This is a genomic window from Marinoscillum sp. 108 (assembly GCF_902506655.1).
Lineage (GTDB): Bacteria > Bacteroidota > Bacteroidia > Cytophagales > Cyclobacteriaceae > Marinoscillum > Marinoscillum luteum.
This window is the reverse complement of the sequence record NZ_LR734808.1, coordinates 288358-346028: the sequence shown is the minus strand read 5'-3', so window position 1 is coordinate 346028 and position 57671 is coordinate 288358. Positions and strand designations below refer to the sequence as shown.

Here is a 57671-nt window from a genome sequence, read left to right as displayed (position 1 = left end):
GCCCGCCTCAAGGGGGAAGATCCTCTTCTGGCTGATTCGTACCTGAATCTGGGACTGATTTACCTCGAAGATGACTTCCTCCAAGCCGTCATCAATTTTAATAATGCCCTGAAAATCTATCAGGCAGCATACGGAAAAAATCATCCCAGCGTAGCCCTTTGTTACGGGAACCTGGCCTTTGCCAACAGTGCCCAAAACAATTTCGGGGAGGCCCTCACCTACCTGGACCTTACCATGAATATCTGGGACAGTCATTACTCCGGCGACCACCCCAACAAGGCCTTTACATTGTCCAACAGGGGTCGCATATTGGAGGCCCAGGGTGATTATCATAAAGCACTACTGACTCAGCAGGAAGCACTGCAGCAGTACATTCGCCTCTATGGCGACAAGCATCCTGAGGTGGCCAACACCTTCTACCTGATTGGTTCTGTCCAGCTCAAACAAGAAAATTACAAAGAAGCGGTAGAGAGCTTTCAGAAATCCATCTATGCCAACCTGCAAAACCAGGAGTACACTTCCCTGTATGATTTGCCGGAGCTGCAGGACTACTTCAATGCCGACATACTTCTCTCATCCCTGCAGTACAAAGCACAGGCCCTGGAAGCTCTTCATTTCGGAAAAACACTCAAACCTTCGGATATCAAAAGCGCCCTGAGCACCTACCTGAAATGCGATGACCTGATCAGCCAGATCAGGCAAAAGCGACTCACCGAAGGGGATAAGATCAGGATAGGGAGCATTGCGGCAGATGTGTATGATGACGGCATCCGGACGGCCCTGTATTTGAGTGATAAGACCTTTCAGAAAAAGTACTTTCGGGAGATCGCCTTTACCTTTTGTGAGCGCAGCAAATCCGCTGTGCTGCTGGAAGCGATCAATGAAACCAAAGCCAAAGCATTTGCCGGGATTCCCAACCACCTCCTTGCGCTGGAAGACAGCCTGAAAACAGAAATCAGCCTGCTGGAACAGCTTCTGGCTAACACGATGGATGAGTCCAGACTGGGCTCCCTGCAAAATGCACTCTTCGAAACCCGGCAATCCTACCGCACATTCATCACCAGCCTGGAGAAGGAATACCCCAACTACTTCAACCTGAAATACCGACAGGCGGATATCTCTGTCGCGGCACTTCAGGAAAAACTGACACCTACAGCGGGGGTGTTATCCTACTTCATTGGTGAGGAATCCATTTTTATCTTCCTCATTTCCAAAAAAGACTTTGAAGTATTCAGCCTGCCGAAAGCAGACAACCTGGTGCAACTAACCAAAGGGCTTCGTAATGCTATCAAATACCACATTCCATCCACTTTCCAGTCTTCAAGTGTCAGTCTGTTCAAGCAGCTCATTCCTGATCTGCCAGATGGCCTTCAAAGCCTTACCATCATACCTGATGGGCTACTGGGCACCATTCCATTTGAGTCTCTCCTGAGCGAGTCAAAGGATGGAGGAAACAATACCTACCTGCTGGAAAAATATGCCATATCCTATGACTATGCTGCCTCTCTCCTTCTGGAAAAACTGGACGCACCAGCGGGAACTGCCAGGGGAATTCTGCTGACCGCTCCGGTTTCATTTGAGCAAAATGAACTCACCATGGCCAGCTTGCCAGGGTCCGAACAGGAAGTAAAGGAGATCAGGTACTTGTTTCTCTCCGAGGCGGACGTCCCCGAAATTCTGCTAAATGAGGAAGCTTCGGAAGCCATGCTCAAATCTTCAAAACTGTCAGGATACAAGTATCTGCATTTTGCCACGCATGGCATTGTGAACGAATCCAAGCCGGCGCTTTCAAGAATCTTTCTCTCCCCCACGGAAAATGAAGATGGCAGCCTGTACTCTGGTGAGATCTATGGACTGAACATCGGCGCAGATCTGGTGACCCTCTCGGCCTGTGAGACAGGCCTTGGCAAAGTGGAAAAAGGCGAGGGAATCATCGGACTCAGTCGTTCACTCATGTATGCCGGAGCCAAAAACCTCATCGTTTCGCTGTGGCAGGTTTCGGATGCCTCTACCGCACAGCTTATGATAGAGTTTTACAAACAGCACCTCAATCATTCTGGCAATATGATTTTTGCAGATGACCTGCGAAAAGCCAAACTCAGCCTGCTCAAGTCTGCAAGCTATAGCGATCCCTACTATTGGGCTCCCTTCATTTTGATAGGGCTGTAAAGCCAAAGGTGCTTTAAAAAGCAAAACCAGGCTCTCAAAAATTCCTAATGAGAGAACTTTCCTTCTCCTTCACCCCTTTCCAGAGAACTGAAAGCGGGATTTTATTACCTTTGCGCCTCTATGAAGCGAGTAGCCTTTTATACACTGGGATGTAAGCTGAATTTTTCCGAGACCTCCACCATTTCCCGAATGTTTGAGGACCGGGGATTCAAGAAAGTGGATTTCACAGACCAACCGGATATTTTCATCATCAACACCTGCTCGGTGACAGAGAATGCCGACAAAAAGTGTAAGAAGATCGTCAAGGAGGCTAAGAAAATCTCTCCAAAAAGCTTTGTGACCATCATCGGGTGCTACGCACAGCTGAAACCTAAAGAGATCAGTGAGATCAAAGGTGTGGATGCCGTACTGGGGGCTGCCGAGAAATTCAGGCTATTTGAATACCTCGACGAATTCATTGCGACCAATGAGCCCCAAGTATACGCCTCCGAAATACAGGAAGCGAAGCGATACAATGCCTCCTACTCCTACGGAGACCGCACGCGTACCTTTCTCAAAGTACAGGATGGCTGCAACTATGGGTGTGCATTCTGTACCATCCCACTGGCCCGGGGCAAAAGCAGAAGTGCCAGCATCGCGGAGATCGTGGAGCAGGCCAAAGAAATCGCCGCCTCAGAAGTGAAAGAAGTAGTGCTCACGGGTGTGAATATTGGTGACTTTGGCATTCAGGATGGCAAGCGCAAGGAAAAATTTATTGACCTGATCAAGGCATTGGACGAAGTGGAAGGGATAGAGCGATTCAGAATCTCCTCCATAGAGCCTAACCTGCTTTCCACAGAGGTGATCACCTTTGTGAGCCAGTCCAAAAGGTTTGTGCCTCACTTCCATGTGCCCTTGCAATCTGGCAGTGATAAGATACTCCAAAGAATGAACCGGCGCTACCTGAGCGACCTTTACAAAGAGCGGGTGCACACCATCAAGTCGCTGATGCCACACTGCGGGATCGGTGTGGATGTGATCACCGGATTTCCGGGCGAAACAGAGGAAGACTTTCTGGAAACCTATCAGTTTCTAAACGAACTGGATGTATCCTACCTCCATGTGTTTACCTACTCTGAACGTGCCAATACTCAGGCCCTGGAGATGGACGGAGTGGTCTCGCTAAAGGATCGGCAGAAAAGATCTAAAATGCTTAGAGCGCTTTCGGAGAAAAAGAAAAGATACTTCTACGAACAGCACGTCGATCAGATGCAGACGGTCCTCTTTGAGGATGATGTGGAAGATGGACATATGCATGGGTTTACCGAAAACTACATCCGCATCAAGGCTAAATATGATCCGGTACTCATCAATGAAATGAAGGTGGTAAAGATGGCCCGGGTAGATGCCAGCGGCCTGATGGAAGTAGAAGAAGTGGAAGAAATCCTCGCTCATTAATTATGAAAATCATCTGCATCGGTCGCAACTATGCCGACCACATCACCGAACTGGGCAACGAAAGACCCGAGACACCGGTCATCTTCATGAAGCCGGACACGGCCATTCTTAGAAACAATGACGCTTTCTACTACCCGGATTTCTCCAAAGACATTCACTATGAGTGTGAACTTCTGATCCGGATCAACAAAGAAGGCAAATCCGTAGAACCCCGGTTTGCGCACAAATACTATGATCAGATCGGCCTGGGCATAGACTTTACCGCCCGGGACCTACAGGCAAAAGCCAAGGAAAAGGGACTGCCCTGGGAAATGGCCAAAGGATTCAATGGATCAGCACCTACGTCGCCATTTATTTCAAAAGAAGGCTTCGACCTCACCAACACCCAATTTCAGCTGGAGCTCAACGGCCAGGTGGTGCAGGATGCCAACACCTCACTGATGCTCTGGCCAGTGGATGAGCTCATAGCCTATGTCTCCAAATATTTTACCCTGAAAAAAGGTGATATTCTCTTCACCGGAACCCCAAAAGGCGTGGGCCCTGTGAAGATCGGTGATCGGCTGGTAGGCAAGCTTGCCGGCAGGCAGATGTTCGATTTTGAGGTGAGGTAGGTTGCCTTTCAGTTGTTTCTAAAAATATTTATTCATAGCTTAAAACAGTTAACGCTAAAACTAACTGTCTTACTATGAAAAATTCACTCACCTACCTTACCCTATTTGTAATTGCCCTGGCTTATGCCTGCAATGGGCCAAAGTCTGCCACAGAGGAAGCATTGCCTCCTTATATCAATGTGAGCTACACCGTCCCCAAAGACCTGTCATCCGATGCCTCTCCAGAGCTTTTGGCGAAGTTTGCCTGGGAAGAACTTATTGCGCTCAACTGGAAATCATCTTACGACCTTTCACAGAAGCGTGGCAAACCGGACACCACCTGGAACTTTAGCCAATCTGGTGCTTATCCCGACCTACTCGTCTGGGAAACCTATGCGCACCGCTCTGAACTCCGTCCGTACTATGGCCAAATTCAGCCCTTTGACAATCCGCCACACTACAGCTTTGGCAATCAGCCCGCCCCCATTCCAGGCACCAATGCCCGCTTTGACCTATTCAATAACCTTGATGAATCTAACGAGATTGGTTCGTGCAATCTGTATGCCTACGACACAAGCCAAATGGTGCTCTATCAGGCGAAGGTCAACCGCTATGAGTATGACTACATCCAGCAATACTACGGTGACAGTGCATCTCTCGCCCAGGCGGCCGCCCGTACCCAGAACAACATCAACACTCTGAGTGCCTACTGTCCCGAATGTCCTACCAACTGCGACAGCCCTCAGGAGGCTGGAGTAATCTGTCTTCCCTGTGGTGGTGCCGAAAATGAAGGCAGCATAGAGGTGAAAACTGCCTGGCGCATGCTTACTGACCAGGATGACCATTCCCGGTTTTACAAAGACTCGGTGATCTACTATGAAAAAGGAAATGATGGAGAAATCTACTATAAAAACGGTGTTTTTGGTCTGATAGGGATACACATCATTCACAAAACCGAAAACTATCCCACCTTTATTTTCGCCTCGTGGGAGCAAGTGGATGTCACGGAGGCCAAAATGGAATTCATTTTACTGAACGGAAATGCCCAACCCACAGGTACACCTCAAACCGTCAAAAGGCTACATGGGGTTCCTCCGGTAATCGACACGGTGAATAACAATGTGCATGCATTGCTGAAGAAGATCAACATGGAAAGTATCTGGCAATACTACCGACTCATAGGCGTACAGTCCCGCCCTGTCAACTCCATAGAAGAAGACCCGAATTACTACATGGCGAACTTCGTGATCGAGTCAGACTCCACGCTGGCTAATTTCCATGGAAGCTCCATTGGCAAACCGTTTGACGGTGGGAATAACACCCTGTATAATAAAACCTTCTATAATATGGGCGGGTGTATGGGCTGCCATGGAGCCACTCAGCTGAAAGGTACAGACTTTAGCTTCTTACTTGACTTTGCGGGTAAGCCGGTAAAGGATCCGGATGTCATCGATTTGATCCCCACAGAACCAAGTCCAAAAGTCAAAGCCTATATTCTGGGTATTCAATAAAATCACCTAAACAAGATAAGGTTTGGAAGCATGGAGCTTCCAAACCTTATCATTTTATTGGGGTCTGATGGCGACAGACCATAAAAAATCCACCTTAGTCATCCCCGCAAATACACTGTCCCCTATGCTAATAAATCCATCGGGTTGATAGGCAGGCGTATTGAAGTTTCCGGGAGCCCGGGCCGCCAGCCGATGACAGGTCATACAATTACTATTAACACCTGTCCATGGGATACTATCCAATACGCCATTTTTAGTCTTTATGGGAACAGTACCGAAAAGATTAGTTTCCAGATAAGGATTAAAAGACACAAACGGTTCACCTGCTGCACTTCCTGCAGGGGTCACCATGAAGTAGGCCGTTCGCATATTATAGTGATCCCAGGGGGCCGATATAGAAGTCGGCCTGTCTGCTCCAAAGAAGGGATGATCGTTATAAGGTGACCACCAGAAGGTCTGCCATGTCCAGTTATTAATCTCCTTGGAAGTGACATGCATTGCCATCAGCAAAGCATAGTTTCCCACCTTCACATTTTGATAGATGCTGGTGGAATCCGTCATATTTCCCTCCCCCACATCATCACCCGAAGTGGCCGCAAAGTCACTAAATTCCTTCACATCCTCCTCCGTCAGTTCAATGGCATAAAAATCCTCCAAACCAACCACCTGCAGCCACCTTAGAGGTTCGTTATTTACCGACATCAGGGCCGAATCTCCCGGTTTCAATACACCAGTAGGATCCACGATCACTCCCTGCCTCCAGGTATGAGGTTCAGGGTTTTTCAGGTCTGTAGTGGTTTTTGGGGAAATGCCGTTCCAAAATGGAATGACCGTGGGGCCCGAACCATCTATGAACTGAAAAACCGGCTTGAGCACTATGGCCCGCTCATCAATAGAATCCGGAGTAGTTTGAATCTGACGAAGCGCAATCGGCGTTCCTGCCTGATCAAATGCTCCATTGATCGAATCAAGAACCTCTGTCCGATTCAAACCAGACGAAACGATAAAATCAGCCACACTTTTAGTATAGCGATTGAAAGAGGTAATTTGCTCGGGCAAATCCTGCGGGATAGCTCCCCCAGTTATATTTTCAAAATGATGAAACTGTCTGGGTGATTGGAAATCTCTCACGATGTTACGGGTTTTTATCCCCTTCTTCCCAGCCAGCTCAAACACTTCATAACCAGAATACCAGGTCTCCCAAACCGGCAACCCTTCCGGCCCTGGAGAGGTTATGGATCCCCACACGTCCCAGGCATGCGCCCGAATATTGGGTAAGTCCACTTCATCAATCATTTTTTGAATCTGATCTTTAGTAGCAGGATACGATCCAAAGTTGGGAGGATCTGTGTAGAGTTTATCTGTTATAAAGACGGCTTCCATACCCCGCCCCACCGATGAGGTGCAGGAGGTGTGAACAAAAGCTAAAATTACAATGCCGGTAAGCAAAGCAATGAAGGCGGTGCGTAAATTTTCCATTAGCGTAGATTTGTTGTTGATCCGTTAAGTTACATTTTATATTTACAAAAAAGAAACCATATCCTCTGAGCAATTAATTGCCAAAAACACGCAACATTTCACAGAATTCATCAGTTTTGTGATAGATTAAAAAAGAACATTTCAACGGCGCTATTTAGATGAGGTTTGGACTTCCTGTTTTATTCATTTTCTTAAGTTTTCACGCATTCACCCAACCCTTCACCTCAGACAATTATTACCTCTTCCCCATCAATCCCGGTCAGCAAAATTTCCTGGCCGGAACTATGGGCGAGCTCCGCTCCAGTCACTTCCACGCGGGGTTAGACATCAAAACGGGTGGTCAGTCCGGCCTGCCAGTGCATGCTACTGCAGATGGATACATCAGTCGGGTAAGGGTGAACACAGGGGGCTACGGCTACTGCCTGTATATGACCCATCCCAACGGAACCACGTCGGTCTACGCCCACCTCAGTAAGTTTGAAGGACGCATAGCCAGGTACCTGCTGGACGAGCAATACAAAGCAGAAAGCTTTGAGGTTCAGCTGTTTCCAGACAAAAATCAGTTTGTGTTTAAGCGCGGTGAGATCATTGCCTACTCAGGAAATACCGGCTCCTCCAGTGGGCCGCATTTGCATTTCGAAATCCGGGATGCCAACCAACGAATACTGGATCCTTTAAAATTCAACTTCGCTGAGATCAAGGACAACATCACACCTCAGATGAAAAACATAGCCTTCGTGACCCTGGATGGTGCGGCGAGAGTGAACGAAACCTTTGGCAGGTTCGAATTTGATGCCATCAAGACCCATGACGTCTACCATACCCGGGTACCTATCAGTCTGAAAGGCAAAATAGGCATTGAAATATATGCCTACGACCTGTTGAACGGGGTGTATAACCGCAACGGAATTCCAGAAACCACACTGGTCATCAACGGAGATACAGTCTTTAGTCAGTCCAAATCGAGTCTTTCCTTTGGCAAGCAGAGAAACATTCTGGTACATATGGATTATGAAGCCTACAGAAATGGCGGCAAAAAGTACAACAAGCTCTTTGTGGAAGATGGTAACACCAATGACTTTTACAATGTCTCTTCTCAGGGGTTCAATTTCTCAGACTCTACGCACCTGATTCAGATCTATATGAAGGATAGCTATGGGAATATCTCCACTTTCGAGACGGAGGTCAATAACCGAAAGGTGGTCAATCTCCCGGACCCATACATCAACGAGTTTGAGATCTATCGTGATCACCTTCACTTCAAAAACGTTCATCAGGGGACTCCTGGAAAAATCTCTCTCTTTTTTGGCAATACCCGTAGACCTCTGGAACCCTACCGTACCGACAGAAGGGCCGCCTACTACCTGTGGAACCTACACGATGGCCTGCCTGATTCCATTGATTATGCTGGTAAAATCCTGAATACAGGCATTTATGCTGAAATTCCCTCTGGTTCTGAAATCAGTTTTTTCAACCATCACTCCGATCTGTTTTTCAAACAATACTCCCTCTTCGATACCCTCTATCTAAGGTTCGAAAAGGATTATGACGTACAGCTTGGACTGGAGCTATTCCGGTTTCCACACAATGACACCCCACTGCGGTCCACGGTCAATATCCGATTGAAACCAGAATATAGTTATCCTGAAAATACGGCTCGCGTCTACGCCGTTTATGGGAGTAATCTGAGTTATCAGGGAGGCACCTGGGAAGACGGCAATATCTCCTTTGACACCCGCGATCTGGTCACTTTCACCATTGCTGAAGACACCATACCGCCAGTCATCACGCCACGCATCATCAACTCCAGTGAGCTTTACTTCAAAATCAATGATGAACGCTCCGGCATCAAAAGCTTCAGAGCTACTCTGAACGGCTCCTTTCTCCTGATGAATTATGAATCTAAAAAAGACCTGATCTGGGCGGTGAGAAAAGATGAAAACATCCCGCTCAAAGGAGAGTTTATACTGGAAGTGGAAGACAACACTGGAAACAAACAAATTTACCAACGAAACCTCTAAGAAAATGAAACTACAAGCCGGCGATCAAGCTCCCGATTTTACCAGCATCGATCAGGATGGTAACCCAATCAGCCTCTCCGACTTTAAGGGTAAGAAAATTGTGCTCTACTTCTACCCCAAAGACAACACCCCGGGATGCACAGCAGAATCCTGCAACCTCCGCGACAATTACGCCAACTTGCAAAAGCAGGGTTATGTGGTACTCGGAGTAAGTGGCGATAGTGCCAAATCGCATAAGAAATTCATTGAAAAATTTGACCTTCCTTTTCCCCTCATTGCAGATGAAGACAAGTCTGTACATGAAGCCTATGGCACCTGGGGAGAAAAACAGATGTATGGCAGGACGTATATGGGCACACTCCGCACCACGTTTGTCATTGATGAAAAAGGTATGATAGAAGAAGTGATCGCAAAGGTGAAAACCAAAGATCATACCGCGCAGATCCTGAAGTAAATTTGATATCCCGGGTCGCTGGTGGACAAACTCTTGCCAGAAGCAGGGGAAGTTTAAATCCGTTTATTCTAAATTGTTGCAATTATTTTGACGCAACACATAAGGTAAACGGATAGTGCCTCTGTTTTCTGTAAGTACCAGCCAACCTATGCCACGAATACTTTTATCAGGCTTACTTCTCTTCTCACTGGGACTGCATGCGCAGAAAATTGCAGATTTCAGGTTTTCTTATGATCCTGTGGGGCAATCCCTCCCTACCCTTATCCATCAGGCCGAGAGCAACTTTCCCGTCACGGTCTTTTACAAAAAAGCCTGGATTGATAGCATTCGGGCGGTCTCAGTGCCAGATAATAAATTTCTCAGTATTCTGCAGGCCAGCCTGAGCAACTCGGGATTTCGTATCACGATCAAAGATGACTATTACCTATTCATCTATCCCGATGATGAGCTGATCACGGGTCTTGGCATCAATCCCTTTGAAGAAGCTCAGGTAAAGGAAACCTGGGTGGAAATCGGTGACCAGGCAAAAATGCAACCCGGAGTGCCCACAAAGCTCACTGGCTATGTGAGTGATGCGACGGGAGAAGTGATCCCGGGGGTGACCATCAGTGTGGACGATGGCAGCAGCGGTACCATTTCCAGCCCTTTGGGCTACTATCAACTGGAGCTGCTCCCCGGAAACCATGCCATCACCTACAATTACCTGGGTTTTGAGTCTGAACAGAAGAAAATCAAGCTCTACAGTCAGGGGACACTCAATATAAACCTGTATGAAGAAACCTCGGTACTGGAGGAGATTACCGTAGAGGAAGGCGGAGCCAGAGACAGGCTCACCAACACCAGCCTGGGAAAAAGTGACCTCAGTATCTATGCCATTAACAAAATGCCCGCTTTCATGGGAGAATCTGATGTGATCAAAAGCATCACCATCCTGCCCGGTGTGAGTGTGACGGGCGAAAGTAGTAGCTACATCAGTGTCCGTGGTGGCAACTACGACCAAAACCTCATTCTGATGAATGACATCCCCATTTACAACCCCTCACACCTTTTGGGTTTTTTCTCTGTGTTCAATCCTGACATGGTGAGCAAAGTATCCCTCTACAAGGGCAGCGTGCCCGCGCGCTATGAGAGTCGTGCGTCCTCAGTATTGGATGTGAAGCTCTCACCCCGGGCGTCCAGCCCGTTTATGGCTTATGGAGGCATCGGCATTCTTACCAGCTCACTTGGCGCAAAAGGTAAAGTACTGGACGACAAACTCACCTACACGGTAGGCTCCCGAGCCACCTATTCTGATTGGGTATTGAATGCCGTACCGGATAAGGATGCCAAAACCAGTGCGGCAAATTTTTGGGATTTCAACAGTGTGATCGAATATCAGGTCAATTCAAAAAACTCAGTAAAAGGCACCTTCTACAAAGCCAAAGACAGTTTTCAGTTTAGTGAAGACACCACCTATAGTTATGACCAGGTGGGATTTAGTCTGGCCTGGAACCATCTTTTCTCCAATGATCTGCTGTACAACCTCACGGTAAGCCACAGTGATTACCAGTATGAAACCGAAGGGGACGCACAGAATTATCAGTTTTTACTGAAAAATGGGATCCAACAATCGGGAATCCAGAACAACCTTACCTTTTCGAGAGGAATGCACGCACTGGAGGCCGGTGTACACCTCAACAGGTTCATCACCAGCCCAGGCTCCATGGAGCCGAATAGTCAGAACTCACTGGTGGTACCTACCACACTAAGTGAAGAACATGCCGTCACGGTGTCCGGGTACCTGGAAGATGAAGTGAAGCTGACCGAAAGCCTTCGGGCACGAGTCGGCCTGCGATATACCAACTACCAACTGCTGGGCCCACTGACGACCTACACCTATGCTCCGGATAGTCCCAGAAATGAAACCACCACCACCGGCGAAATCTCCTATGATCAAAATGAAAAAATAGCCAACTACCACGGAATGGAGCCGCGTGCTAGCATCAGTTATCTCTTCCCCTGGGCCACTTTGAAGCTTGGGTACAACAGACTTTACCAGTTTCAGCACCTCATCTCCAACTCCATCTCTATAACGCCTCTGGATCAGTGGAAACTGAGCGACCAGTTTATCAAGCCGGTCATTTCAGATCAGCTAGCCCTTGGAGTATTCAGAAATTTTCAGGAAAACACTCTCGAAGCTTCTGTGGAAGGCTATGTGAAACACTATCAAAACCTGATAGAGTATAAAAACGGTGCTAACATCGTGCTTAATGAATCCCTGGAACAAGTCCTCATCAGTGGCGAAGGAAAGGCCTGGGGACTTGAGTTTTTGCTGGCCAAAAACAAAGGAAGAACCCAGGGCTGGTTTTCCTATGCCTACTCACGCACGTTCATCAGAACACAATCCCCACATGTAGAAGAGCGCATCAACGATGGGGCCTGGTATCCCTATTATTCCGACAGACCGCACAATATCTCATTGTCTTTGGATCACAAAATCACCAACAGATGGTCTATGGGCGTCAACTTCAAATATGCATCCGGAAGACCAGTGAGTGCCCCGGCAGCCAGATTTGTGGTGGATAATGTGACCGTGGCTTATTTTAATGAACGAAACGGAGAACGCATCCCTGACTACCACAGGGCGGATATTTCACTCACCCACGAAAACAAAGTGAAGAAGAACCAGCAATTTCGAAGTAAATGGGTGATTTCGGTCTATAATCTATATGCCCGTAAAAACGCTTATTCCATCTTTTTCAAGAATAGTCCCGGTGCTCCAGCCCAACCATATAAATTGACTATTGCGGGCGGGATGATCCCTTCGCTTACTTACAAGTTTGAGTTCAATTAAGCCTTCAAACACCCCCTATTGTTCAATTTTTAACAGTTAATGGTCTGACTGATAGTTGATTTTTTTCTGGTTTTCAACAGATGAAAACCATACTTTTAACACGCCACTAACCTTTCCAACATGAAGACCGCTACCCTTCGGGTGTTTATCACAAACACCCTGATCTTACTATGTTTTACCCTCTATGCCCAATCTCCTGGCAACGTATCCTCCAACCTCAAACTCTGGTTAAAAGCCGACGCTGGTGTGACTGGTACTAGTCCAGTTACAGCTTGGGGTGATCAGAGTTCCAGCTCGCTTGATGCGACAGCTTCGGGTAGTCCGGCATTGGTTACTGATGGTTTAAATTTCAATCCAACAATTGCTTTTGATGGCAGTGCGGATAAATTTATAACAGCCTCAACTTCATTATTTAGTTCTGGTAGTTCTCCTGCATCGTTTTTTATCGTCTTCGATACAGATAATGGTTCTAGCCAAAGATTTTTAGTCAACCAGAGATACAATAATAATTGCAACACAAACATTCAACTCGGCTATACAGCTGGAGGTTCTTCCAGGAATTATGGTCTTCATATAGGATGTGGACATGCAAGTGGAGCTCCAACAGGTACCATTCAAGATAATACTTTTTATCTGATGTCGACACTCCTGTTGAGTTCTGGAAATGCCCCGACCAATATCAATATATTTCAAAATGGGGCGAGCCTTACTGTGTCCAATAATTCCAATGGCTTTACGGATGCCGGATCGTACGACACGCAATCTGTCCCTATAGATATTGGAGTTAGAAACGACGCTTTTGGAGGATCAAGTTTTGATGGTTATCACGATGGAGACATTGCTGAAATTATTGTGTACACCAGTACACCGACAGCTACAGAAAGACAACAAATAGAATCCTATCTGGCCATCAAATATGGCCTCACGCTGGATCAAACCTCCCCCACCAATTATCTCGCCTCAGACGGAGGTACCATCTGGGATGGAACCGCTAACGCGGCCTACAACACAGATCTGGCAGGTATTGGAAGAGATGACAACTCCGCGTTGGATCAGCCAAAATCAAAAAGCGTCAACTCAAATGCGATTTTAACGATAGCCAATGGGGGTATATATTCCCCTTCTACTTTGGGCACCGATGACAGCTGGCTGGTGTGGGGGTCCGACAATGGAAGCCTTACCTTCTCAGAAACTGTGGACAACGTGACCTCCGGCACCTCCTCCAGAATGGCGAGAGTTTGGAGGGTACAGGAAACTGGTACTGTGGGTGAAGTAGAAGTTGCTTTTCCGGTGGCTCACGCATCTGGCACCATCTCTATGCTCATTCATCCTTCAGACCCTGCCTTTCCAAATGACGCCAATCGGGACATCTTTGAAATGGAAAATGACGGGACTTACTATCGCGTCACAGTTGACCTGAGTAGCGGGGATTATTTCTCTTTTGCGGAAGGTTCCGTGGACACCAGCCCTGCGGTGTTGATCAATGAGATAGTGGCAACTCCCCGACAGGACTGGAGCGTGGGGAGTTTTTATAACCCCACTCCGGGCGGCGCCAATGGTTCAGACGATGAGTGGATAGAGCTTTACATTGCAGAGGATGGATTGGACCTCACCGGCTGGACCATTGAGTTTGATGATGGAGTGGAGGTCATCGGTGACCTCACTTCAAGCGGAGCATTTACCATTTCCAATTACCTATCACTACAGGGTGGATCCTTCAAAAACACCAAAAACGGGGATTTTCTGATCCTTGGTAATCCCATCGGATCAGAGCTCATCAATGCCACAGGAACCTCCCGTTTTTACCTGAGAGATGCCAGCGGCAAAATCATCGATCAGGTGACCACCTCGACGACCGAAGGCACCTTTTTCAATGCCAACTCCACAGGTACAACTGACGAATCCATTTCAAGAATTCCTAACGGAGGAGACACAAATATTGACCAGGATGACTTTTCGAAAACCAGGGCTACACTGGGCACGACCAACTCTCCGTCGGGAATGGTCAAAATCAATGAAGTAGCAACTGACCCACAGCAGGACTGGAGTTCCATAGGGTTTAATGGTACTGCTCCCGGAGGAACGGGTGCGGATAATGACGAATACATTGAGTTGTACATCGCTTCGGCCGGACTTAACCTCACCCGATGGACGCTCGAAATGAAAGATGGAAGTGACGTCTCAGGAACTCTCTCTACTACCGGAGATGGGGTCTTCGCAACGGTCAATTATATCACTGCGGGATCCGGCTCCTTCATTGATACGGAGGTGGGTGATTACCTGATCCTGGGCAACCCCATCGGCGCTATGAACAATGATGTACTGATAATCCTAAAAGATGCCACCGGTACCGCTGTGGACAGCGTGCAACTGGGAGGAGCTACCGGAGAAGCGCCTACTGGCAACGCAGTATCCGTAAACGATGAAGCCGTATCCAGATATGCCAATGCCGTTGATACGGGCGATGATGATCTGGATTTCGTACGTACCATAGCCTCTCCAGGCAGCACCAACTCCCCTACTGGTACGGTATTGATCAATGAAATTGTCACGGACCCCCAGCAGGATTGGAGTACCAACGGGTTTGACGGCACCATAGCAGGTGGCCTGGTTTCCGACGTGGATCAATGGATAGAATTATACATCGGAACAACCGGAATCAACCTCACCGGGTGGACCATAGAACTTACGGACGGCACAGACGTAATCGGAGATCTCACCTCGTCAGGTGCCTTTGATGTCTCCAATTACATTTCCAATTCAGTTGGGAGCAGCTTTCTCAATACTGCCGAAGGTGATTATTTGATCCTGGGGAATGTGGACGGAACGGGAGCCACCAATGATGACATTCTCATCACACTCAAAGACGCTGCTGGTAACATAGTGGATCAGGTAGAACTGGGAGATGATGCCGCGGGTGACGGCACAGGAGACGGTGCGCCTGATGGTTCGTCAGTTGGCGGATATGCTACAGACCTTTCTAATGAATCCATCTCCCGCCTACCAAACGGGACAGATACCGGAAACGATGTTGCTGATTTTCAGGCCATTTCAGCCACACTCGGACGAGCTAACTCTACGTCGCCCATCCCGGTCATTGGCAACGGACTATTATTTGACGGGATTGAGGACTACGTGCTGATAGCCAATGATGCTGATTTAGACTTTAATCAGAGTGGATTTACTGTTGAGTTTTGGGGATTTATTACAAATACCAGTGCTTTCCCACTGGCCAAAGGGACGGGTGGTACTGGTAATGAATACTTCTTTGAAGTGGACGCCACCGGAAAAATACGATTTGGGGTAACCCGGGACAACGACACCCAATACACCTCCGGGTGGTCTACCACGGACATCAGAAATGAGTGGTATCATATTGTTGGGATTTTTAATGGAGGCTCGATCGATCTGCACATCAATGGGGTTATGGAAAACTCCACCAGCTGGGCAGGAAGTATGAAAACCGGACAAGGCGACTTCTTTATTGGAAAGCAGGCCACTGGTGATTTTGTGGCCGGAAAAATTGATGAGGTCAGAATCTGGAATGATGTAAGGGCTCAATCAGAGCTCTGTCAAAACATGAATAAAACCATCAATGGCAATGAAACCAACCTGGTTGCTTATTACAGATTTGATCAAGGTAGCGGACTTACCCTCCCTGACATTACTGTCAATAACAACGATGGTACTTTAAATAATATGACCAGCGCTGATTGGGTAGTGGCAGAATGGAATGCATTTTCGGATATGGGACTCATCCTTGATGGCGGGGGTTCCGATATATCTCCTGGTACATCCGCCAATCTTACCATCACCGATGTTGATTTCTTGCAAAACTTTAATGACTACCTCATTTTTGGCCATGAAAACAGTGACTTCAGTGAAGTCACCAGTGACCTTCCCTCTGGCACATTAGTGTCAGCACGATATGATCGAAACTGGCACATAGCAAAAAGTGATGTGGTAGGCACCGCAGGTGGAGATGTAACCCTCTCGTTTGATTTGGGAGCTACACCTAATTCAGACTACACTTATTACCTTTTGGAGCGTGCAGGCACTTCAGGAGATTTTTCAATAGTTCCTGTAGACGGCACCAATCCAAGTGGCACGAGTATCGTGTTTACCATCAACGCCTCACAAATAAACGATGACTCCTATTACACCATTGGAAGGTCAGATACTGGCGTAGGAAATGCACTGGATTTTGATGGAGTGGATGACCATGTCGTCACTCCGATAACTCGCGAAAGCCTCAGTAATTATACCACAGAAGCATGGTTTAGATTTGATGGAACCATTACTGACGGCTATACGCCAATTTTTGCAAGTGTAGGTACTAATTTTTTCCTCGGCAAGAATACAGGCAATAGTGATATTGGGATAGAGGATGGAGGTTTTGTAGGCAATGTGGCTGTTGGCACCAGTGCATGGGATGGACAATGGCATCATATTGCCATGACAAGTTCTTCAGGAACAAACCAAATTTATCTGGACGGAGTGCCAGTAGGCTCTGCATCATCGTTTACAGGTGGTTCAGGTGCAGTATGGATTGGAAGAGAGCCTGAAGGTGGTGGATATTTCTTTAATGGTTTAATTGATGAGGTCAAAATCTGGTCTGACGTAAGAACTCAAACAGAAATTGTTTCCAATATGTTCTCAAACATAGCTGGCGATGACGCAAACCTAATCGCCTACTACAGAATGAACGATGGCATCGGGGATGGCAATGCAAGCTTGCCAGATCTTAGCGGAAACGGAAACAGTGGTACATTGACCAATTTCGATAACCTCAATGCCGTTACAGCGTCTTCCAACTACCTCACATCGACCAGAACAACATTCGAGAACGCATCATTGATTGTCAATGGCGGTGCACTTACCGCCTCATCAGACGAGTTGACTTTGACCAGCACACAAACCGCAGGAGATTTCCTACAAGACGCTGGGGATCAGATCATTTGGGGAAATGATAACGGCAATTTTTCAGAAGTAGCCACAGATCTCCCCTCTGGAACCCTGCTCTCCAATAGAATAGACAAGACCTGGTATTTAGATAAAAATGATGCCGTAGGTACCGCCAATGGAAACCTCACTTTTTCATTTGACTTAGGCGCAGCGCCTGATTCTGATTATACTTATCACCTACTTACGCGAGCTGGGACATCAGGAGACTTCTCCATCGTAGAGATCATTGGTTCAGTACCCAACGCCAACAGCATCGAATTCACCGTGGATGGAGCTCAGGTAGTTGATGGAAATTATTTCACATTAGGACGTTCCGATTCTGGAGCAGGGAATGCTTTGGATTTTGATGGAACTGATGATTACGTGGATCTTGATAATTTGGGGTTAACATCCGGAACCATTGAAATGTGGATTTATGCCAATGATGTAATTGACAATAGAAGAATCTACAGTCAACTAACTGGAGCGACTAGTCAGGCGGGATCAATCGGTATTGATCCAAACAATACTGACGATTTCGGAATTTTTACTTGGACAGGAGCGGCCTGGCTGGAGTTAGTTGACGTTGGATCTGACTGGTCAGGAGCATGGCATCATTTTGCAGTAGTGTATTCTGGTGGAGTAGCAACTGCCTATTGGGATGGCGTTCCGCAATTGACCCAAACTACAAATTTGGACTTTAGTGGTGTGAGTATGGGTGTTGGCGCACAATATACTGGTGGAAATGGAACTACGTTCAATGGGAAAATCGATGAATTAAGGATTTGGGATGATGCTCGCTCACAGTCAGAAATTCAACAAAACATGTACCGCGCCTTGGATGTGGCGAATGAATCAAACCTTGTCGCTTACTACAAATTCGATCAGGGTATTGCTGACGGTACCAATACAGGAGTAGATCTCCTGACAGATCACAGTGGAAATGACAACTCCGGGGACCTTACCAACTTCGCCCTATCCTCTACTGCCTCCAACTGGGTAGGATCAACAGCAACAGTTGTGGACGCTGCTTCGGCTCCAGCACTGGTAGGTCCGGGCAATGCTTTGGATTTTGATGGAACGGATGACTATGTAATGGTCTCGTCGCCATATACAGGGTTTACTAACGCTCTATCCGTAGAGTTTTGGGTAAACGCCACTGCAATGCCCCCTGGTTCTATATTGGGTCAAAGCACTTCCGACGTAAATGCCGCAGCAACCAATGTTTTCTTAATTGGAAATGATGGATCAGGAGGAGACATCACCTTTTATGTGGCGGATGGGTCAGGGTTTCCGGGGGTTGTAACCACCACTACGAATTTTCTGGGTACCGGCTGGCATCATGTAGCCTGTGTAAGTGATGGTGCAGCCACCAAAATCTATGTTGATGGTATTCTTGAAGGAACTGGAGGAGGTGTTCCTTCCATTAATTCAAACCTATCCGCAGCATTGCACATTGGTAAGGATTCGAGGTATTCAACCACTCGGTTTTTTGACGGAATTATAGACGAAGTTCGCATCTGGAACACTGCTCGAACTTCTATGCAGATTCAGGAAAATATGTTCGAAGAATTGACCGGGTCAGAAACAGGCCTGGTCGCCTACTACCGTTTTGATGAAGCTACTGGCTCCACCACCCTCCCGGATGAATCTACCAATAGCAATACCGGCACCTTGACCAGCATGGATGCCGCCACTGATTGGGTGACGGCTGCTGCGCGTGAGCCTTTCAAAACCCTCAATGGCGGAAACTGGAACAATACCTCCACCTGGAAATCCGGAGCGGTACCCAATGCATCCACTGCCGTGTTGAACATCAAACATGACATCACACTGGATGCCAGTGTGAGTGCAGATATGATTAATATCAACGATGGAGTGACACTGACCCTGGCCTCAGGGCAAACCCTATCGATTTCCGGCGATATCATTGACAATGGAACAATCACCGGAGACGGCTCCATCCTGCTCTCCTCGGGTACTCCAATGCTCGGAGGTACCTTTGGCAACCTGACTGTGAACGGTGCGTCCCCTACACTAACAGCCAACACTACATTATCAGGCACTTTAACCCTGACCAGTGGCAACATCACTCTTGGAGACTACAACCTGACCATCAATAGTGGCGGGTCGATCGCAGGCGGAAGTAGCTCCAGCTATGTGCAAACACTGAACCAAAACACCGGTGGCGGAGCGCTACAACTGGAAGTAGCCAATGGAGCCGGGCCTGTCATTTTCCCTGTCGGGACATCCACCTATACCCCATTCACCATGGTCAACCTGGGCGCCACCGCAGACTTTCAGGTACGGGTATTTGACGGTACCTTTAGTAGAGGTACCTATGGTACCGCTCATGTTACTGACCTGGAAATCAACCGGACATGGGATATCAACTCGGACGACAGTGGCTACAATACTACCATTACCATACAATGGAATGCGTCAGAGGAGGATGCTTCCTTTAACAGAGCGGATATGTTTATCTCAAAAAATCGTTCAGACGGATACTGGCGTATCATAGCTGACAACCTCAGTGCTGCAGGTGCCAACCCATACACTGCCTCTGCCTCCGGGGTTACTTCATTTAGTCAGATAGGTGGTGGTAGTGATGGCTCACCATTACCAGTTTCACTTGTCCACTTCAGTGGGCAAGTGCTGGAGAATGATGTATTGATCCAATGGAAAACTGCTACTGAAAGCAAGAATGATTACTTCATCCTGGAAAGGGCTTCTTCTTCCCAAGAGTTTGAGCCCATCCACAAAGTAGAGGGTGCCGGAGACAGCGACCTCCTTTTGGAGTATGACTTTATGGATAGAAATCCTTTCGCAGGACATAATTATTACCGACTAAAGCAGGTGGATTTTGATGGAGCACATGAGTACTCCAGTACCATTCTTATCAATAATGAGTCCCTACCGAAATCCTGGTCAGTCTATCCAAATCCTTTTGTGGACGACATCACTTTCATTTTCGGAGGTGATCTGGAGGGTGAGGCCGAGCTGATTTTCTATAATTTGGCTGGCAAGAAAATCAATTCTTATCATTTTAATATGGTAAATGGCAGACTCAACATAAACCATCTACAGCTGCCAGATGGCGTGTATACGATGAAATTAATTCACAACGGTCAGGAGTTTACACAAAAGGTGATCAAAAAATAGAATATTCAGATTCATTGATAGTGGAATTTGCATCAAGGGGTGTTCTTCTCCAAACAGGAAATTTATTTACCTGTTTATCCTAAATTACGTGATACAAAACACCTTGATTTGAGCCGGCATATTTTACAGGTCTTTTTGATTGTTACACTGATGCACTCTGCCGGGTGTGAGTCTCCCTATGATTTTGATAGTGAGTACACCGAATACCTGATCGTAGATGGAAAGGTCACCAATATAGGTTCGGAAGTAATCCTCAGTTATTCAGGTAAGTTTGATGCGAACAATTCTACCCTGAAACCCCTCACTGGGGCTGAGGTTTTATTGGAAGATGATGCCGGAGCCAGCTATAAGTTCATAGCAAACACCAATGTGTACACACCCCCTCAGGGATTTTCACCAAAAGTAGATGAAACGTACACTCTGAAAGTACTGGCGGCAGGTCAAAGCATTATTTCGGAACCGGAAACCATCCATCCCGGATTTTCCTTTCACCTGGAAGCAGAAGAAGTAACCCGCGAGGTTTTTAGCCCTTCTAAGGTGACTAAAATGATACATGGTCTTGATATCATCGCACATATTGACAGTACCATCCCGGACAATACTTACGTAAAATGGGATTACATGGTCCTTTGGACACATCCTTATACCGGCCAGCTGATGCGCGAATCAGGAGCCAGCCAGTTTAAAGTGATGTCCTCTGCTGACTTGAAAAGCAGTGGCTCTTCTTCCTTTGTGGTCCTCTTTTGGGAGGACATTCAGCGGTATTTTTACGCTGAAGGCGTGGCAGGCCTCGAGCCTGCTGTCAACTTCCAGTACCACATCTTTGTCACACAAACTACGCTCTCTAAGCGGGCCTATCAGTACTGGCAACAGATTCACGCCCAGCTAAAAAACACAGGCGGTATTTTTGATGCCATACTCGGCACCATCGATGGCAATCTATCCATTCATGGGGCGGATCTCCCGGTTTTGGGATATTTCTCTGCTGGAACCGCCATCAGGCAGGAAATCGTACTCGATGACGTAATGATTCTCGTACCATGAGTCGCTCAGTCAACAACCATAAAGCTTTCCCGTTCCTCCTGGTTTTGTTAACCATCACCCTCCTTACTCCCGGCTGTGAAGAGCCCTACCAGTTTGACAAAGAGTATTCCCGCTTCATTCTCATAGATGGGCGTGTAACCACCAATGGATCTCGTGTGATCGTGAGCTATTCGGGTGGGTATAATTCTGACAGCACCATTCTCACGCCGATCACTGACGCCACCGTGATCGTAGAGAGTTTCAGCGGCCAGTACTACGTCTTTGAGAGTCTCCTCAATAATGTCTATAACCCACCAGAAGACTTTGACCCTGTGGCAGGAGAAACTTACTTGCTTACCGTGCAGGTGGGTGATAAGACCATTCTTTCAAGACCGGAAACAATGGTGTCTGCTCTACCCTTTGACCTCACCGCAACTTACGCGGAACGAACCGTATTCACGGCTAATAACGAAGCTGAAATCAGATATGGACATGACGTGACTGCCTCATTCGTGCGGTCCATTCCCGAAACCACTTTCTTGAAATGGAAATACGAGGGAGATTGGGAGCACCCCTACACTTATGTGGATTATCATGAAGTGACCGGCTCCCAGTTCAATCTGATGTCCGGATCTGAGCTCAACGCCGCTGGAATCTCCGGCTTTGATGTGCTCTGGTTTCCTAATCAAAACGATACCTACTCAGAGGCTCTGGATTTTGCCATTCAGGTAGAAGACCTGGAAGAAGACGATTATATTGGAACCCTCACACCTGAAAACCAACAGGAAATCCTTGATTCACTCACCCTTGTCAATGACACCACTCCTGCCAAGCAATATGTTTACACGCTGAGGGTTATCCAGTCCACCTTATCCGAAAGAGCATACACCTACTGGGATCAGATACTCACTCAACAGAGAAATACCGGTACCATTTTCGATGCACTGCCAGCTGAGTTTGAAGGGAATCTTTTCGTACCCAACACCAATGAAGTTGTATTGGGTTATTTTTCTGCAGAAGATATTGAAATGCGTGAATATGAGCTTTTTTATATAATGGATAGAGTCAAATGATGAATCAAGAAGTTAAATTCAAGTCCATTTCCATTTCCAATCTCAACTATTGCAGAATGATGAAAAATCTAATTTTCATACTACTGATGCTGGTGCTCTGTGAGGCAAAAACCCAGTCAATCAGTGAGGATCTGGAGGGAAAATTCATGCGATTCATTGAAAATCATCCAATTGAAACGCCCGTTCTGCAAGTTGGTTCCCGTGTAGTTTTCACCGGAGATACCTTGCGAATTTCGGGGATGGTTACCGATCTGTTTTTTAGGCCCACGGATGCTATCAGTCAGGTGATGAAGGTTTCGCTCGTAGATACCACAGGCCGTACTTTAAGGACGCTGAACTTCAAGAATCAGGCAGGTACTTTTTATGGATCCTGGTACATTCCTCACACCACTCCTACGGGAAGCTATTTTCTGGTGGCTCATTCAGCTTACATGCAAAACTTTGAGGAAGACCTGAGGGCCATCACTCCTGTCTATATTAAGAATATCTGGGATCCCGGAACCACCCAAAAGTTTACTAGCATACAAGCTAAAAGGACTTTTTCAGTGTATCCCGAAGGTGGTAAACTGATCCCCGGACACAATCAAAAGGTTCTTATCTCAGCGCCTCAGGCAGATGCCACAAGTGGTAAGATCATGAGCAAATCAGGAAAGGTGATCTCCGAGTTTCTATTCAATGAGGGCTTTGGAGTGACTTTTTTTACTCCTGACCGAAAAGAGGACTACTTCATTCAGGTATCCACATTGTCGGGAAAAACTCACCGACAGGCAATGGATATTGAGCGATCAGGAGCCACGTTCAAGGTATCCAAAGTTGGCAGTCGGTATTTCGTCAATGTCCTCACTACGGAAGCATCAAACCAGTCCCTCTCGATGGTTTTGGAGTCTGGCAATCGCCTCCAGTCTATCCTTCCGGTCACCTTCAACGACCAGGGCACTGCTACCTTTGTATTACCCTCCTCAGCGCTTCAGGGACATTTTCATACTGCTGCACTGCTAGATGAGCAATGGAATGTGCTGGCGATCCGTCCCTTCCACACCCTACCCAAAACAATGACTCTTTCAGGGCCTGATACGGTGAAAACGGACACCCAAATTTCCTATGAATTTCCGGCCGCTTCCGGTGCTGCATCCACTTTCTCCATGAGCATACCTGACGCGTTCAGCTCCAACACCTATTTACTCACTGACATGGCCCTGCACTATGCCTTTGCCCCGATCAGTGCCAGAGTATCTGCGGCAGGTACCTTAAGTATCGACGATCTGCTGATTTATTCCACTTCTTGGTTTGATCAGAAGTGGAACAACATCCTTTCTGAATCTACGCCCTTTTCAATGACCATACCACCTGAACTGGGAATAGATCTCAGAGGCGAAACCGAAACCGTTTTGCCAGAAGGTTCATGGGTTCATTTCTATCAATGGAAAAACAAAATGAGCTATTCGCTTGAAATTATGGACGGCCGGTTCAACCTGCCATTGACAGATTTCCACGACCAGCAAACCTTTACTTATGCAGTAAAGGACTCTACAGGAGGACCCATTAAGACGCAGGTGAAGTTTGAAAATCTGAGTATTAACCTCCCGGAGATTGAATACATCGAAGAGCCAGCCACGGACTCACTGATCAACAAGGCAGTCGGACTAAAACGGGTAATGGCCCAATACCAGTCGGAAACCCTGCTCAACCAGCCAAGCTTATACGACCAACTGACAGCCGATCGGGTATATGACATGACCGATTATGTCATCCTGAAGTCGTTTCAGGAGGTGGTGGTAGACATTCTGGTGGGCATAGGTATCCGGTCTGTTAAGGGTGAGAAGGAGCTCAGAATCAATGATCCGGTTTCAGGTGAAACTTTCTATTATAAACCGACCATTATCATTAACGATCATCAGGTGGCCAATGATGATATGATCTGGACCATTCCGCCCATCTATATTGATGAAATTAAAGTGATCAGCAGCAAAGAGCACCTTGGTGTTTTTGAGGGATTAGGTGTGCATGGAGGTATACTCGGCATTCAGCTTCAGGATGATGCACCCGATGCGTTAATCAAAAATATTATTGATCAAAAAATAGAAGTGACGGGTTTTCTACACTCGCAAAAAAACCCGGCTTCAGATCTACCAGATTTCAGACACGAACTCATCAATACAGCTGGTAAACAGAATGATTGGACCGTGAAATCCTCCGACGAAACAGGAGTTTATCGCGCCCTTATCCAATGTCTCTCTACGGATGGCGCAGTGTCCATCGCAGAGAAAAAAACGGTGGTTATACTCCCGCCAAAGTGAGGTAAAGATATCTTCCGATACTGCGCTTTGAATCCTTTGTTACCTTTGCGGCATGATAAGCAACCGACAGCTCTTCCTTAGCCATCTGGCCCAAACCACGGATTTCCCACTGCTCGTAGAAATAGAAAGAGCCGAAGGCATTTACATGTACAGTCCCGAAGGCAAAGCCTACATTGATCTGATCTCCGGCATAGGTGTGAGCAACGTAGGGCACTGCCACCCCCACGTGGTGAAAGCTGCCAAGGACCAGATAGACAAATACATGCACCTGATGGTCTACGGTGAGTATGTACAGACCCCACAGGTCAAACTTGCTGAGGCTCTTGTCCGGACACTCCCGGCACCATTGACATCAGTCTATCTGGTAAACTCCGGCAGTGAGGCCATAGAGGGCGCCATGAAGCTAGCTAAGCGATTCACTGGGAAGCCTCACATCATTTCATGCAAAGATGCTTATCACGGGTCATCACAAGGGGCATTGTCCGCTGGAGGCAATGAGTTTTTCAAGCAAAACTACCGTCCACTGATTCCCGGTCACCTGCATATGCCGTTCAACAGCTTGCCAGCGCTGGACCTGATAGATCATCAGACGGCTGCCGTACTGGTGGAGACGGTGCAGGGTGAAGCGGGAGTACGCATAGCCTCTCCTGAGTACTTCGCAGCACTAAGGGCCAAATGTACCGAGGTAGGTGCCTTATTGATTCTCGACGAAATTCAGGCTGGCTTTGGTCGCACAGGCAAATTCTGGGCTTTTGAACATTACAACATAGTACCGGATATCCTCGTCAGCGCCAAGGGTATGGGCGGAGGTATGCCCATCGGTGCCTTCATCAGTAGCAAAGAAATCATGGATGTACTCAAAGACAATCCCATCCTGGGGCACATTACCACTTTCGGAGGGCACCCCGTAAGTGCCGCTGCCTCTTTGGCTACCATTGAGACCATAATGAGTGAAAATCTACTGGCCGAAGTGGAGGCTAAGGCCGACTATTTCAGGTCGCTACTGGTGCACCCCAAGATCATCAACATCAGAAACAAGGGACTCATGATGGCCGTCGAACTGGAGTCATTTGAACTTCTGAAGCCAGTCATAGACAAGGCCATCGAATTGGGGGTAGTCACGGACTGGTTCTTGTTTTGTGACAATTCTATGAGAATAGCCCCTCCGCTTATCATCACCTTTGATGAAATAAAAAAAGCCTGCAATATCATTTTGCAGGCCCTTGATTCGGTTTAAGTAAAATCAATCTATACTTTTTAAAGCAGCGGCTCAAGATTGAGCGATGCTTCTGAGGTGACCCCCTCCTGGCGATATTCCAGAGTGACTGTTTTATTGTCTATGTCTTTGAGCATCTTCCTGATCTCTGGAAGCGTATAAGTGCCGATATCCGTGCCGTTAATTGAGATAACCTCAGCATTCTCTTTTATCCCCGCAGCTTCTGCCGGACTCCCCTCAAACACCCGGTGAACGAGCAACTTCTGGAGATCCTCTCCATACTGAAGGTTCAGCCCACTGGCATTCACCAAAAAAGGCTGCTTATTCAAGTCATTGGCTTCAAAATATGCGGTGCTGGTGCTGTAATTAAATGTGATATTAAAACGCTGGAGCAGGTTATTACCCAAAATACCCGCCACTTTTTTGTTATGCTGGATGCCATGCTTGGCCTGACTAATGCCCACTGGCATTTCATCAAACTCAAAACTACCAACGCTAAATTTCTTTACTCGCCCTTCGTAGTGCATGGTCTCCTGATCTGCCAGACCCGCCACAGGATACGAATAGTGATTTCCGGTCTTAGAAATCACGTCGTGCTTGGTCGCAAAAAAAGTGTTGAAATCCATGCTGGTACCGGCTCCGGTATTGATGAAAAAGTAATCCTTGTATGACTCTCCATTATTCAATGTTACACTGGCCTCTATCGTCGGGATATAATTCACCAGTTTAAACTTAAAGGCTTCTCCTGCTCCCTGATAAGCAAACCCATCAGGCTGATACAGGTTCATGACCATCTCATCATAATTCAATTCAACCACATAATTCTTAAGGAGGTCATAGCCTATAATTCCATCGATGTTTCTACCGATCGTACGTTCCAAATGACGCAAATTGGTGGTGTAGAGCTCAATATCATTCACCTTCACATCGCCTATTTCTACCTTATTGTGGGCAATCAGTGCCCCGCTGATGGTCCCCTGAGCACTGGTTTTGGACTTTTGATGATCCGTTTTTAGATTCAACTTCTTGGCCAAATCGATATCAATCACAGCCAGTCCATCTCCCGTATCGAAAATGAAATCCACCGGCTCAGAGTCATCCACACTCAGCGAAATAAACAAATGATTTCCGAATAACTCAAAGGGTGTAGAGGTGATCAGTTTCTGAGCAGAAAGCCCAAAAGAGCCAAAAATGGTAAGTAGCAGAAAAATCCTTTTCATGTTTTGTAGGAATGATTGATTTGGTCGGTCAATTTAAAAACAGATTTCCTTCTTTGCTATAAAAAGTCTTTAATTTTCACCCCAAATCCGGTGACTATGAACTCAACCAAAACACGAGCCTTCTGTGTCGTAACACTCGTCATTTCCCTTTTTGGATGTACGAATCAGGAAGACCCCAGGCAAACCCTCTTTACGAAAGTAAGTCCGACCGAATCAGGAGTGGATTTCATCAATGACCTCAACGAGCGTAAAGACTTCAACCTGTTCACCTGGAAATATATCTACAACGGAGGAGGCGTCGCCATTGGTGACATCAACAATGATGGTTTGGCTGACCTCTACTTCTCCGGAAATGCCAATGCCAACAAGCTTTACCTGAATAAAGGAAACTTCAAATTTGAAGACATTACGCTCAGTTCGGGAACCAAAGCTGCACAGGGTTACAAAACAGGTATTTCCATGGTCGATATCAATGGAGACGGTTGGCTGGATATATATGTATGCAGGGACGCCCACCCCAATGAAAACATTCGAAACAACCTGGTCTTTATCAATAACAAAGACCTGACCTTTACTGAACAAGGTAAAAATCTTGGACTTCAGGATAAGGCCTACAGTACACAAAGCGTATTTTTTGACATGGACAGAGATGGCGATCTGGATCTCTTCCTGGTGAATCACCCTGCTGATTTCGACAAGGCCATACAGATGCGGGTATCTAATGAAAATGGAGACTCCCGGCGCATCACGGCTCCCGAAAGCAAAGACCAATCCTATCACCTCTATGTAAACAACCTAGGGCACTTTGAAGACATTACGGAACAATCAGGCCTTGCGTACCATGGATTCGGCCTCAGTGCCCTGGCGGCTGATTTCAATGATGACGGGTGGCTCGACCTGTTTGTGGCCAATGATTTCATAGAACCGGATGTAGTCTTCCTCAACAACGGAGATCAGACCTTTACACCATCATATTCAGGCTTTGATCATATGAGTCAAAACAGCATGGGCTCAGACCTGGGGGACATGAACAATGATGGAGAGCTGGACCTCATCGTATTGGACATGCTGGCTGCTACCAACGAGCGACAGAAAATATTCGCCACCAATATGACCCAAAACCGATATGAAAGACTAGCAGATATGGGTTACGGAAAACAGCTCATGCGCAATGTCTTACAACTTAAAACTGGCCCCAACGCATTCTCTGAAATTGGTTGTCTCTCGGGAATAGAAAAAACAGACTGGAGTTGGTCAGCACTCTTTGCAGACCTCAACCTGGATGGTCATCAGGACCTTTTCATTACCAATGGTATCAAGCGTGACATGTCCAACAAAGACTTTATTGATTTCAATTCTGACTCCATACAGCGCGCCAGGCAACAAGGCGTCGATGTTTTCAACAGAGAAACCGTACTCGACTGGATAGACCTGATTCCATCCACTCCCCTCCCCAATTACCTTTACCTCAATAATCACGATTTTACATTTACGAATATCGCTCAGCAAGCCGGACTTTCGGAAGCCACCTTTAGCCATGGTGCGGCCTATGGGGACCTTGATAATGATGGGGATCTGGATTTGGTGGTCAATAATATGGACTTGCCGGCTTCTATCTACCAAAATAATAGCATCCAACAACAGCCTGGCAGTCACTTCCTAAAAGTGAAATTGCATGGCCCTGAAGGCAATCCTTTTGGACTGGGCGCTCGGGTTATATTCCGATATGACGAAGTGCGGCAAACGATCATTCTGCAATCCTCAAGGGGTTACCTCTCCAGCAGTGAGCCCGTCGCACACTTTGGACTGTCCACCGAACCGAAAGTGAAATCCATTGAAGTCATCTGGCCAGATCAAACAGTTCAGACCGTAGCCGATTTTGCCATTGACCAAACCCTGGAGATCGGGTATCAACCAAAAGAAATACCTCAGACATCAGTCAAAAAGCTCTTTGAGGAATCTGAAACAACACTTTTCACCCATCAAGACGGCACTTTTAACGACTTCAAACAAGAGCCACTCCTATTCAAACCGCAATCCCGCAAAGGACCACATATGACCCTTGGTGACCTCAATGGGGATGGACTGGAGGATGTATTCGTGGGAGGCGGAAGTGGCCAATCAGGAGCCATATTGCTTCAAAAAAAGGATGGAGCATTCCAGAGAATAGAAGAAAAAACTTTGACCCTGGATCTGGAACCTGAAGACCTGGGGGCAGCACTGGTGGATCTGGACCTGGATGGAGATCTTGATCTGTACGTGGTTTCCGGAGGGAGCTCATTCCCCAAAGGCAATCCAACTTACCAGGACCGTTTATACCTAAATGATGGTAAAGGCCGTTTTCAAAAAGGCACCTTACCCAAAATATCTCACTCCGGCACCGTGGTAAAGGTTTCCGATTTTGATCAGGACGGAGACCCTGACCTCTTCATCGGGGGTGGCGCGGTACCTGGGCAATACCCGAGTAGTGAACCTTCAATACTTCTCGAAAACAGAAACGGTCAACTGCTTCGGAGTACCCTGCTGCCTGCTGTGGAGGGGATCGTCAATGATGCCCTCTGGTGGGATTACAATGAAGATGGGTACGATGACCTGATCCTGGCAGGAGAATGGATGCCCATAACCATCCTCAAAAACCAATCAGGAAAATCCTTTGAAAACGTAACAGAAAAAATGGGACTGTCGAAATCACACGGATTATGGAATTCCCTGGTCGTCTTGGATCTCGATGGCGATGAGAAAAATGAACTCATGGTCGGAAATCTAGGACTCAACCACCTTTTCGAAGTTTCCTCATCGGAGCCTATCACAGCCTATCAATCTGATTTTGATCAGAATGATCAGAAGGAAACCATCATCACTCATTACCTGAATGGTGAAAGATGGCCACTCCCAAGGAAGGAAACGATCACCGGGGTATTACCCCATCTCAAAAAGAAGTTCATCAACAACCAGACCTATGCAGAAGCCCGGTTAGAAGATATTTTCTCCTCTGATCAGCTGGCGCAGGCCACAACTTATAACCTCTATGAACTAAGGTCTGGATACTTCACCCTTAGGGAAGACTCCATGATCTTCTCTGCCTTCCCCACGATCGCACAATCTTTTCCCATTTACGACATGGTCTTTCTGGACCTCAATGGGGATCAGGTCAAAGACCTGCTCCTTGGTGGTAATATGAGCTATTCGGAAGTAGAACAGGGACCATATGATGCCGGAGGAGGGCTTATTTTGTGGGGTACTGAAAGGGCTCTGACATTTGATGCAAACAACTTTCAATTCCTGAACTGGACGGGCGATATTCGTAAGATGAGTATTCAGAACGTCAATGGAACCCAAATGCTCTGGGTAGTTCAAAACAATGGACCACTTAAAAGCTATAACCTTGTCAAGTAAATGATTGAAAAAGTAAAAGAAACGGTTGCTTTCCTGCGCGAAAGTGGATTTGAACACCCTGAATTGGGAATCATCCTGGGTACCGGACTCGGAGCACTCACCGCACACATAGAGGTCATCAAAGAAATCAGCTATGACGAAATTCCTCACTTCCCCATTGCCACAGTGGAGTTTCATAAAGGAAAGCTGATCTACGGTAAGCTCGAAGGCAAGTGGGTGATCGCCATGAGCGGCAGGTTTCACTACTATGAAGGTTACAGCATGGCAGAAGTTGTTTTTCCGGTTCGTGTGATGAAATTTCTCGGGATTCAGAAACTTTTGGTGAGTAATGCAGCAGGGTGTATGAACCTCTCCTGGAAAAAAGGCGAGCTCATGCTCATAGATGATCACATCAACCTGCAGCCCGACAACCCACTGCGAGGGAAACAGGCCGCTGATTTTGGCCCTATCTTTACGGACCTCAGTGCACCGTATGATGCAGAAATGAACAAGCTCATGAAGAACCTGGCCACTAAAGAAAACATCCCCCTTCATGAGGGGGTCTACGTGGCAGTATCAGGGCCGCATCTGGAAACGAGGGCTGAGTATCGATACCTGAGAAATATTGGAGCTGATGTGGTGGGCATGTCCACCGTACCAGAGGTGATTGCCGCCAATCAACTGGGCCTTCCGGTGAGTGCCGTATCAGTGCTTACAGATGAATGTGATCCTGACAACCTTCATCCGGTGGATATCAACGACATCATTAGCACCGCTCAGAAAGCTGAAAAACACCTGGTGGCGCTATTCAAAGAAGTAATTAAGAACCTATAAACACCCCCAAATGGAAACGAAAGTAATAAACGGCTATACCCATCTCAAATACCATAGCATCAGCCTGCAAGAACCTGAAATGCTCCGGCGGGCAGAAGAATTTCACCAATACATGGAGCTTAGAAGGAGCGTCAGGGACATTAGTAACGAACCCGTCCCTCAGGAGCTGATCGAGCACATCATTATGACTGCCTCCACTGCGCCTTCCGGTGCCCATAAGCAACCGTGGACATTCTGTGTGGTGTCCAATCCTGAACTGAAATCAGAAATCAGAAAAGCCGCAGAACGCGAAGAGTATGAAAGCTACAACGGCAGAATGAGTGAGCGGTGGCTAAAAGACCTGAAGCCAATAGGTACAGACTGGCACAAGCCCTTTCTTGAGAAGGCCCCATGGCTCATCGTTGTATTTAAGAAAGCCTATGCAGAGATAGATGGTGAGAAATCCAACTACTATTATGTCAATGAATCTGTGGGCATCGCCTGTGGAATGCTCATCACTGCTATCCATCAAGCCGGGCTTGTCACCCTTACCCATACCCCTTCACCCATGAACTTTCTCACACAGGTACTCCAAAGACCTGCCAATGAACGCCCTTTTCTACTGTTGCCCGTGGGCTATCCTGACTCAGATGCCTATGTACCTGACCTCAAAAGGAAACCGCTGAATGAAGTAGCGTCTTTCTACTCATAAGTTAACAAACAGCGTTTGAAGCCTTTAAAAGCACCATCGAACGGCAATTTGGCAGTCTCGTAAAGCTTTTTGGCAGAATTCCGATATAAAAAAGCTGCAACTTAGCAATATTATAATTCACGAAACAACTCCTGTTATACAGGATCTTGTCTATAGCTGGTTGGAACCCTGGAGATTAAATTTCCAGGGTTTTCTTTTTTAATAAATCTTCCCACCTTTACTGTAACCAACGCCCTTAGTCATGAAACCCCTCATGTACGTGATATTTATCATCCCAATGGTCTGCTGGTCACAACTGCCCGGCAACTCTGAAAGCATCAACAAAAAAACTCCTGCCAAATATCCTGTTCAAAGTGGAATCATCTCCTACACCGTCAGTGGTGGAGCCACAGGCACAGCCACACTTTACTTTGACAGAAATGGATGGAGAGCCCTGGAACACCGCACGATTCAAATCAATCGCTATGGCACCATGAGTACTGAGGATAGAAAAGAACTGACGGATGGAGATTATATCTTCAAAATCAACCTCACCTCAGGCTCGGGCGAAAAAGCCAAAGATGAACGGTGGAGTGGTCTGATGACCTACAAATCAAATGCTCAGGCGTTTGAGGCCATCATGGTGAGCAGAGGCGGAAGTAAAGTGGGTATGGATACCTTACTCGGAAAACCATGCAACAAATGGGCGTTTGAGAAGGGGCCGGTTTCTCATCTTTGGGTATGGCAGGGCATCCCGCTGAAAGTCATCAAAAAACTGCCTGGTCTGTCTTATGAACAGACGGCCGTTTCATTCACTGAAAATCCACAAATAGAGGAAGTGACATTTACACTCCCTGAGGAGGTTATCTGGAAATAAAAAGGGAAGATCTCTTAAACAACAATCAAATCCTTGTACTTACCTTTTTCATAAGTCTTGCAGACCATGGCATGTCTCAATACCGCAGGCTTCAGCATGGACTTCCCAAGTAGCATACGGCCACATTCCTGAATGCCTTCTATGATCGACGGGTGAGGGTGAATCAATTCGGCAAGCTCACGTATGCCCCGATCCATGGAAATCAGTAATGCTACCGCCTGTATAGCACTGGAAGCATGCTCACCAACCACACGCATCCCGAGAATTTTCTGATGCTCATCGTCCGTCACCATGATTTTGATAAAGCCCTGGGTGTTACGCATGGCAATGGCCCTGGGGATGCAGGAGTAATCTATACTCACCACCTTATAACCCAGTTCACTATTTTGAGCCTGAATTTCATTCATACCCACTCCTGCTACTTCCGGAGACAGAAACATAATGGTAGAAATGTTTTCATAAATCAGCGGCCGCTCCGGTTTGCCGAAAATTCGCTCTATGGCAAACCTTCCTTCCAACTCACCTACATTCACAAGTGAAATATCCGCTGTAATGTCCCCTACTGCATAGATATTCGGAATACTCGTCTGAGTGAGATCATCAATAATCCCTCGGCCATCTATCTTGATGTCCATATTACTTTCAAAGAGATTCTCGTATCGGGGCACTCTACCTACAGAGACTAAAGCTTTCTCTACACGAAAGACCTCCTTGGAGCCGTCTGTATACTCCAGCGTATAGGCCACCATTTCACCCTCTTTACGCATATCTATTAATCTGGAGTTTCTGTGAATCAGCACATTCTTCGCCTCCAGGTTTTTCTCAATTACCTTCACCACATCTTCGTCTTCAAAAGGAAGTATGCGATCTCCTTTATCAATCAAGTGCACCTTGGTATGTCCAAAGTTGGAGAAGATGGTTGCAAACTCGCAACCAATCACCCCGGCACCCACAATCACCATGCTTTTGGGGAAATCTTCGAGTTTATCCAGTCCATCGCTGGTGAAAATGCATTCCTCGTCAATAGGAATTTCGGGTAACAACCTCGGGCGGCTGCCCGTGGCCACTATGATATAGTCTGCAGATATTTGAGTGGTTTCCTCAAATCTTTGAATTTCGATCGTGTTGGGATCTTTCACTTTGGCATTGCCCTGGATGTACTCAAAGAGTCCTTCCTCTATTGATACATTGATATTGTGCATGTGGTGCTCCAGCTGATCCATGCGCTCCTGCACAGCTTTCTGCACTTCAGACTTCAGCTTTTTATAATTAAACTGTACACCACCAGTATTGAGGGCTTCGCCGTGTTTACGCAGAGAAAAGGCTTCTCTGCTCAGCTCCCACCAGGTTTTACTCCAGAGGGCTCCGTGGTGTATACCTGCACCACCTAATTGTTTCTTTTCTATGAGGGCTACTTTCTTCTTGAAATCTACTGCGCGCATGGCGGCTGCATAGCCTGCAGGGCCAGCACCAATGATCACAACATCGTATTTTTTCATTACAGGTCGGCTTGATTGACCTTAATCTATGAAAAAATTAAGCAATCACGAAGCCTGATGCCTTGTTTTCAGTATTTTCACCACATCGTCTAAGGAAAAATCCTTATACGAAAGCAAAGCCATCAGATGAAAGAGCAAATCTGCTGATTCATTCAGAAAAAGCTCCGCATTGTCATCCTTGGCTTCAATCACAACTTCCACTGCTTCTTCTCCAACTTTCTGCGCTACTTTATTGATCCCTTCTTTGAACAGGCTGGCAGTGTATGACTTATCCGAAGGGTTTTTCTTCCGGTCTTCTATGATGTCACGTAAGTGATTAAGAAAAGTGATTGGATTGCTGTTCACTTCATCGAAGCAAGTGTCGCTCCCGGTGTGGCAGACTGGTCCTTTGGGGAGTGCCTTAATCAGCAGTGTGTCTCCGTCACAGTCTTCAAGGATTTCCCTTACCTCCAGAAAGTTTCCGGAAGTTTCTCCTTTCACCCATAACCGTCCTTTGGATCTGCTGAAAAAAGTTACCTGTCCGGTTTGTCTGGTTTGTGCGAGCGCCTCTTCATTCATGTACCCAAGCATCAGTACTTTGCCAGTCTGATCATCCTGAATCACTGCCGGAATGAGTCCGTCTCCTTTTTGAAAATCCAATGCCATTACTTTCTTATTGGTAGGTTATTTTTAATCAATTCATCCTTCAAATGCATGATTTCCACTTCCTGATAGTGAAAAATGCTGGCCGCCAAAGCAGCATCGGCCTCCCCTGCTCCAAAGATCTCCACAAAATGGGACTCGTCCCCCCCTCCGCCGGAAGCAATCACTGGGATGTTAACCGCCTGGCTCACCCTCTGGGTCAGATCCACAGCAAAACCGGCTTTGGTACCGTCATGATCCATGGAAGTCAGTAGAAGCTCCCCGGCTCCCCTTCTGGCCACTTCCTTTGCCCAGGCGATCGTCTCCAGCTCAGTAGGCCGGGTGCCTCCATGGGTATGTACCCAATCAATTCCATCCACATTGCGGCTGTCTATGGCCACTACAATGCACTGGCTACCAAACTCGGCGGCCAGTTCATCTATGAGGTCTGGGTTCTTCACCGCTGATGAGTTGATGGATATCTTATCAGCACCTTCATTGAGCAACGCCCGCACATCCGCAACGGAACTGATTCCACCCCCTACGGTGAAAGGAATATGAATGGCTTCAGCCACCTTTCGCACCAGCTCCAAGAGCGTCTTTCGCTTCTCCAAAGTGGCAGAAATATCCAAAAATACCAGCTCATCGGCACCCTCACGTGTATATCTTTCTGCCAGTTCTACAGGGTCACCCGCATCCCGCAGGTCTACAAAGTTCACGCCCTTGACAGTGCGTCCGTCCTTTATATCGAGGCAAGGTATGATTCTTTTTGTGAGCATCAGATGGTTGTCAGTTCTTCCAAAGTTAATCTTCCTTCATAAAAAGCCTTTCCTACAATAGCGCCATAGAGGCCTTGTCTTTTCAATCTTATGAGGTCATCCTTTCCGGAAACACCCCCGCTGGCAATCAGGTGAAGCGCTGGGAATCGCAGCTGTATGGCTTCATACAGCTCAAAAGACGGCCCGGCCAATACTCCATCTTTGCTGATATCGGTACAGATGACATATTGAATACCCAACTGCACATAATAGTTCAGAAAGTCCATCAGCTCCTCTCCGGAGGATTCCTGCCAGCCCGAAACCATTACCTTTCCATCCAGCACATCCGCTCCGAGGATAATTTTATCCGGGCCAAATTCTTCAATCCACTTTTTGACTTCCTCCTTATCACTCACCGCAATGCTTCCGGCAGTCACCTGCTTCGCACCTGCCGCCAGCACCAGTTCCAGATCTTCCCTGGTCTTCACTCCCCCGCCAAAATCGACGGAAAGCCCAGTGGCCGAAGTGATGTTTCTAAGGGTATCAATATTCACCACATGCCGGGCTTTGGCTCCATCCAGGTCCACCACATGAAGTCTGGAAATTCCCGCCAGTTCAAAATCGCGGGCTACCTGTGCCGGATCATCCGAATATCTGGTGACCTGATCATAATCCCCTTTGGTAAGGCGGACACACTGCCCGTCAATGATGTCAATAGCCGGAATAATTTCCATCCTTATAGTTTCAAAAAGTTATCCAATAGTTTCATACCGGCATCAGCGCTCTTTTCGGGGTGTGGCTGAATGGCATAATAATTATCTTTATGAAGTGCAGCGCTAAAAGGCTGTGGATAAGCACAGGTAGCAATGGTATACTCACTCAGTGGCACGTAATAACTGTGCACAAAATAGAGATAACTATGCTCATCTATCCCCTGCGTCAAAGGTGACTTCAAGTCGGTAATGTCATTCCAACCCATATGAGGCACCTTCACCGAAGGATCCGCGAAACGAAGAACCTTCTCGGGTATTATACCTAATCCTTGTGTATCATTCTCTTCAGAGGAAGTACACATGAGCTGCATCCCCAGACATACACCCAAAAAGGGTTGCTTGAGCTGTCTGAGTACCTGATCCAACCCGGCTGCCCTCAGGCTCCTCATGGCCGAACTGGCCTCTCCCTGCCCAGGAAATATCACCTTATCGGCAGTGAGGAGTATTTGCGGGTCATCAGACAGCACCGGAGTAATCCCCAGCCGGTTCAGGGCAAAGGTCAGGGACTGGATGTTTCCAGCGTTGTATTTTACAATGGCTACTTTCATGCTATGAACAAAAAGAAACCGTCCCAAAAGATTTTCATGATCAATTGAGACGGTCTTTTATGAAAACAAATTTATATCCTAAATGCTAAGCAAGCACACTTTCTTCCTTTCTTTTCTCCACCATTTCAGCCAAAACTTCTTTGATCTCCGGTAGACTCTGGTACAATTGCTCAAAGGATTTGATTACAAAATATTGTTCCTGAAACACATCCTTCCTGTAATCTGTCTGCGCGATGGTTCGCACATCAAAATCATGTTTCGGAGGCTTGTCCGACAGGCAAAATTTAGTCTCCCCTGCTGAGGACAATATGCCCGCACCATAAATCCTCAATCCCTGTTGCTCCTGAATCAAACCAAACTCTACAGTAAACCAATAGATTCTGGACAGGATTTCGATGGCATAGTCATTTCCTACATAGCCAAGACCAATCTTACTCAGCTCCTGCAAGAAGTCCACAAAGGCCTGATTGGTAAGCAATGGGACATGAGCAAAGACGTCATGAAACATATCTGGCTCCTCCAAATAATCCAGCTCTTCCATCTTCCTGAGCCATGTGGTAGCCGGAAACCGTCGGTTAGACATCAGTTCAAAGAAGGTGTAATCAGGGACGATACCCGGTACTACAGCGAGTCTCCAACCAGTGAGCTTTTCCAAAATTTCATTGGTACCGTCAAAATGGGGTATTTCTGAAGGTACGAAAATTACTTTCTCCAAACCTTCCATGTGCGCGTCACAAGCCGCCTCCGGAAGGTTTTTGATCTGACGCTCGTATAAAATCTTCCATACCTGGAAATCCTCGTCAGTGTAATGTCCATAAATCTGTTTCATACAATACAAACTTGGGGTTTTGGGTTATTGTTCCCTACAAAGATAACAATAAGCCAGGGATCGGATAAAAGAACCTTCATGCCATCAATTCGTTATATGAAAATATATCATATCAAATGACGGTCGAAAGATGGGTTTGGATAAAGTACTGTCTTACGACTAATGGCAATGATCTCCCTTTGAATAACCCATTTCTGACGATCAAATCCCCTCACTCAACGAGTTTTCAATAGTAAGACCTTTTTTAATGGTTGATTTGTTTGAGATTAATTCAAGCGCCTATGCATGATATTGTCAAATCCAAAGGAAACCACCCATTGATAAAAAATGGGATTCTATCCGTATTCCTGATTGACTCCAATGGAAGTATCCTTGAAGCCAATGAAAGGGCACATCAGTTAACTGGTTTTAAGTCATTATGTGACACTCCAATTCAAACCATACTCCGAACTTCATCGCTGGATATCTCCAGGGAAAGTGAAGGAATAACTTTTGTATCTACCGCACAAGGAGAAATGGTTCCTTGCGAGTATTCTTTCACACATGAAGGCGAGCCCTATACAGAAACTTTTGTGGGATGCCTGATCACTATAAAAATGCCTGATCTGATAGGTCAACTATCTGAAGATTCCTTATTTCATAAAACCTTTCACTCCAACGTGATAGGAATGGCTATTTTGGACGATCAGCATAAAATCATTGACATCAATGAATCCCTTTGTCAGATCGTAGGCTACGAAAAGCTGGAGCTCATTGGGAAAACCGCTCTCGAGATTGGACTTGTGACAGAAGAAAATGCGGAAAACCGAGAAGAGATTCTCAGGCATCTGGCCAAAGGCAACAGCATTCGTGATTTGGAGAGAAGAGTACTAAGCAAAACGGGATCTTATATTACCTTTTTACTTTCCATAGAAATCTTTGACCTCAATGGCACACCTCATCACCTGGTCACCGCCAATGACATCACCAAGACCAAAACTGCTGAGAAAGAGCTCAAGGGCGCTTATGAACAGCTGGCTGGCCACCTCAGCAATAGCCCACTGGGTATAGTAGAATATGATCAATCGCTAACAGTAACCCAATGGTCCTCCAGGTGTGAGGAGATCTTTGAATGGTCAAGTGAGGAAATTCTCAGCAACGACATCACTGCTTTCAATCTCATCTATGAAGAGGACCTGGAAAAAACCAGCAAAGTAGCAGTTGATTTGATGTCTGGAAAAGTAAGTGGAAACGTCTCCATCAACCGAAATTACACCAAATCCGGCAAGATCATAGACTGTGTTTGGTATAACTCTACTGTAAAAAACGAACGAGGAGAAGTAACCTCCGTGATGTCATTGGTCCAAGACATCACGGAGAACAAGAGGGTGCAAAATGACTTGCTAGAAAGCAAGAAGGAACTTGACCTCTTCTTCAACAACTCCCTATCCGGATTTTTCTTTATGATGCTGGAGGAGCCAATAGAATGGAATGATCAAACTGACAAGGGTACCGTCATGGAATATGTCTTTGACCACCAGCGGATCACCAACATCAATCAGGCCATGCTGGATCAGTATGGTGCCCAAAAGGAGGATTTCATCGGCCTTACTCCACGAGATTTTTTCGAGCACGACCTGGAAAACAGCAAAAAGATTTGGATTGACTTTTTTGACAAGGGTAAACTGAGAGTGGATACCGATGAGCGGAGAATGGATGGCTCTAAATTCTGGGTAGAGGGTGATTATACTGTACTTTACGACGAGGCAGGAAGAATCATAGGACATTTCGGTGTGCAGCATGACGTGACCGCCAGGCGAGATGCCCGGAAAAATATAGAAAAGAGTGAACAAAAGTTTAGATCTCTATTTGAACACGCATCTGATGGTATTTTCATTACTGATACCAAGGCAAGGATTATCGACGTGAACCAAAGTGGCTTAAGGATGACGGGATATACTGCCGAGGAGGTAAAGAAACTCGGTATCCTGGATTTGATAGAGGCAGATGACTTACCCGAGATGATGCAAGACCTGCTCTCAGGTACCCATCGGATGGTGGAGCGCGTAGCGATGAGAAAGAATGGAGAGAAGTTTAATGTGGAGATTAGCTCCAAACTCACCGAAGATGGAAACATCCAGGCGATCGTGAGAGACATCACTGAAAGAAAAGAAGCTGAAAAAGCGCTGAGGGAAGGGGAGCAAATCCTCCGGGAAGTTGGTCGCATTGCAAAGATCGGCGCCTGGGAGTTTGAAATTAATTCAGCGGCCAAGGGGATATGGAGCCCAGAGTTTCTTGAAATACATAACCTAAAAGAGAATATACCTTCAGATCAAGAGTCCTGGATCAACCTCTACTCATCAGACTCACAAAAGAAGATTCAAAATGCCATTTATGATGCCATCAAAACCAAGAAGCCCTATGATCTGGAAGTTCAGCTTCTGGACTCTGACAAATGGCTAAGGGTGATCGGACAGCCGGTGGTTGAGGGTGGAAAAGTGGTCAAACTCAAAGGAGCTACACAGGACATCACTGCTCAAAAGCTCTCCGAGAAAAAAATTATCGACGAAAAAGAGCTCTCTGACAACATTATAAATAGTCTCCCCGGTGTGTTTTACTTGTATGATCAAGAAGGAAAATTTCTCAGATGGAACCGCAATTTCGAATCCGTAACGGGCTACACCGGTAATGAAATCATCAAGATGCATCCTATCCAGTTTTTCCCAGAGGATCAGCAAGAGTTACTTGCAGAAAAAATTGGGAATGTATTCGTATCCGGTGAGGATAATGTGGAAGCAGACTTTTTGCTGAAAAATGGTCAACGAGTGCCCTACTACTTTACAGGAATTGCCATACAGTATAACGATGAAACATGCCTGATGGGTGTTGGGATTGACATTAGTGAGAAAGTGAATGCCGAGAAATCTCTCCAGAAGTCTCACAAACAACTCACTACTGCTCAGGAAATAGCCAAGTTGGGATACTGGGAATGGAACTGGGACACCAACGAGACCTACTGGTCAGATGAAATGTACAAAATCTGCGGATCGAATAAATCGGATGGCCCAATACCTGAGGAAACCTTCAAAATGATGATCCACCCTGATGACCGACAAAAAGTATCGGCAGACCGACAAGCCATGGCCAAAGACGGAATGGGGCGAGAAACTGAATTCCGATTCATTACAAGTAATGGAGACGTGTGCTACATACAAGCCGTAAGTAGTATTAGTTTTGATAAAAACGGAAAATTGATTCGTGTAGAAGGAACGCTACAGGATATTACAGAATCCAAAAAAAGAGATTTGAAGTTGCAGCAATCCTATGAGCGCTTCGACCTCATAGCCAAAGCCACCAACGATGCACTGTTTGAATGGTGTCCGTCCAGCAACAAAGCCTGGTGGAGCGATAGTCACTATCTCCTTTTCGGTTTCGATCGTGCCAATGGCCTCCCCTCTTTTGACGAATGGCTGGAGAAAATCCACCCTGAAGATCAAGGGAAAATCCTGGAAAAATTAGAACAAATTCAAAACAGAAAAGCCACAGGCTGGACAGATGAAATTCGCTATGAAATTGCTTCAAACAAGTACGGAACGCTTCTGATCAGATGTTTCGCCTTTATGGCTGCACCCGACGAGCAACTCAAAATTCTGGGCTCATTCCTGGATCTCACAGAGAGCAAAAAAGCCGAAGAAGCTATTCGGAAATCTAACGAACGCTATGAACTGATAGCCAAAGCCACAAATGATGCTGTCTGGGATTGGGACATTGTAAACAACACATTAATTGGGAATGATCAGCTCTATTCTTTCTATGGAAAGAACAGAACCACGGACTTCCTAAGTGATGAATCATTCTTCTCCAGAGTGCATCCAGATGATATAGACAAACTGAAAAAATCGATGAGTGATGCGTTGCGCCATGGAAAGACTTCTATTATTGAAGAGTACCGCTTCAAAGACCCCGATGGTTCATACCGCTCTATCCTGGACAGATCATATGTCATGTTCGATGACAATGGAATCCCAGTGAGGATGCTGGGAGCCATGCAGGATGTCACGGACCAGAAAAAGGCTGAAAAAGAGCTCCAAGAACTTTCCAATCGACTCATTTTAGCCACTACCTCTGCTCACATGGGCATTTTCGATTGGGACATCCCAGATAACAAAATGGTCTGGAACGAATACATGTTTGGCATGTATGAGGTTGGCTTTGATGATTTTGATCACAAATATGAAGACTGGACTAAGTGCATACATCCACGGGATGTGGCCAGCTTTGAAACCAAGGTGAAAGAAGCCATGAAAACGGGCCACTTCAATGAGAAATTCAGAGTGGTATGGACCAACAATGACATTCGTCACATCGAAGCTCACGCGATAGTAACTAAGAATGAAGATGGGGAACCCCTATCAATGATTGGGGTGTGTAGAGACATTACTGAAAGAGTCACTGCTGAACAGAAGATCGCCAAGGCCATTATCAATACCCAAGAGGAAGAACGTTATGAACTCGGACGGGAACTTCATGACAACATCATTCAGCTATTGGTGGCATCCGTCATGAACCTTAACCATCTTCAGTCGATTCCTGGATATGATCACCAGAGTATAGCCAAAGCCCACTCCTATACGGACAGTGCGATCAATGACATCCGAAAGCTCTCTCACCGTCTGGCTCCCTCCAACATGGAAGAGACTCCACTGGAAGATGCCATGCATAAGCTCCTACAAAGCATTAATACGAATGATCAGTATGAGATTAATTTTGACACTCAAATCTGCCCTGAGGTGGAGTTAAGTGCTGTAATCAAGCTGAATATTTACAGAATTCTACAAGAGCAACTGAATAATATTCTTAAGCATTCACAGGCCACAAAACTTGACTTCTGGTTTCAAGTCAACGAGTTTAAACTACAAATGATCCTGCAGGACGATGGAAAGGGATTCAATCCTAAACATGACGGTGAAGGGATCGGCCTTAATAATATAAGAAGAAGGGTAGAGATGTTTAATGGAAACATGGAAATCCATACAGCGCCGGAAGAAGGATGTCAGATCATCATAGAAATTCCAATGACAGACGACTAGTGATGAAGTAATCAGGGGATGTTTTGATTAGACACCCCCTGATGTTTCAATCCAGCTCTTTCAAAGCTCGCATCTTTCTGATCAACTTGGCAGACTCTTCAAAGTCGAGGGTTTGCTGACCATCAGAAAAAGCCTTTTCGGGTTTCTCATGGATCTCAAAAATCACCCCATCGGCACCAGCCACCGTAGCAGCAAGGGCCACCGGCTCCACATAATCTCTGATGCCAACCCCGTGAGATGGATCTGCAATCACCGGCAAATGGGTTTTCTCCTTCAGGATAGGAATGGCGTTGATATCAAAGGTGTTTCGTGAGGCTTTCTCATAGGTCCTGATGCCTCTTTCGCACAAGAGGAGTCGCTCATTACCTCCCGCAAAAACATATTCCGCACTGTACAGCAGTTCATCAATAGTGCCCGAGATTCCTCTCTTGATCATCACAGGTTTATCCACTTTGCCAAGCTCATCCAGCAGGTTAAAGTTTTGAGTATTTCTGGCACCCACCTGATAGATATCTACATAATCGTACATCTCAGCTATCTGCGACACCTGCATCACCTCAGTCACGATTTTGATACCATTCTCTCGGGCAGCTTTGTACCAAAGTTTCAAGCCATCGATGCCCATACCCCGAAAAGAGTATGGTGAGCTCCTTGGCTTATATACCCCTCCACGCATGATTTTGATGTCATTTTCTTTCAGGTGTTGGATGGTCTTTTCGATATTTTCCTCACCCTCAATACTGCAGGGTCCGGCCATCATGGCAAAGTGCCCATCCCCTATCAGCACGCCATCGCCCAGGTCTATGGCCGTTCGGTTCACCTTCCATTTGCGCGAGACCAGTTTGTAGTCATCAGATACTATATGAATGTCCTTGATGCCAGGCAGGTGTCCAATGTTCCGCACATCAAACTTTTCCTTACCAATACCAATGATATACTCCCCCATTTGGGTTTTCACATCATTTGTTTTGTATTTCAACGAAGCTATCTGGGCTTTCAGCCCTTCCTTCTGTTCGGCAGTAATATTTGGTTCTAGCTGTATGATCATGACTGGGGATTTTTGAGTTGATGAATGTAGTTGCTAATAGATGCAGCAGATTTATCCTCTGCCAACAATTTAATAAATGCACTGCCTACGATGGCCCCATCGGCATATGCACAGGCCTTACTGAAAGAAGCATAATCGGAAATCCCAAAACCAATGAGTTTCCTGTTCTTCAAATTTAGGGCTTTGATTCGCTCAAAATAGGCGATCTGCTCTTCGCTAATACCGGATTTGGCTCCTGTGGTACTGGAAGATGAAACCATGTAAATAAACCCTTTGCTTAGCTCATCTATTTTGGTGATCCTGTCGCCCAAAGTTTGAGGGGTAATCAGAAAAACGTTGTAAAGGCCATATTGATCCAGCACCTCTTTGTAGGTCTCTTCATACTCATACATAGGCAGATCCGGCAGGATCAAACCATCCACACCCACTTCCTGGCATTTTTTGCAAAACGCCTCAAAACCAAACTGAAGAATTGGGTTGATATAGCCCATGAGTAACACCGGCACCTGTACAGTTTTCCGAAGGTCTTTAAGCTGCTCAAAGAGTAAAGCGAGTGTCATTCCATTCTCCAATGCCACGTGCGAACTCTCCTGTATGGTCGGGCCGTCCGCTATGGGATCAGAAAAGGGCAAACCTATTTCTATGAGATCCGCCCCACCATCATTGAGGTGCCTGGCAATCTCAAGTGTATCATTAAGTTCGGGATACCCGGCAGTGAAATACACATTCAGCAGGTGATCCTTTTTATCTATAAATGCCTGATCTATTCGATTCATCATTGAACTAGTGTTTGTAAATGGTTAGTGATTGCACAAGAAGCCTGAACTGACTCAATACTTTCCCCATTTGATATAAGTCTCTAAATCCTTGTCGCCTCTACCCGAGAGGTTCACCACCACTATATCTTGTGGATCCAAGGTCATTTTATGTAGTGCACCCAGTGCATGAGCACTCTCTACGGCTGGGATAATCCCTTCCATTCGGCTCAGGAGTACGCCTGCAGTCATGGCTTCCTCATCGGTAATACCATAGAACGTAGCTCTCCCTGAATCAAATAAGTGGGCGTGGAATGGCCCAATCCCCGGATAATCCAGACCAGCGGAAATGCTGTAAGGTTCTATCACCTGACCATCATCTGTCTGCATGAGGATGGTCTTGCTACCATGTAATACGCCTTCTCTGCCCAGTGCTGTAGTGGCCGCCGATTTACCAGTGTGGTCACCCAGTCCGGAAGCCTCAGCCGCTACCAGTTTCACCTCTGGAGTATCCAGGTAGTGATAAAATGCTCCGGCGGCATTGCTCCCACCCCCTACGCATGCCACCACATAGTCGGGATGGTCACGGCCTTCTTTTTCGGATAGTTGCCATTTGATTTCTTCACTGATCACACTCTGGAAGCGAGCCACCAGGTCAGGGTATGGGTGTGGCCCCACCACAGAACCAATGATGTAGTGAGTATCCTGTGGATTGTTGATCCAATGACGCATCGCCTCATTGGTCGCATCCTTCAGGGTCTTACTACCACTTTTAGCAGGTCTCACTTCGGCACCCAGGATCTTCATGCGCTCCACATTGGGCCGCTGACGAGCCATATCGACCTCCCCCATGTACACGATGCAACCAATGCCCATCAATGCACACACAGTGGCCGTAGCCACGCCATGTTGGCCAGCTCCTGTCTCGGCGATGATTCGCTTTTTGCCCAGGGCTTTAGCCAGCAGGATCTGCCCCACGGTATTGTTCACCTTGTGCGCACCTGTATGGCAAAGGTCTTCCCGTTTCAGATAAATCTTTGCCTTCAGCAGTTCGGACAATCGTGAGGCATAATAAAGCGGAGTAGGCCTCCCTACAAAATCCCTTAGCAACTGTTGAAATTCCTTCTGAAAAGAAGGGGAATTCATGATTTCCAGATAGTTGATGCGGAGCTCCTCTACGTTTGGATACAGCATTTCAGGAATATATGCTCCTCCAAACTTGCCAAAATACCCGCGCTCATCTACTAAATATTTAGATTTCACTTCGCTCATAACTTGTCTTTTAACGCTTTAATCTTTTTGATATCCTTTACCGCAGGTGCCAACTCAAACCTGCTGTTCACATCTATAGCATACAATTGTCTCATGCCCAGTTGCCTGATCGCATCCAGGTCATCCAGCTCAATCCCACCACTCAGGAAGAAAGGCTTCTCCAGATCATAATCCTTCAAAATACCCCAGTCAAACTTTTGACCGCTACCACCATAAGCAGGAGTCTTAGTATCGAAAAGAAAATAATCCACATAGGGTGAATAGGCCTGCATCGACGCAATCGGCAACTCATCCGCTACACTAAAAACCTTGATCAATTTGAACCCGTGCTCCTTAAGACGCTTCACCTGATCCACGGGCTCTTCACCATGCAACTGCAGCAAGTCAAGCCCGTAAGTTTGAGCCTTTTCTTTTATCTCTTCATCAGAAGCATTCACAAACACCCCAACTTTTTCAACTCCTGAAAGGTCGGCCTTTGGCATTTCCAGGACGCACCTGGGGCTTTTCTCATAAAAGATCATGCCCATATAATCCGGCTCCAGCTCCAGCAAATCCCGGATATTGTCCGCCTCGCGCATGCCACAGACTTTCAGCTTCATCGGCTAGTGTTTGAGTTCTTTAATGCGTTTCACAAAATCACTACACGCTTTCTCAGGGCTGCCTTTTTGCATAAAATACTCCCCGATCAGAAATCCTTCATATCCGTGACTCATGAGGTCCACTACAACAGTCGGGTCATTGATTCCGCTCTCTGACACCTTCACAAAGTCATTGGGGATCTTGGCTGCAAGGGCACGTGAGGTATCCACATCAGTCACAAAAGTTCCCAGATTCCGGTTGTTGACACCCAGGAGATCTACGTGTTCATTGATGGAATCATTGAGCTCTTTTTCGTTGTGTACTTCCAATAGTACCTCCAGTCCCAGTGATTTGGCAAATGCCCCCAATGACTTTACTTCCTCCGGTTTCAGACATGCAGCGATAAGCAGGATCACATCGGCACCTATTGACTTAGCCTCAATGATCTGGTACTCATCGATGATGAAGTCCTTTCTCAGAATAGGACAAAAATTGAAACTCCTGGCGATGGTGAGGTCTTCATTTTTACCTCCGAAATACTTAGTATCCGTGAGAATAGATAACCCCGAGGCACCAGCCTGCATATAGCCAATGGATGTTCGCTCCACTTTAGCTCCGTCATTGATGACCCCTTTAGACGGTGATTTACGCTTAAACTCTGCGATAATTCCTACCTTATCCGGTCTCCGAATGTATTTTCTCAAAGAAACAGGCTGAGCGCCGAAGTAAGTGCTCTGCTCAAGGAGCTTCACCGGATAAAGGCTTTTCTTCTGTGCTACTTCTTCCTTTTTATCTGCTACGATCTGATCGAGTATATTCATGAGTTGTTCACTGCTAAAAACTTCCTGAAGGACTGTAAAGCCTTCCCTGATTTAATTGATTCACGAGCGGCCTCTATGCCTTCGCTTATACTTATTTGTTTTCCTACGGAGATCGCCAGGCCGGCATTGGCCAGTATAGCCTCTACCTGTGGCTCTGTACCCTCATTATTGAGGATGCTCTTGAAAATAGCCACTGCTTCCTCCACGGTCTCTCCACCATAAAGGTCTTCTGCGCTTAATTTTTTGAGGCCGATATCTTCTGGCTGAAAAACCTCTTCATGGTCATTCATTATCGCCTTGAATCCACCGGTGAGAGACACCTCATCATAACCATCTAAAGCATGAAGGATCACAAAGTGTTTGTCTGTCTTCTGATAGAGATAGCCATAGAGTCGGGCCAGTTCCAGGCTGAATACACCCACCAGTTGGTTTTTAGGCATGGCAGGGTTCACCATGGGGCCAAGCATATTAAAGAATGTTTTGATCCCTAACTCCCGGCGAACTGGGCCCACATTTTTCATGGCCGGATGAAACAGCGGCGCATGCAAAAAGCAAATACCTGCCTCATCCAGACTCTTTTTGATGGTGCCAATGTCGTTGGTGAATTTGGCCCCCATGCTTTCCAACACATTGGATGACCCACTCACGGAAGACACGCCATAGTTGCCGTGCTTCACCACATTCTGCCCCGCACCGGCCACTACAAAAGACGAGATGGTAGAGATATTGAAGGTGTTTTTGCCATCTCCCCCTGTTCCACACAGATCGATTCCATTGTACTCATCCACGGGTACTTTCACACAGAGCTCCAGCATGGCATCCCTGAAGCCCTCCAGCTCCTCCACGGTGATGCTGCGCATCAGGTAGACAGTCATAAAGGCTGCCATCTGGCTATTGTTATACTTTCCTGTGGTCAGGTTAGAGAGGATTTGAAATGCTTCCTCCCGTGAAAGCGATTGATATTTAAACAGTTTGTCCAGTACTTGCTTCATAGTTCTACAGATAACCAGTTTTGCATCATTTTCTTTCCGTGCTCGGTCATGATAGATTCAGGGTGAAACTGAACACCCCGCACGTTGAATTCCTTATGTTTGATTGCCATGACATTGCCAGACTCATCCACAGCAGTCACCTCCAGTGTATCCGGTATAGAATCAGGCTTTATGGCCCAGCTGTGATACCGGCACACTTTAAATACATTCGGTAAGTCGCTAAAAAGGACGTCCTTTTTGTCCGTGAGCTCCACATCTGTAGCCACGCCATGAAAAACGGTAGGCAAATTAAACAGCTCTGCACCAAAGGCCTCTCCTATTCCCTGATGACCGAGACAAACCCCGAGTATATTTTTGGAGGAACCATATTTGCTGATTACTTCAGGCATCACGCCTGCATCTTTGGGTAGACCAGGACCCGGCGAAAGCAAGATGTGATCAAAACCGGCTGCATAGTCTACAGCGATCTTATCATTTCTATGTACCTCCATCCGGTTCTCTGCTCCCAGCTCACGTAAAATGTGTACCAGGTTGTAGGTAAATGAGTCGTAATTATCGATTACTAATATCTTCTTCATCAGTTATTGATCGTTTCAGCCATTTTCATTGCCGACTCCAACGCCGCCAGTTTGTTATATACCTCCTGCACCTCACTTTGAGGATCAGACTTGGAAACAATACCCGCTCCTGCCTGGAAGTAGAGTTGGTTTCCTCTGCTCAAAAATGTTCGGATCATAATGGCGTGGTTGAAGTTTCCGTTGAAGTCCATAAAGCCAATTGCCCCGCCATAAAACCCACGAGCAATATTCTCATTTTCATCGATCAACTCCATCGCCCGGTATTTGGGCGCTCCTGACAGGGTCCCTGCCGGGAAAGTACTGGCCACAATATCGAGGGGATCAGCATCCTTTCGCAGTTTTCCGGTCACCTTAGATACCAAATGAATCACATGCGAATAGTATTGTACTTCTTTATAAGTCTCCACTTTCACCTCATCGGAGCTTTTACTCAGGTCGTTTCTGGCCAGATCCACCAGCATGATGTGTTCCGAATTCTCTTTTGGATCTTCGAGGAGCTTTTTGGCCAATTCAGCATCCGCTGCATCATCTCCGGTACGCTTGAATGTTCCTGCAATCGGATAAATAACGGCCTCCTCTTTGTTGACCACAATCTGGGCTTCTGGTGAGGAGCCAAATATCTTGTACCCACCGTAATCAAAGTAAAAGAGGTAGGGAGAAGGATTGATGGATCTTAAAGCTCTGTATACCTGGAATTCATCTCCTTTGAAACGTGTGCTAAACTGTCTGGAGAATACCACCTGAAAAACATCACCCAGATCACAATGTTTGATCCCCTTATTCACACGCTCCAAGAAGGTGTTGTCATCAAAATTTGAATTGGTTTCAGATGACTTTTCAAACGAATAAGACGGGATATTCTTTTGAGAAATCACATTGAGCAAATCCTCAAAACCTGAATCCTGAGGCTCATCCAGATGGCACTCCATTAGATAACACTCATTTTTGAAGTGATCAAGGGCAATAATATATCGAAATACACTGTAATGGATTTGTGGTATTTCTGAAGATGGAGTCTTGGGATTTGATAATGAAATGTCCTCAAAGTACTGCACCGCATCATAAGACATATAGCCAAATAGTCCGGTACGAATGAATTTATCATCCTGGTTGGGGATATCAAACCGTCCGAGAAAATCTCGCAAAAATGGAAGCACTTCACGCTTCTCAGAGGCCGACCCATGCTCCACGATCCCATCCGGAAAAGACATTTCCACCTGATCGTTCTCTACTTTGAATGAGGCAATGGGATCACAGCAGATATAGCTAAAACTATTTTCAGAACCATGATAATCCGAACTTTCCAATAAGAAGGACTTGGCGTACTTATCACGAATTTTTAAATACAATCCCACCGGCGTGACCATGTCTGCCAGGAGGTTTTTTTGTCTGATCTTGAGTTGGTACTTTTTTTCCATCTGATTTTTATTGTCCAAAAAAAAACCCGCTGTGAACAGCGGGTTTTACAAGATATATTCTTCTACATACCACTTCTGTTCATAAACCTAAAAGGAGTATGTGCCACCAGTAGTATGTGTTTGTTCTAATCATGCCGCTAATGTACAACAGGCATAAAATCAATTCCAAGTACTTCGTTTAAAAAAATTCCAACGAGTAAAACGTATCACTGAACGTTTTTACTCCATCAGGTCCTATCCACCTAGGTATCATTGTGTTGAGATCAAATTACCGCATAAAATGACTCTACTTAAAACCAAAACAATTCTACTGATGCTGCTGGCATTCTATTCCAGCAGTGCTCAATTAAGCATCAATTCACTTGATACAGACCACACCATCGACTTTGACAATACCCTCCTCGGGGTGAATCTGGGACCCCTGCAAGGACTTGGGTTAGTGAATCTTCCGGTCACTCTGGGTCAGCTTGATTCTCGGGCATGGGCCATATATGGTATGAGTGATGGTGATGTCCCTTTCGACGGAACAGGGCTCCTGGGAGACTTCACCGGAGGTATTTCGCAGGGTGGTGTTGCCTTAAGTGCGCTCTATGCCTTCAATACTGCCACCATTCTATCGCCTGACTATGCGCTCGGATTCCAAGCCAATGACACAGATATGACACCTGGCAGTTTGCGACTGAAGCTCCAAAACGACATTGTCGCTACGACCATCCGAACAGTCACTGTCTCTTATGATGTATATGTATATAATGATCAAAATGCTTCTAGTGCGATTGATCTGGCTTTCAGCTCGGACAATACCATCTACGAAACGGTGGACTCCAAAGAGGTCACAACTCCAACAACTGCGGATGGTAGCCCAGAATGGGTAAAGTACTCCGTCAGTAAGACGATCTATGGTCTGTCTTGGGATAGCGGAACTAATTTTTATCTTTCCTGGCAATTTGACGATGCGTCTGGCAGTGGTGCCCGAGATGAATTTTCCATCGACAATATCGTGGTAAACGTTGGCAATAGTCATCCTGATATTTTGATCACAGAGATCATGTATGACCCTAACAGCGCTGAACCTGACTATGAGTGGGTGGAAGTCTATAATAACTCAATTGTTCCAATAGATCTGGAAGGTTTTATATTGTACGATAACTCAGGAAGTGCTGGCGAGACCCCGATAACAGAAAGCTACACCCTGGCTCCAAATGAAGGTGTCATACTCATAGATCAGAACATTACAGATGCCGATTTTCAAGCGGCGTGGGCAACGGGGAATACCATACCGACACTCACCGTTAACCTACCAGACCTCTCCAATATAGGAATGTCACTGGGTTTGTGGGGCAATAGTGCCTATTATGATAATGGCAACCTTACCAATGCCCTGGATGAAGTGACCTATCAGAACGGAAGTGGCAGCTGGCCTGCCGTGGGATCATCAGACGGTAAAAGCATCTATCTCCAATCACTGGCATCTGACAACAACACCGGCTCCAGCTGGGCCCAAAGCAATGACGCCACTAGTACGCCTACAGGATATGCCCATACCATCCCGGCACAGGGCGGCGGCTCTGGCAGCGATGTGGGATCTCCATATGCCGGAGAAGGTGCACTACCCGTAACCTGGCTTTCCGTAGATGTGTCACTGGTCAATAATCAACGACCAAAAATCACCTGGTCAACAGCTCAGGAAATTAACAACGAGTGGTTTCATGTGGAAAAATCATACAATGGTGAAAACTGGAGCGTAATCGGGCAACTGAAAGGAAAGGGTAATTACAAGGGAGTATCCGTGTATACTTACGAAGATTTACCGCTCATCAGAAGTTGCTATTATCGCATTCGCCAAATAGACTATGATGGTAAATGGGAGCATTCTGAGGTTCGCTACATAGTGCCTAGTCACACTGGTGAAACAGAAATTTACCCCACACTACTGGAAAATGGAAACCGGACGCTGAACATTAAAAACCTGCTTCCTGGTGTTTCTGTAGACATTATCATGTACACCCCGGAAGGTAAATTAGCCTTTCAGACACACCTGATTCCCGAAAGCACGGGTGCCGATCTGATGATTCCGGAATACATTATCAATGGCACTCACATTATCAGTATCAGTTCACCTACAGGCATCCTGCATAAATCAAGAATAGTTTTGAGATAGGTTTTCATTTTTTGAATTATCTTCACACTATGTTATCCAATGAAGAACAACTGAGCATTCTGGTTCACCTTTCGATGGCTGATAAATTTCTAGCCGAAGAAGAGAGTAAACTGATTCATAAAATAGGAGAGCGTTGTGGACTTTCCAGGGAAGAGGTGGAGTTGATCATAGACAACCCCAGACCCATTCCTAACCTTAAGAATTTACCGCCCGATGAAAAATTCACTTACCTGTTTGATGTCATTCAACTCATGAAAGTAGATGGAAAAATCTATCAGAGTGAAATACAGTTTTGTGAACGTCTTGCTTTGGCCCTGGGCTACAAGCCCGGTGTGGTTGCGGATCTTTCGGCATATATTTATTCAGACCCCAGTATTAGCACCAAGAGAAGCTACCTGAGGTCAATAGCTGATCAACACCTGATCCCCAAAAAATAAAACTTCTGTTTAGAGCATAAAAAAAGGCTTTCTCTTCCTCTTCTCGAGACAGAGATAGCCTTTTTTAATATCACTTAAATTTCTCTTACTTGGATTTGATCGCCTTCTCCAGATCATCCAATAACTTCTTCGATACCTTCCGGGCGTTCGTTTTCTTAAACTTTTCAAGAGCTGTGTATGCCTCTGCCCCTTTAACATAAAGACCTTCGGCATTTTGGTCATGAGCGTAGCTCCCCAAACACCATTCGATTTCTGAAACCAGCTGCTCCTCAATACCAAGTTGAGAAAGCTTGTCCTTAGCTTCTACCAGTGCTTTTTCAATTTTTTCTGCTGCCATTTTGATTACTTTTAAACGGTTTTAATGATTTCATACAAAATTAGAAATATTATTGAACTAAATTCAAATAATATTCACTATTTTTAATGATTTAATAATATTATCAATCAATCATTGCGATACTCCCCTATTCGACTATCCATCACGTAAAACCACAATGGAGGCACTGTGGCCATCAACATCATACCCGGATACCCCGTTGGCATTTGGGGGCTTTCATCCATATGTCTCAGCACCTGGTATTTTCTGCTAGCTATGTAATGATGATCAGAGTGTCGTGAAAGCTCAAAAAGCATAATTCGACCTACCAGATGATCAGAATTCCATGAATGAGCCGGCATCACACGTTCATAGCCTCGCTCGGTTTTATTCCTGGACAGTCCGTAATGCTCAATGTAATTGACGGTCTCCAGCAATAGAAAGCCCATGATCGCTGCCAGAACATAATACAGCATTACTGCCCACCCATATACATAACCAACCACAAGTAAGAATGTTAATTGGATCACCTGAAATTGGAGCATTTCGTTATGTATCGAAAAGGTATGCTGACCTTTCTTTCTCAGCCTGCCAGCTTCCAACTTCCATGCGGAGAGGTAGGATAGCACCACCGATCGGATCCAAAAAGCGTATAAAGACTCTCCCAATCGCGCAGACGATGGGTCTTCAGCAGTAGACACATGCTTGTGATGACCTCTGTTGTGTTCGATGAAAAAATGCATGTACAGTGAGGTCAGCAGCAACAGTTTAGACATTTGTTGCTCATACTTTCGCTTCCTGTGTCCCAATTCATGGGCCACATTGATCCCCATCACCCCACAGAGCATCCCCATGGCGGTGATTCTTCCTATCCTGGTCAATAGCTCTACCGGTTGAGTCATGGACTCAAGAAACCACCACACGCAGACTAGTTGTATTGGCACCACCAGATAAACTAAAAGATCATAAATAGGATTTTCCAATCGCTTCTGTTCCTCTACCTCCGAGAAATTATCAGGGTCTGGCTTAAAAAAAAGCTCAAGGATCGGAATGATCATAAAAGCCTCCAGCAAGGGCAAAAAGGTCAGCCACCCCGTACTATGAAATGAGAAATAAGCCAGAACAGGCAAGGAAAGTACACTGAGGTACTTGAGGGCTCCGAGGTTCATGAGAATGATGGGTTTGGGTACAGAAAGTTACCCTAAAAATCCATCTTCCCGAAAGGAATCATGTAGGCAACGGTAAATCCTGCCAGATAATGATTACTGAGATCCGGAAGGCGGTTATCTAAATCCTCCGTTTTCATAAGACTGCTCACACTATAGGAGATAAACCCATCTAGGTGAATGGCCCCAAAAGGAAATTCATGCTGCACACCCAGAGATAATCGCACTCCATACCCAAAGGTTCGGTCGCGGTTTTCCTCATAGGTATAAAACTCCACACCAGTCCCCATGTTGTCAGGATTGGGATCAGGATCTTTCTCCACATTGACGAGCCACTCGGTAAACATCCCTAATGTAAAGAAAAACTTTGTGTTGCCTTTTCCCGCATAGGCCATGGCCTCCACCGGAAAATTGAGGTAAGACATCTTGATATGGTAAGTGGGTTCATCTGTAGCAAAAGTTTGCTTCCACCCCTTCTGCTCATAAGCCAGGCCAGATTGCAGTCCGGCATTGAGAAATGAGGTACTGGACCTATTCGTGAATAATTTAAGCATCAATCCACCCTGATAACCGGGAATGAACCCGGTATTCATAAAGGTGTTATAGATCGTATGTTCGATATACGCGGTACTCAGATGTCCTCCACCTTTCAGCCCCACAAACCCCTTCACCTGGGCATACGCTCCCTGTCCGGCAGTTACTATTAACAGAATGATCAGAATTTTTCTCATAAAATATACCACCTCGCAGGCCCCAACAATGTTTCTGGAATAATCCGTGGAAATGCCGGGGTTAATGCCCAATCACACTTAAACGGCCTGTGTTACTTTTTCTTGCCTTTTTTTGGTGCTTCAGCTTTCCCGGTTGTGTTCTTGGGTCTTCTGACACCATAGGTTCCTTTGGCTATTTTACCTCTGCGTGTTTTTCTATCTCCTTTTCCCATATTCTTATTGAGTTTGAAGTATAAAACTTCACAAAAATACACCCCTTACGCGTAGTAATACAAACATTATCCACGCATTTGAGAAGGTTACATCTGAAATCCTATTCGGAAAGTTTTAACATAACAATCTTCTAAACAAGAGATAACCTACCCAGTGATTTCTTTAAGCGTGCTTCAGGATAATTTAGCCAGTGAATCAAATGAGATTTAACATGAGAGAAAATGACATAGATGCTCAGGACTATATGGAGTACGATGACGTGCCGGATAGCTATTTCTCTGATTTGGAGGAGGATAATGAAAGCCTGGATAATGATGCTGAGCCAGATAGAGCAGGTGGCGACTATCATAGCGAAGAATATCGATCTATTTCTGAATTATAATTTCATCTTAAGGGCATTTCTTTGTTACCTTTGCAACCTGGCAAACGGATGCGACCAGCTCCTGCTGAATCCCCCAGGACCGGAAGGTAGCAAGGGTAGGCGGTTGTAGCGGTGCGACATTTCGTTTGCCTTTTTTGTTTCCCCACATTGTCCTAATTTTAAGTCATATTTTTTAATCATACAAACAGAAAAGAACACATGAAATTTTTCATAGACACAGCAAACCTTGATGAGATTCAGGAAGCCTATGACCTGGGCGTATTGGATGGTGTGACCACCAATCCATCTTTGATGGCCAAGGAAGGAATCACAGGTAAGGACAATATATTGAAACACTACAAAGACATCTGCAACATAGTAGATGACAATGTAAGCGCTGAGGTGATCTCTACTGAGTATGAAGCCATGCTCAAAGAAGGTAAAGAGCTGGCCAAAATTGATGATAAGATCGTGGTGAAAATCCCGATGATCAAAGACGGAGTAAAAGCGATCAAGGCCCTTACAGATGAAGGAATCCGAACCAATTGCACCTTGATTTTCAGTGCAGGTCAGGCCATATTAGCAGCCAAAGCCGGTGCCAGCTATATCTCTCCTTTCATCGGCAGGTTGGACGATATTGGGTTTGATGGCCTCACATTGATTGAGCAGATCGTTCAGATCTTTGACAATTACGAATTTGAAACTGAGGTGCTTGCTGCATCTGTAAGACATAACATGCACCTGATCCAATGTGCCGAAATCGGTGCGGATGTAGTGACTTGTCCCCTATCTGTCATCACCGGCTTGCTAAAGCATCCTTTGACTGACAGTGGCCTGGAAAAATTCCTCGCAGATTACAAAAAAGGCAACAAGTAAGCACATCTGATAGTTTGGATGATGAACGTTTGTGCTGCTACCATGTATATCATTAAAGTAAAGGGGAAGGCCAAGATTCCGGACTACATCCAACTACGAGATGACAAATTTGTACTTATTGCCTATTTCAGGGCTGACAGACCCCTTCAGAAACTGGAGAAATTTGGACTGGAGGGGAAAGAAGCGGAGCTCAAAGCGGTAATCGATGAGCTCCCTTTCGGAAAGCTTCAAAAATTGGAAATCTAACATTATGTCCTTCTCAGACGAACCCATTGTTTCCATCAGGAATGCCAACATCTTTCAGGATCATGCCACGGTACTGAGTGAGATCACGTTTGATATTGGCAAGGGTGAGTTTTTATATCTGGTAGGAAGAACAGGCAGTGGTAAATCTTCACTCCTGAAAACGCTGTACGGCGATCTTCCACTCAGATTGGGAGATATTAAAGTAGTGGGATATGACATCAGAGGAATCAAATCCTCTGATGTCCCCTATCTACGAAGGAAAATAGGCATTATTTTTCAGGACTTTGAGCTCTTTTATGACCGGAGCGTGGCAGAGAATCTGTACTTTGTCATGAAAGCTACAGGGTGGAAAGAAAAGTCGAAAATGAAGAGCCGGCTGGCCGAGGTGCTCATGCGCGTAGGACTGGGCTCTGTATCTT

General features: G+C 46.1%; 43 protein-coding genes and 1 other RNA gene (2 of these 44 only partly in view). 24 read left to right on the top strand and 20 right to left on the bottom strand.

The window, feature by feature from the left end; translation table 11 throughout:
• The 4 genes from GV030_RS01370 to GV030_RS01355 form a co-directional block, all read left to right on the top strand.
• Positions 1-2169 carry the 3' portion of a CHAT domain-containing protein gene (locus tag GV030_RS01370; RefSeq protein WP_159579053.1) on the top strand. 516 nt of this gene lie to the left of the window's left edge, so 2169 of the gene's 2685 nt are visible here — the last part of the coding sequence; its start codon lies off the left edge, out of view; the stop codon is at positions 2167-2169.
• Between the two features lie 120 nt (positions 2170-2289).
• Positions 2290-3606: a tRNA (N(6)-L-threonylcarbamoyladenosine(37)-C(2))-methylthiotransferase MtaB gene (gene mtaB, locus GV030_RS01365; RefSeq protein WP_159579051.1), complete on the top strand. Its 1317-nt coding sequence runs from the start codon at positions 2290-2292 to the stop codon at positions 3604-3606.
• A 2-nt stretch (positions 3607-3608) separates the two neighbouring features.
• A complete protein-coding gene (locus tag GV030_RS01360) occupies positions 3609-4217 on the top strand; it encodes a fumarylacetoacetate hydrolase family protein (protein ID WP_159579049.1) in 609 nt (202 codons plus the stop codon).
• Between the two features lie 74 nt (positions 4218-4291).
• Positions 4292-5707, top strand: a complete 1416-nt coding sequence (locus tag GV030_RS01355; RefSeq protein ID WP_159579047.1) for a hypothetical protein — start codon at positions 4292-4294, stop codon at positions 5705-5707.
• Positions 5708-5761: 54 nt separating this feature from the next.
• Here the strand turns inward: GV030_RS01355 and GV030_RS01350 are convergent, their stop codons facing one another.
• Positions 5762-7186: a hypothetical protein gene (locus tag GV030_RS01350; RefSeq protein ID WP_159579045.1), complete on the bottom strand. Its 1425-nt coding sequence runs from the start codon at positions 7184-7186 to the stop codon at positions 5762-5764.
• Between the two features lie 158 nt (positions 7187-7344).
• Here GV030_RS01350 and GV030_RS01345 point away from each other — a divergent pair, with 158 nt between their 5' ends.
• From GV030_RS01345 to GV030_RS01310, 8 genes are all read left to right on the top strand, one after another.
• A complete protein-coding gene (locus GV030_RS01345) occupies positions 7345-9207 on the top strand; it encodes a M23 family metallopeptidase (protein WP_159579044.1) in 1863 nt (620 codons plus the stop codon).
• Positions 9208-9211: 4 nt separating this feature from the next.
• Positions 9212-9661 carry a thioredoxin-dependent thiol peroxidase gene (gene bcp, locus GV030_RS01340; RefSeq protein WP_159579042.1) on the top strand — a complete coding sequence of 150 codons (450 nt, stop codon included), beginning with the start codon at positions 9212-9214 and terminating at the stop codon, positions 9659-9661.
• A gap of 148 nt (positions 9662-9809) precedes the next feature.
• Positions 9810-12494 (top strand): TonB-dependent receptor, encoded by a 2685-nt coding sequence (locus tag GV030_RS01335; protein WP_159579040.1) that lies wholly within the window; start codon positions 9810-9812, stop codon positions 12492-12494.
• Positions 12495-12614: 120 nt separating this feature from the next.
• Positions 12615-20600 (top strand): LamG-like jellyroll fold domain-containing protein, encoded by a 7986-nt coding sequence (locus GV030_RS01330; protein ID WP_159579038.1) that lies wholly within the window; start codon positions 12615-12617, stop codon positions 20598-20600.
• Between the two features lie 108 nt (positions 20601-20708).
• Positions 20709-21644, top strand: coding sequence for a DUF4249 family protein (locus tag GV030_RS01325; protein WP_159579036.1), 936 nt, complete (start codon positions 20709-20711; stop codon positions 21642-21644).
• Positions 21641-22696, top strand: coding sequence for a DUF4249 family protein (locus GV030_RS01320; protein WP_159579034.1), 1056 nt, complete (start codon positions 21641-21643; stop codon positions 22694-22696). Before GV030_RS01325 ends, GV030_RS01320 begins: the two co-directional genes overlap by 4 nt.
• Positions 22697-22752: 56 nt before the next feature.
• Positions 22753-24993, top strand: a complete 2241-nt coding sequence (locus GV030_RS01315; RefSeq protein WP_159579032.1) for a hypothetical protein — start codon at positions 22753-22755, stop codon at positions 24991-24993.
• Positions 24994-25048: 55 nt separating this feature from the next.
• The gene (locus GV030_RS01310; protein ID WP_159583555.1) at positions 25049-26230 is read left to right on the top strand and encodes an aspartate aminotransferase family protein; all 1182 of its coding nucleotides are present in this window, start codon (positions 25049-25051) and stop codon (positions 26228-26230) included.
• A 20-nt stretch (positions 26231-26250) separates the two neighbouring features.
• Here the strand turns inward: GV030_RS01310 and GV030_RS01305 are convergent, their stop codons facing one another.
• On the bottom strand, positions 26251-27429 hold the full coding sequence (locus tag GV030_RS01305; RefSeq protein ID WP_159579030.1) for an aspartyl protease family protein: 1179 nt from the start codon (positions 27427-27429) through the stop codon (positions 26251-26253).
• 96 nt (positions 27430-27525) lie between these two features.
• Here GV030_RS01305 and GV030_RS01300 point away from each other — a divergent pair, with 96 nt between their 5' ends.
• The 4 genes from GV030_RS01300 (at position 27526) to GV030_RS01285 (ending at position 33185) form a co-directional block, all read left to right on the top strand.
• Positions 27526-30825, top strand: coding sequence for a VCBS repeat-containing protein (locus tag GV030_RS01300; RefSeq protein ID WP_159579028.1), 3300 nt, complete (start codon positions 27526-27528; stop codon positions 30823-30825).
• A complete protein-coding gene (locus GV030_RS01295) occupies positions 30826-31638 on the top strand; it encodes a purine-nucleoside phosphorylase (RefSeq protein ID WP_159579026.1) in 813 nt (270 codons plus the stop codon). It abuts the gene before it with no gap.
• Positions 31639-31648: 10 nt separating this feature from the next.
• The gene (locus GV030_RS01290) at positions 31649-32329 is read left to right on the top strand and encodes a nitroreductase family protein (protein WP_159579024.1); all 681 of its coding nucleotides are present in this window, start codon (positions 31649-31651) and stop codon (positions 32327-32329) included.
• A 241-nt stretch (positions 32330-32570) separates the two neighbouring features.
• Positions 32571-33185, top strand: coding sequence for a hypothetical protein (locus GV030_RS01285; RefSeq protein ID WP_159579022.1), 615 nt, complete (start codon positions 32571-32573; stop codon positions 33183-33185).
• A gap of 14 nt (positions 33186-33199) precedes the next feature.
• Here the strand turns inward: GV030_RS01285 and GV030_RS01280 are convergent, their stop codons facing one another.
• The 6 genes from GV030_RS01280 to phhA form a co-directional block, all read right to left on the bottom strand.
• Positions 33200-34684 carry an NAD(P)/FAD-dependent oxidoreductase gene (locus tag GV030_RS01280; RefSeq protein WP_159579020.1) on the bottom strand — a complete coding sequence of 495 codons (1485 nt, stop codon included), beginning with the start codon at positions 34682-34684 and terminating at the stop codon, positions 33200-33202.
• 45 nt (positions 34685-34729) lie between these two features.
• The gene (hisIE, locus tag GV030_RS01275; protein ID WP_159579018.1) at positions 34730-35329 is read right to left on the bottom strand and encodes a bifunctional phosphoribosyl-AMP cyclohydrolase/phosphoribosyl-ATP diphosphatase HisIE; all 600 of its coding nucleotides are present in this window, start codon (positions 35327-35329) and stop codon (positions 34730-34732) included.
• A complete protein-coding gene (gene hisF, locus GV030_RS01270; protein WP_159579016.1) occupies positions 35329-36084 on the bottom strand; it encodes an imidazole glycerol phosphate synthase subunit HisF in 756 nt (251 codons plus the stop codon). The genes hisIE and hisF overlap by 1 nt, the downstream gene beginning before the upstream one ends.
• Positions 36084-36797 carry a 1-(5-phosphoribosyl)-5-[(5-phosphoribosylamino)methylideneamino]imidazole-4-carboxamide isomerase gene (gene hisA, locus GV030_RS01265; RefSeq protein WP_159579014.1) on the bottom strand — a complete coding sequence of 238 codons (714 nt, stop codon included), beginning with the start codon at positions 36795-36797 and terminating at the stop codon, positions 36084-36086. Before hisA ends, hisF begins: the two co-directional genes overlap by 1 nt.
• 2 nt (positions 36798-36799) lie before the next feature.
• Positions 36800-37384: an imidazole glycerol phosphate synthase subunit HisH gene (gene hisH / locus GV030_RS01260; RefSeq protein ID WP_159579012.1), complete on the bottom strand. Its 585-nt coding sequence runs from the start codon at positions 37382-37384 to the stop codon at positions 36800-36802.
• Positions 37385-37469: 85 nt separating this feature from the next.
• Positions 37470-38213: a phenylalanine 4-monooxygenase gene (gene phhA, locus GV030_RS01255; RefSeq protein WP_159579010.1), complete on the bottom strand. Its 744-nt coding sequence runs from the start codon at positions 38211-38213 to the stop codon at positions 37470-37472.
• A gap of 281 nt (positions 38214-38494) precedes the next feature.
• Between phhA and GV030_RS01250 the strand changes: the two genes are divergently transcribed.
• Complete coding sequence (locus GV030_RS01250; RefSeq protein ID WP_159579008.1) at positions 38495-43282, top strand: PAS domain S-box protein; 4788 nt, start codon at positions 38495-38497, stop codon at positions 43280-43282.
• Positions 43283-43328: 46 nt separating this feature from the next.
• On the opposite strand, the gene aroF is transcribed toward GV030_RS01250, so the two are convergent.
• The 8 genes from aroF to GV030_RS01210 are packed head-to-tail and all read right to left on the bottom strand — an operon-like array spanning position 43329 to position 50745.
• Positions 43329-44330: a 3-deoxy-7-phosphoheptulonate synthase gene (aroF, locus tag GV030_RS01245; protein WP_159579006.1), complete on the bottom strand. Its 1002-nt coding sequence runs from the start codon at positions 44328-44330 to the stop codon at positions 43329-43331.
• Positions 44327-45106, bottom strand: coding sequence for a tryptophan synthase subunit alpha (trpA, locus tag GV030_RS01240; RefSeq protein WP_159583553.1), 780 nt, complete (start codon positions 45104-45106; stop codon positions 44327-44329). Before trpA ends, aroF begins: the two co-directional genes overlap by 4 nt.
• Before the next feature lie 54 nt (positions 45107-45160).
• The gene (gene trpB / locus GV030_RS01235; protein WP_159579004.1) at positions 45161-46357 is read right to left on the bottom strand and encodes a tryptophan synthase subunit beta; all 1197 of its coding nucleotides are present in this window, start codon (positions 46355-46357) and stop codon (positions 45161-45163) included.
• Positions 46354-46956: a phosphoribosylanthranilate isomerase gene (locus tag GV030_RS01230; RefSeq protein ID WP_159579002.1), complete on the bottom strand. Its 603-nt coding sequence runs from the start codon at positions 46954-46956 to the stop codon at positions 46354-46356. The genes trpB and GV030_RS01230 overlap by 4 nt, the downstream gene beginning before the upstream one ends.
• 3 nt (positions 46957-46959) lie before the next feature.
• The gene (gene trpC, locus GV030_RS01225) at positions 46960-47757 is read right to left on the bottom strand and encodes an indole-3-glycerol phosphate synthase TrpC (protein WP_159579000.1); all 798 of its coding nucleotides are present in this window, start codon (positions 47755-47757) and stop codon (positions 46960-46962) included.
• Positions 47754-48749: an anthranilate phosphoribosyltransferase gene (gene trpD, locus GV030_RS01220; RefSeq protein WP_159578998.1), complete on the bottom strand. Its 996-nt coding sequence runs from the start codon at positions 48747-48749 to the stop codon at positions 47754-47756. The genes trpC and trpD overlap by 4 nt, the downstream gene beginning before the upstream one ends.
• On the bottom strand, positions 48746-49327 hold the full coding sequence (locus GV030_RS01215; RefSeq protein ID WP_159578996.1) for an aminodeoxychorismate/anthranilate synthase component II: 582 nt from the start codon (positions 49325-49327) through the stop codon (positions 48746-48748). Before GV030_RS01215 ends, trpD begins: the two co-directional genes overlap by 4 nt.
• The gene (locus tag GV030_RS01210; protein ID WP_159578994.1) at positions 49327-50745 is read right to left on the bottom strand and encodes an anthranilate synthase component I family protein; all 1419 of its coding nucleotides are present in this window, start codon (positions 50743-50745) and stop codon (positions 49327-49329) included. The genes GV030_RS01215 and GV030_RS01210 overlap by 1 nt, the downstream gene beginning before the upstream one ends.
• A gap of 280 nt (positions 50746-51025) precedes the next feature.
• On the opposite strand from GV030_RS01210, the gene GV030_RS01205 reads away from it, so the two are divergent.
• Both GV030_RS01205 and GV030_RS01200 read left to right on the top strand, forming a co-directional pair.
• Positions 51026-52906 carry a lamin tail domain-containing protein gene (locus GV030_RS01205; RefSeq protein WP_159578992.1) on the top strand — a complete coding sequence of 627 codons (1881 nt, stop codon included), beginning with the start codon at positions 51026-51028 and terminating at the stop codon, positions 52904-52906.
• 29 nt (positions 52907-52935) lie between these two features.
• Positions 52936-53343 carry a TerB family tellurite resistance protein gene (locus GV030_RS01200; protein WP_159578990.1) on the top strand — a complete coding sequence of 136 codons (408 nt, stop codon included), beginning with the start codon at positions 52936-52938 and terminating at the stop codon, positions 53341-53343.
• 85 nt (positions 53344-53428) lie between these two features.
• On the opposite strand, the gene GV030_RS01195 is transcribed toward GV030_RS01200, so the two are convergent.
• The 4 genes from GV030_RS01195 to GV030_RS01180 all read right to left on the bottom strand — a co-directional run bounded on the left by GV030_RS01195 (position 53429) and on the right by GV030_RS01180 (position 55768).
• Positions 53429-53680, bottom strand: coding sequence for a hypothetical protein (locus GV030_RS01195; protein ID WP_159578988.1), 252 nt, complete (start codon positions 53678-53680; stop codon positions 53429-53431).
• Positions 53681-53787: 107 nt separating this feature from the next.
• Positions 53788-54828 (bottom strand): alkane 1-monooxygenase, encoded by a 1041-nt coding sequence (locus tag GV030_RS01190; RefSeq protein WP_159578986.1) that lies wholly within the window; start codon positions 54826-54828, stop codon positions 53788-53790.
• 32 nt (positions 54829-54860) lie between these two features.
• Entirely contained in the window at positions 54861-55556 is a 696-nt protein-coding gene (locus GV030_RS01185) for an outer membrane beta-barrel protein (RefSeq protein WP_159578984.1), read from the bottom strand.
• Positions 55557-55648: 92 nt separating this feature from the next.
• Positions 55649-55768: a 30S ribosomal protein THX gene (locus GV030_RS01180; RefSeq protein WP_159578982.1), complete on the bottom strand. Its 120-nt coding sequence runs from the start codon at positions 55766-55768 to the stop codon at positions 55649-55651.
• 212 nt (positions 55769-55980) lie between these two features.
• Here GV030_RS01180 and GV030_RS01175 point away from each other — a divergent pair, with 212 nt between their 5' ends.
• From GV030_RS01175 to GV030_RS01155, 5 genes are all read left to right on the top strand, one after another.
• Complete coding sequence (locus GV030_RS01175) at positions 55981-56151, top strand: hypothetical protein (RefSeq protein ID WP_159578980.1); 171 nt, start codon at positions 55981-55983, stop codon at positions 56149-56151.
• 37 nt (positions 56152-56188) lie between these two features.
• Positions 56189-56286: signal recognition particle sRNA small type (gene ffs, locus GV030_RS01170), an RNA gene on the top strand.
• Positions 56287-56349: 63 nt separating this feature from the next.
• Complete coding sequence (gene fsa, locus GV030_RS01165) at positions 56350-57006, top strand: fructose-6-phosphate aldolase (protein ID WP_159578978.1); 657 nt, start codon at positions 56350-56352, stop codon at positions 57004-57006.
• Between the two features lie 42 nt (positions 57007-57048).
• On the top strand, positions 57049-57252 hold the full coding sequence (locus GV030_RS01160) for a fructose-6-phosphate aldolase (RefSeq protein WP_159583551.1): 204 nt from the start codon (positions 57049-57051) through the stop codon (positions 57250-57252).
• A gap of 4 nt (positions 57253-57256) precedes the next feature.
• Positions 57257-57671: the 5' portion of a cell division ATP-binding protein FtsE gene (locus GV030_RS01155; protein WP_159578976.1), read on the top strand. 296 nt of this gene lie beyond the right edge of the window; only the first 415 of its 711 coding nucleotides appear in the window; its start codon is at positions 57257-57259; its stop codon lies off the right edge, out of view.

Bases quoted from the DNA above. Each gene is read 5' to 3' on its own strand.
- trpB (WP_159579004.1), bottom strand. From the start codon at position 46,357: ATGAGCGAAGTGAAATCTAAATATTTAGTAGATGAGCGCGGGTATTTT.
- GV030_RS01190 (WP_159578986.1), bottom strand. From the start codon at position 54,828: ATGAACCTCGGAGCCCTCAAGTACCTCAGTGTACTTTCCTTGCCTGTT.
- GV030_RS01300 (WP_159579028.1), top strand. From the start codon at position 27,526: ATGAACTCAACCAAAACACGAGCCTTCTGTGTCGTAACACTCGTCATT.
- GV030_RS01200 (WP_159578990.1), top strand. From the start codon at position 52,936: ATGTTATCCAATGAAGAACAACTGAGCATTCTGGTTCACCTTTCGATG.
- trpC (WP_159579000.1), bottom strand. From the start codon at position 47,757: ATGAATATACTCGATCAGATCGTAGCAGATAAAAAGGAAGAAGTAGCA.
- fsa (WP_159578978.1), top strand. From the start codon at position 56,350: ATGAAATTTTTCATAGACACAGCAAACCTTGATGAGATTCAGGAAGCC.
- GV030_RS01215 (WP_159578996.1), bottom strand. From the start codon at position 49,327: ATGAAGAAGATATTAGTAATCGATAATTACGACTCATTTACCTACAAC.
- trpA (WP_159583553.1), bottom strand. From the start codon at position 45,106: ATGAATCGAATAGATCAGGCATTTATAGATAAAAAGGATCACCTGCTG.
- GV030_RS01160 (WP_159583551.1), top strand. From the start codon at position 57,049: ATGTATATCATTAAAGTAAAGGGGAAGGCCAAGATTCCGGACTACATC.
- hisF (WP_159579016.1), bottom strand. From the start codon at position 36,084: ATGCTCACAAAAAGAATCATACCTTGCCTCGATATAAAGGACGGACGC.
- GV030_RS01350 (WP_159579045.1), bottom strand. From the start codon at position 7,186: ATGGAAAATTTACGCACCGCCTTCATTGCTTTGCTTACCGGCATTGTA.
- GV030_RS01330 (WP_159579038.1), top strand. From the start codon at position 12,615: ATGAAGACCGCTACCCTTCGGGTGTTTATCACAAACACCCTGATCTTA.
- GV030_RS01210 (WP_159578994.1), bottom strand. From the start codon at position 50,745: ATGGAAAAAAAGTACCAACTCAAGATCAGACAAAAAAACCTCCTGGCA.
- mtaB (WP_159579051.1), top strand. From the start codon at position 2,290: ATGAAGCGAGTAGCCTTTTATACACTGGGATGTAAGCTGAATTTTTCC.
- GV030_RS01335 (WP_159579040.1), top strand. From the start codon at position 9,810: ATGCCACGAATACTTTTATCAGGCTTACTTCTCTTCTCACTGGGACTG.
- GV030_RS01355 (WP_159579047.1), top strand. From the start codon at position 4,292: ATGAAAAATTCACTCACCTACCTTACCCTATTTGTAATTGCCCTGGCT.
- GV030_RS01285 (WP_159579022.1), top strand. From the start codon at position 32,571: ATGAAACCCCTCATGTACGTGATATTTATCATCCCAATGGTCTGCTGG.
- GV030_RS01205 (WP_159578992.1), top strand. From the start codon at position 51,026: ATGACTCTACTTAAAACCAAAACAATTCTACTGATGCTGCTGGCATTC.
- GV030_RS01320 (WP_159579034.1), top strand. From the start codon at position 21,641: ATGAGTCGCTCAGTCAACAACCATAAAGCTTTCCCGTTCCTCCTGGTT.
- GV030_RS01295 (WP_159579026.1), top strand. From the start codon at position 30,826: ATGATTGAAAAAGTAAAAGAAACGGTTGCTTTCCTGCGCGAAAGTGGA.
- GV030_RS01180 (WP_159578982.1), bottom strand. From the start codon at position 55,768: ATGGGAAAAGGAGATAGAAAAACACGCAGAGGTAAAATAGCCAAAGGA.
- GV030_RS01195 (WP_159578988.1), bottom strand. From the start codon at position 53,680: ATGGCAGCAGAAAAAATTGAAAAAGCACTGGTAGAAGCTAAGGACAAG.
- bcp (WP_159579042.1), top strand. From the start codon at position 9,212: ATGAAACTACAAGCCGGCGATCAAGCTCCCGATTTTACCAGCATCGAT.
- GV030_RS01305 (WP_159579030.1), bottom strand. From the start codon at position 27,429: ATGAAAAGGATTTTTCTGCTACTTACCATTTTTGGCTCTTTTGGGCTT.
- phhA (WP_159579010.1), bottom strand. From the start codon at position 38,213: ATGAAACAGATTTATGGACATTACACTGACGAGGATTTCCAGGTATGG.
- trpD (WP_159578998.1), bottom strand. From the start codon at position 48,749: ATGAAGCAAGTACTGGACAAACTGTTTAAATATCAATCGCTTTCACGG.
- GV030_RS01315 (WP_159579032.1), top strand. From the start codon at position 22,753: ATGATGAAAAATCTAATTTTCATACTACTGATGCTGGTGCTCTGTGAG.
- GV030_RS01280 (WP_159579020.1), bottom strand. From the start codon at position 34,684: ATGAAAAAATACGATGTTGTGATCATTGGTGCTGGCCCTGCAGGCTAT.
- GV030_RS01250 (WP_159579008.1), top strand. From the start codon at position 38,495: ATGCATGATATTGTCAAATCCAAAGGAAACCACCCATTGATAAAAAAT.
- hisH (WP_159579012.1), bottom strand. From the start codon at position 37,384: ATGAAAGTAGCCATTGTAAAATACAACGCTGGAAACATCCAGTCCCTG.
- GV030_RS01290 (WP_159579024.1), top strand. From the start codon at position 31,649: ATGGAAACGAAAGTAATAAACGGCTATACCCATCTCAAATACCATAGC.
- GV030_RS01360 (WP_159579049.1), top strand. From the start codon at position 3,609: ATGAAAATCATCTGCATCGGTCGCAACTATGCCGACCACATCACCGAA.
- GV030_RS01185 (WP_159578984.1), bottom strand. From the start codon at position 55,556: ATGAGAAAAATTCTGATCATTCTGTTAATAGTAACTGCCGGACAGGGA.
- aroF (WP_159579006.1), bottom strand. From the start codon at position 44,330: ATGATCATACAGCTAGAACCAAATATTACTGCCGAACAGAAGGAAGGG.
- hisIE (WP_159579018.1), bottom strand. From the start codon at position 35,329: ATGGCATTGGATTTTCAAAAAGGAGACGGACTCATTCCGGCAGTGATT.
- GV030_RS01175 (WP_159578980.1), top strand. From the start codon at position 55,981: ATGAGAGAAAATGACATAGATGCTCAGGACTATATGGAGTACGATGAC.
- GV030_RS01230 (WP_159579002.1), bottom strand. From the start codon at position 46,956: ATGAAGCTGAAAGTCTGTGGCATGCGCGAGGCGGACAATATCCGGGAT.
- GV030_RS01345 (WP_159579044.1), top strand. From the start codon at position 7,345: ATGAGGTTTGGACTTCCTGTTTTATTCATTTTCTTAAGTTTTCACGCA.
- hisA (WP_159579014.1), bottom strand. From the start codon at position 36,797: ATGGAAATTATTCCGGCTATTGACATCATTGACGGGCAGTGTGTCCGC.